This is a genomic window from Nonomuraea sp. NPDC049158 (genome assembly GCF_040648335.1).
GTDB lineage: Bacteria > Actinomycetota > Actinomycetes > Streptosporangiales > Streptosporangiaceae > Nonomuraea.
In genome coordinates, this window is the sequence record NZ_JBEZDM010000046.1 from 1 (window position 1) to 55957 (window position 55957).

Consider the following 55957-nt stretch of genomic DNA (forward strand, 5'->3'; position numbering starts at 1 on the left):
GTCGGCGGTACCGCCGACGAAAGGCGGGCTAGGTCTTGCGGACGCTGGCCACGAGGTGGATGCCGACCGTGTCGTCGTCGTCCGGGTGCGCGTCGAGCTCGGTGCGCACCAGCCAGGCCAGCGACCTGGCGTCGGAGCCCAGCACGTGGTCGACGGTGGAGGGCGACAGCACGGTGCGCGGGCGTACCCACTCCACCTCCAGACCGGCGCCGGTCAGCAGTTCGCGCAGCTGCGCGCTGCTGAAGCAGCGGGTGATGCTGCCGTCGGGCCACGGCACCAGCATGACCTCGCCCGTCTGCCGCAGGTGCTGCCACTGCTCCTGCTCGGCGAGGATCGCCATGCCCAGCACCAGGGAGTCGACGCAGATCAGCGCCCGGCCGCCGGGCCGCAGCACCCGGAACACGTCGCTCATCGCCGACTCGGCCATGAGCTCGATCGACATGGCGCGTTCCTCGGCGAGGACCGCGTCCACGCTCTCGTCGGGGAGGAAGGCCAGGTCGTCGGCGCGTACGTGGCGGACGCGCCCGGCGTCGCGCAGCCGCGCCTCCGGGTCGGGTGCCAAGGGAGAGCCCACTGACGGAGAGTTCACGGACTGAGAGCTCAACGACTGAGAGCTCATGGACAATGAGGTGGAGCGGCGGAAGTCGAGCAGCTCGATCACCCGGTGCCCGGCTCTGGCGGCCTGCCCGGACCAGCGTCCGCGGCCGCCTGACAGGTCGAGGACGACGGAGGGTTGGGCGGGGAGCCACCGGGTCAGCTGCTCGGCGACAACGGCGCGGTAGAAGGTCCAGTACGGCCCGAGCGTCCCTGAGCCGTTCAGTTCCTCGGCCGGAATGGGCAGCACACGCGACTCCTGGGTTCCGGGAAAATGGCTACCAGCCGGTACGTATGGTTTTCCCCGCACCGGGTCGTTCGTCACCTTCTATCTTGCGGGAACAGACGAGGGCGCGGGCGTGTTGCGACGTGCATGCTCACATTGCTCGAACCCCTCCCCAGTGACGGACCGGTCCGTGACGAGCGGGTATTCTCCCCTGAGTACGGTGTACCGCAACAGCCGGCCACCGGTGATCTTAGGGGGGTGGGTCCGGTGCCCGCGACAGGCGCGGAGACTCTGGAACAGCGAAGTGAGCGGTTCGAGCGCGAAGCCATGCCTTACCTCGAGCAGCTCTACTCCGCGGCGCTCCGGATGACCCGGAACCCAGCGGACGCGGAGGACCTGCTTCAGGAGACCTTCGCCAAGGCGTTCGCCTCGTTCCACCAGTTCCAGGAAGGTACGAACCTCAAGGCGTGGCTCTACCGGATCCTGACCAACACCTTCATCAACAGCTATCGCAAGAAGCAGCGCGAGCCCAAGCAGTCGGGCACCGAGGAGATCGAGGACTGGCAGCTCGCCCGCGCTGAGTCGCACACCTCGAGCGGCCTGAAGTCGGCCGAGGTCGAGGCGCTCGAGCATCTGCCCGACGGTGATATCAAGCAGGCCCTGGCGGTCCTGCCCGAGGAGTTCCGGATCGCGGTCTATCTGGCCGACGTCGAGGGCTTCCCGTACAAGGAGATCGCCGACATCATGGGGACCCCGATCGGCACCGTGATGTCCAGGCTGCACCGCGGTCGCAGGCAGCTCCGCGGACTTCTCGAGGACTACGCCCGCGAGCGCGGCCTGGTCCCGGCGGAGGGATCGAAATGAGCTGTGGCAACCCGCATGACACCGACTGTCGGGAAGTACTCGACAAGGTCTACTCCTATCTCGACGGCGAGCTGACCGAGGGCGACGTGGTCGACATCCGCGTGCACCTCGAAGAGTGCAGCCCGTGCCTGAAGGAATATGACCTCGACAAGGCGATCAAGGCGCTCGTGGCCAAACACTGCGGCTGTGACCCGGTCCCCGGAGACCTGCGCTCCAAAGTGCTGGCCCGCATCGCGCAGGTGAGGTCGGAGCTGTCCGACTAGGATTCCCCCATGCGCGTGCTTGTCACCGGGGGTGCCGGGTTCATCGGGTCGAATCTCGTCGATCGTCTGCTGGCGGATGGGCATGACGTCGCGGTCGTCGACGACTTCTCCTCCGGCTGCCGGGGCAATCTGGCCGACGCGGCCACGCATGGCCGCTTCCGCCTGCACGAGGTCGACGTCCGCGATCCGGCCATGATCGAGCTGGCCGCCGAGCTGCGGCCCGAGGTCATCTGCCATCTCGCCGCGCAGATCAGCGTGCGTAAGAGCGTCGCCGACCCGGTCCACGACGCCAGTGTGAACGTCCAGGGCACCGCGGCGGTCCTGACCGCCGCGCAGGCGGCCAGCACCCGCAAGGTGGTCTTCGCCTCCTCCGTCGCGGTCTACGGCCGGCCCGCGACGATCCCGGTGCCCGGTGACGCCGCCACCGACCCGCGCTCGCCGTACGCCGCCTCCAAGCTGAGCGGCGAGACCTACCTCGCCACCTTCAAGGCGCTCTACGGCATCGAATACACCACGCTCGTGCTGTCCAACGTCTACGGCCCGCGCCAGTCGCCAGAAGGCGAGGCCGGAGTGGTGGCCATCTTCACCGACGGCCTGCTCAGTGGCACGCCCACGGTGCTCTACGGCGACGGCACGCAGACCCGCGACTACATCTACGTCGAGGACGTGGTCGACGGCTTCGTCCGGGCCTGTGGAGCCGACGGCAACGGGCGCAGGTTCAACCTCGGCACCGGCATCCAGACCACCGACCGCAGGCTGCACGCGCTGATCGCCGACGCGGCCGACGCGCAGGACAAGCCGGGGTTCGCGCCGCCGCGGGTGGGCGACCTGCCGGCCATGGCGGTCGATCCGGTGCCGGCCTATGAGGGGCTCGGCTGGCAGCCGCGCACCGACCTGGCGACCGGCCTGAAGAACACGGTCGCGTGGGCCGCCCGTCGCCCAAGGTAGTGGATTGATTACGCTTTGCTTGCGATTCTCGACTCTGGCCCTGCACAGACCGGGCCTTCTGTAGCGTGACCCCCAGGAGTCGGCGTACCGAGTCGACGTGGAGGCGAGCACATGCTGAAGGCTATGATCGCCCGGCTGATCGCGGCCGCGGTGCTGATCACCCCTGTGATGACACTGCTGATGAGCGCGGGCGGGGCCCTGCCTCACGGGGTGTCCTGGACCTGAGCACCCTTGGGGGCCGCAATGCGTGATCTGCCGTGGCCTGCGAAGGTCTATCTCATCGCCGTCATCGGCGCGGCGACCATCCTCCTCGGACATAGCGTGATCACCTCCGGGCGCCTGGTGGCACCCGGCGATCTGGGCATCCTGCTGGTGCTCGCGCTGCTGTTCCTGGTCTGCGAGTCGATGCCGACGTTGCTGAACGTGGAGCAGTTCGCGGTGTCCGTGAGCTTCTCCGCCGCCCTGGCCGCCGTGGTCCTGATCGGTCCGGAAGGGGCCGCTCTGGTGGGGTTCACGGCGGTCTTCAGCGTGCGTCCGGGGCTGCCGTTGATCAAGCGGCTGTTCAACGGGGCGCAGTTCGCGATCTGCGGCTACGCGGCCGGCTGGATCTACCAGGGTCTGGGCGGCGCCTCCGGGGTGCCGGGGGTCAACGCCTTCGACGACCTCATCGGCCCCTACGCCGCGGCCACGGGCGTGTTCGTGCCGCTCAACATCGTGCTCACGCTGACCATGATCCGGCTGGCGACCCGGGTGCGGGCCATGGAGGTGCCGCTGCGAGGCATGGTCCAGTTCCTGCTGTCCTACCTGGGTTACGGCACGTTCGGGCTGCTGGTGGCCGGGCTCTGGGCGACCGTGCAGTCGATCTCGGCGGTGTTGGTGCTGCTGCCGCTGTTCGTCGCCCGCTGGGCGTTCGGCCAATATCACGCGCAGCAACGCTCCTACGACGCCACGATCGCCGCGCTGTGCCAGGCGGTCGAGACGAAGGACTACTACACCAGGGGCCACTGCACCCGCGTCTCGCTGGCCTCCTCGATGATCGCCCAGGAGATCGGCATGGGCCTGGAGCGGCTGCGCGCCATCCGTTACGCGGGCATGCTGCACGACGTGGGCAAGCTCGGCGTGCCGACCAAGGTGCTGCAGAAGGAGGGGCCGCTGACCGAGGAGGAGTTCGCCGCGATCCAGCTCCACCCGATGCGCGGGCTGGAGATCGTCCGGGGGATCGACTTCCTCGACGAGGCCTACGCCGGGATCATGCACCACCACGAACGCCACGACGGCAAGGGCTACCCGATGGGGCTCGCGGCCGACGAGATACCGGAGTTCGCCCGGATCATCGCCGTGGCCGACGCGTTCGACTCGATGACGTCCGACCGCTCCTACCGCCACGCCCGCTCGGTCGAGGTGGCCGTCGACGAGCTGCGCAAGAACGCGGGCCGCCAGTTCGACCCGGTCATGGTGGCGGCCTTCGCCAGAGCGCTCGAACGCGAGCCATGGCAGCCGCCCCGCCGCGTCGAGTCGCCGCCGCCCGAGGCGACCGAGACCCCGATCAAGGATCATGACGACCCGACCAGGCCGATCGAAGTGGTGAGCGGGCCTTGACGCGTGCCTTCCAAAGCCTGGACTCCGGGCAGCTGCTGCTCATCTGCGGGGCGGGGCTGGTCGCGGTGGCCGGCGTCGCGCACACCTCCGCCGTGGGGCTCGACCGGCCCGAGATCGCGATCGGCTTCGGCGCGCTGATCGCGGTCGGCGAGCTGGCCAGGCTCACCATGCCGGGCAACCGGGAGGTCGCGCCCATCGGCGCCGCCGCCGCGCTCGGCTACACGCTGCTGCTCGACCTCAGCGACAACCCGCTGCGCCACACGGCGCTCCAGGTGGTGGCCGTGATCGCGGTGGGCATGATCGCGGGCGCGCTGCCGCACCTGGCGGTCGGCCGCCCGCCGCGCCTCGACGCCATGGCGCGCCGCCTGCTGACCGGCGCGCTGCTCGCCTTCGCCTTCCGGCCGCTGGCCGACCCGCTCTTCCAGCTCACCCGGCAGGACCCGCCGACGTGGTGGCCCGCGCTCGGCGTCATGGTCACGCTCATCACGCTCACCCTGCTGATCGACGTGCTGATCGCGGCCCTGCTCAGGGCCGAGCAGGTGCGCACCGCCTTCAAGGTGGCCGTACGCGACGAGCTCAACATGGCCTTCCCCCTCGGAGCCGCCGTGGCCGCCTCCGGCGTGCTGCTCGCGCTGGCCACCCACAGCATGGACCTGGTGGCGCTGCTGGTCTTCGCCGCTCCGCTGCTGGTCACTCAGGTGGCCTTCCGCAAGTACGCCGGGATCCGCGCCACCTACCTGCAGACCGTACGGGCCCTGTCCCGGGTCACGGAGGTCGGCGGCTACGTCGAGCCCGGTCACTCGCGCCGGGTGAGCCGCCTGGCCGTGGCGGTCGGCCGCGAGCTGGGCATGGCGGAGCCGGAGCTGCTGGAGCTCGAGTACGCCGCCCTCATGCACGACATCGGCCAGCTGTCCCTGAGCGACCCCATCCCGGGCGGCGCGACCGTGCTCGCCGATCCCACGCAGGCCCGCCGCATCGCCGAGCTGGGGGCCGAGGTGATCAGGCAGACGGGGGTGCTGGACCGGGTGGCCGAGCTGGTACGCCGCCAATGCGACCAGATCGCCGAGGACCCACCGCTGTCCAGCCGGATCATCAAGGCGGCCAACGCCTACGACGACCTGGTCGGCGGGTCGGCTGATCGGGATCGGGCGGGGGCGGCGCTGGAGCGGCTGCGGCTGGCGGTGGGGACCGCGTATGATCCGGCGGCGATCGAGGCGATGACCCGGGTTGTGGACCGGCTGGCGGTCCACAAGCTGTGACCCCTCTGTGGGCGGTGACCGCAGTAGGTTTATTTACATGGCGTTTGTGGGGTTTCTACAGAAGACGTCCCGGCGATCAGTGGTTTAGCGGGAACGGGACCTCGCGCCCAACGGCCGTAGATTGGGCGGGTGCTTACTGAGACGCTTGGGGCCGTTCTGGTCGCCAATCGAGGGGAGATCGCCCGGCGGGTCATCCGCACGGTCAAGCGGCTGGGGTTGCGGGCCATCGCCGTCTACTCCGAGGCCGACGCGGATCTGCCGTTCGTGCGCGAGGCGGACGAGGCCGTGCTGATCGGGCCGGCCAACCCTCAGCTGAGCTATCTCGATGCCGGGAAGGTGCTGGAGGCGGCGCGGGCCACCGGGGCACGGGCGGTTCATCCGGGCTACGGGTTTCTCGCGGAGAACGCGGCGTTCGCCAGGGCGGTGATCGACGCCGGGATGGTGTGGATCGGCCCGGCTCCCGAGTCCATCGACAAGATGGGCGACAAGATCAATGCCCGCAACCTGATGGAGGACGCGGGCGTGCCCGTGGCGGCCGGCACCCGGGAGCCCGTCACCGATCTGGAGCTGGCGCTGCGGGCGGCGGGCCGGATCGGCTACCCGGTCATGGTCAAGACCGCGGGCGGGGGCGGCGGCATCGGGATGAGCGTCGCCCACGACGACGAAGGACTGGCCAAGGCGTTCGAGCAGGCCGTGCGGGCGGCGGCGAGGTTCGCCGCGGGTGATGTTCTCGACGGGCCCGCCATCCTGCTGGAGCGCTATATCGAGCGGGCCCGCCACGTCGAGGTGCAGATCCTCGGCCTGCCCGGCGGCACCGTCGTGGCCCTGGGCGAGCGCGACTGTTCCGTGCAGCGTCGTCACCAGAAGGTGGTCGAGGAGTCGCCGTCGCCCGGCATCACGCCCGAGCTGCGCGAGCGTATGCTGGCCGCCGCCGTGCGGGCCGGCGAGGCCGTCGGCTACCTGGGCGCGGGCACCGTGGAGTGCCTGGTCGACGCCGACGAGCAGGACTTCGTCTTCCTGGAGATGAACACCAGGCTCCAGGTGGAGCACCCCGTCACCGAGCTGGTCACCGGGCTGGACCTGGTCGAGCTGCAGCTCCGGGTGGCCGCGGGCGAGAGTCCCGAGGTGAAGCCGGAGACCGGTGGCCACGCCATCGAGTTCCGCGTGTACGCCGAGGATCCCAAGAGGTTCTTCCCGGGGCCGGGCAAGATCTCCGCCTGGCGGGAGCCGGTCGGCGAGGGCATTCGGGTGGACTCCGGCTACGAGGAGGGCAACACGGTCACGCCGTTCTACGATCCCCTCATGGCCAAGCTCTGCGTCTTCGGTGCGACCCGGGCCGAGGCGCTGCGGGCCGGTCGCGAGGCCGTCTCGGGATTCGTCGTCGAAGGGCCCAAGAACAACCTGCCGTTCTGCGCGGAGCTGCTGGACAACGCCGAGTTCGTCAGCGGCGACTATGACACCGGTTTGATCGGGCGGATGCGCGCATAGCGCACATGACATTGTTAGCTCATTGGAAGAGGGGAGTCGCGGTGGCTGAGGTACGCGCGGAGATGGTGGCGAACGTCTGGAAGGTCGTCGTCCAGGAGGGCGACACCGTCTCCGAGGGCGACACGCTGGTCATCCTCGAGTCGATGAAGATGGAGATCCCCGTCCTGGCCGAGGACGAGGGCGTCGTCGCGCAGCTCAAGGTCAGCGAGGGCGACGTGATCCAGGAGGGCGACCTGATCGCCGTCATCGAATAGCCGCCGGTCCGCGGACCTCAGCGGGCGGCGCGGTCGAGGAACTTGGCGCGATCGACCACCACTCGCTCGATCGTGCCCCGGCCGACGACGCTCCGCTTGTCGCGGGCCTCGAAGCCGAAGACCAGCCGCCGGCCGTCGACCTCGGTGAGTTCGGTGGTGATCTGTACGTGTGTGCCCAGCGGGCTCGGGGCCAGGTGCTCCAGCTCGACGCGGGTGCCGACGGTCGTCTCACCGGGCGCGAGATGCGCGTGCACTGCCTCGACCGTCGCCCTCTCGGCCAGCGCGAGCAGCCGCGGAGTGGCGAGCACCGGGACGTCGCCGCTGCCGATTTTCTCAGCGGTGTCGGACCTCTCGACCATGATGAGCAGCTGGGAGCGGAGACCCGGAGCGAGCGTCATACCGCCAGCGTACTGCGATCATCACCGCGGCCCGCTGTCAAGGGCCCTGATCTCCCGGAAACGCGGACAAGTGCGGTCAGAAGGCCGCAGGATAGGGTTTGTAGGGCTTACGGCATTTAAGTGGCATGTGGGACTCGTGAGTCGTACACTCTCGAAGTTCCGTGACCTCTGTGTTACCTCACCGCGACACAACTTCGCTTTGTTGGAGATCCTTGGGGTGGGAGAGGTTATAGAGGTAAAGGGGTAACGGGGGAGTCATGGTAGCCCAAGGAACGACGCTGGCGGGGCGCTATCGCCTGGACACCCGCATCGGCGCCGGCGGCATGGGCGAGGTGTGGCGGGGCGAGGACATCGTGCTGGCGCGCACCGTCGCGGTCAAGGTGCTGCTGCCCGGCCGCATGGACGATCCCGGGTTCGTCGCGCGTTTCCAGGCCGAGGCCAGGGCGATGGCGACGATCAACCATCCGGGTGTCGTCGACGTCTACGACTACGGTGTGAGCGGGGACACCGTCTATCTGGTGATGAAGTTCGTCGACGGGGAGCCGCTCGACAAGCTGCTGATGCGACTGGGCCGGATCCCGCCCCAGCCCGCGATGGAGCTGATCGCGCAGGCCGCCTCGGCGCTGCAGGCGGTGCACCAACAGGGGATCGTGCACCGTGATGTGAAGCCGGGCAACCTGCTGGTCCAGCGCGACGGCACGCTCGTGCTGACCGACTTCGGCATCGCCCGTTCCGACGTGGCCAGCCGGCTCACGGACGCGGGCATGGTGCTCGGCACCGCCGCCTACTGCGCGCCCGAGCAGGCCGAGGGCGCGCCGGTGACGCCCGCGGTGGACATCTACGCGCTGGGCGTGGTGGCCTACGAATGCCTGGTGGGGCAGCGGCCGTTCGACGGCGAGAGCGCGGTCACGATCGCGCTCAAGCACATCCGCGAGGCGCCTCCGCCGCTGCCCGCCGAGATCCCCCCGCCCGCCCGCGCGCTCGTGGAGCGCGCACTGTCGAAGGATCCGCTCGCCCGTTACCCGACGGCCAGAGCGATGAGTGAGACGGCCCGCAAGATCGCGGCCGGCGAGACACCCCCTCCAGAGCCCGCGCCGCCGGTGACGGGTGCCACCATGGCCGCGCCGATGGAGGCGTACCAGACCGGGTCCCGTCAGTCAGGTCCCCACCCGACCGGATCCCACCAGGCGGGCCCTTACCAGACGGGGTCCTATCAGGGAGCACCCCATCAGACGGGGTCCTATCAGGCCGGTGGGCCGCCCCAGACGGGGTCGTACCAGGCTGGGCCGCACCAGACCGGGTCCCATCAGGCTGGGACGTCTGAGGCGCAGACATTGGCCGGGCCGCGGCAGGGCGCCCGTCGCGCCGGTGCCAAGGCGCCCCGCAGGGGTGCCCTCGTCGCCGGGATCGCGGCCGCGGTCGTCCTCGGGGCGGGCGCCGGTGCCGTCGCGCTGACGAACATGTCGAGCCAGCTCGCACCCGAGCCGACCGTCACCACGTCGAGGGCGAACTCCGAGCCCACTCCCGATCCGACCCCTCCGTCGCCGAAGCCCAAGCGCACCAAGACGACCAAGCCGCCCACGCAGGAGCCGACGCCCACTCGGACGGCCGCGGAGCCGACGGAGACGGAGAAGGCGTCACCAACCCCGGATCCGACGGAAAGGAAGACCCCGACCAAGACCCCCAGCAGCTCGCCGACGCCGAGCGCGACGGTCACGAAGAAGCAGGTCCCCTCCGTGGTCGAGTTGCCGTACGCGGAGGCCGTCAAGCGGATCCACGCTGCGGGCTTCGACACCAGGGAGATCGACCAGACCACTACCGAGCAGGGCACCGCCTGCGGCCGGGTCGGTCAGACCTTCCCCAACGGCGGCACGTGGCTAGAGGTGAACAAACCGGTCAAGATCGTCGTCATCGACGGCGGCCCCTGCCCGTCACCCACCCCGACGCCGACGCCGACGCCCGGGGCCAGGTAACTCAGATCCCCCGTCGTGGTGCGACGGGGGTAGGCGGTCAGGTCGGCTTCCCGTAGTGGTGCGAAAGTGGGCGGTCAGGTCAGATTCCCGTTGTGGTGCGCGGGTAGGCGATCTGGGGGTCGGTGGCGATGTTCACCATGTACGGCACGCCGGAGTCGAACGCGCGACGTAGCGCGGGACCGATCTCCGACGGCCGGGTGACCAGCTCGCCGCCGCCGCCCAGCGCCGTCACCACCTGGTCGTAACGGCACTGCGGCTGCAGCTCGGCGGCCACGTCGTAGCCGTAGAGCATCTGCATCGGGTGCTTCTCCAGGCCCCAGATGCCGTTGTTGCCGCAGATCATGACCACCGGCAGGTTGTGCCGTACGAGGGAGTCGACGTCCATGAGCGAGAACCCGGCCGCGCCGTCGCCCAGCAGCAGCACCACCTGCGAGGACGGCCGGGCCAGCCGGGCGGCGATGGAGTAGCCGAGGCCGGTGCCGAGGCAGCCGTAGGGGCCCGGGTCGAGCCAGTTGCCGGGCTGCTTGGGCTCGACGTACTTGCCCGCGTAGGAGACGAAGTCGCCGCCGTCGCCGATCACCACGGCGTCGTCGTCGAGCACCTTGCCCAGCTCGCCGTAGATGCGCATGGGGTGGATCGGGTCGGAGTCGGCCGTGAGCAGGGCGGCGTCGTCGGCGATCGCCGCGGCGGCGGCCTCCGACAGCTGCGACACCCAGCCGGAGTAGGCCGTGGGCTTCAGGCCGGCGTCGCCGCAGGCGGTGCCGAGGCTCCAGAGCACGACGGACAGGTCGCCGGCGGCGGACGCGGCGGGCTGGGTGTGCGTGGCCAGCTGCGACGGCGTGTCGACGATGTGCACGACCCTGGCCGGCGGCGCGCCCTGCTTGCCGCCGAACCAGCCGTAGCCGAGCCGGAAGTCGAGCGGGGTGCCGACCACGATGACCAGGTCGGCCTTGGCGAAGGCGAGGCCGCGGGCGCGGGTGACGAGGAGCTCGTGGCCGGCGGGCAGGATGCCGCGGCCCTGGCCGTTGGGGATGACCGGCAGCCGCCAGTTCTCGGCGAAGTCGCGTGCGGCCTCCTCGGCCCGGTCCATCCACACGTCGGACCCGTAGACCAGCACCGGGCGCTCGGCCTCGCTGAGCAGCCTGGCGATGGTGGCCAGGGACTCGGGGTCGGGCTCGAGGGGCGACGGGCTCTGCGTCTCGACCAGGTGCGCCGGCGACGGCGCGAACAGGTCGTCCATGTAGAAGTCGAGGAAGACCGGCCCGCGGTGCGGCGCGACGGCCGTGCGGAAGGCCGCCTCGACGTCCTGGCCGATGGAGTCGGCTCCGGTCGCGGTGAAGGACAGCTTGGTGATCGGCCCGAGCAGCGGCGGGTGGTCCATCTCCTGCAGGGCCCCGCTGCCCCAGCGTGAGCGCGGGGCCCGCCCGCCCATGACGACCACGGGGGAGCCGTTGAAGTGCGCGGTCGCGACGCCGCTGATCCCGTTGGTGATCCCGGGCCCCGCCGTGAGGACGGCCAGCCCGGGTTTCCTGGTCAGCCGGGCCGTGGCCTCCGCGGCGAACACGGCGCTCTGTTCGTGGCGTACGTCGAGGATCCGCATGCCCTCGTGCACGGCGCCGTCGTAGAGCGGGAAGACGTGCCCTCCCGACAGCGTGAACATGGTCTCGACACCATAGGCCTTGGACACGGCGACGGCGGCGTCACCGGCATGCTTCGCAGACTCCATGCCGGGAACCTACCAACGAGCCATCAGAGTAAACAGATGTCAACGGTTGCGTCGTCACGCGGCCATGGCGGCCGGTTCCCGGTCCTCACCTGCAGCAGACATTCGCCGTGCCGGCCGGCGCCTGTACGGTGATCTTCCTTGGCGAGGCGGGCTCCTTCATGATGTCGAGGTCGACGTTCTTGGCACGCGCGTCCACGTCGTAGGACAGGCCGGGGACCGCCACGATGACATCGCCTCTGGTTCTGACGACCGCGCGGACCTTCGTCGGAGCGTTTTCGAAGGACAGGTCGACCTGGCCCGAGCCGATCTCCACGTCGGCATCGCTGCCCGTGAGCCTGCGACCCGTGACATCGCCGGAACCGCTCCTGGCCCAGACGGTGCCCGATGTCTCGGTCACCCGCAGCGGACCCGACTCGGAGATCATCCGGACATTGCCGAAGAGACCGTTGACCGCCAGCATGCCGTTGGCCGACTCCGCCGCTACATCGGTCTCCACCGGCACGAACAGCGCGTAGTCGACCTCGCAGACCGGCGCGTGCCGCTCGTCCGTGCCTGGGCAAGAGGCATCGAGCCGCAGCGTCCGGCCGTCCCAGTCCTCCTTGACGGTCGGTTTCGTCTTCGACCAGCTCAGTGACCGTTCGAGGAACAGCTCGCCCGCCTCGCCGGGATGGATGCTGACGTTCACGCTTCCGCGCCCCGCGATCACCTTCAGCTGTGACAGCTTGAACGAGATGCTCCTGCTGGTCGTCTCCCTCGGTGGACTGGCGTGGGCGAACCCATCCCAGAACGCGGTACCGCTGATCAGCAAGGCGCACACGGTCGCCACGGCGCCCGCGCTGAGCCACAGGGCCCTCATGGCAGACTCCTGATCTTGAGGAACTGCAGGACGGCGAGGACCCGGCGGTGGTCGCCCTCGGCCGGGGACAGGTCGAGCTTGGTGAAGATGTTGCCGATGTGCTTGCCGACCGCTCCCTCGCTCAGCACCAGCGCCTGGCCGATGCCCGCGTTGGAGCGGCCTTCGGCCATCAGCTTGAGCACCTCGCCCTCCCTGGGTGTGAGCCGGTCGAGCGGGTCGCTGTGCCCGCGCAGCAGCAGCTGGGCGACGACCTCCGGGTCCAGCGCGGTGCCGCCCGCCGCCACCCGGCGCAGCGCGTCGATGAAGTCGGTCACGTCGGCCACCCTGTCCTTGAGCAGGTAGCCGACGCCCCCGGTGGCCGAGGCGAGCAGCCGGGCCGCGTAGCGCTCCTCCACGTACTGCGACAGGACCAGCACCGGCATGTCGGGATGCTCGCGGCGCAGCACGAGGGCGGCGCGCAGGCCCTCGTCCGTGTGCGTGGGAGGCATCCGTACGTCCGTGACCACCAGGTCGGGCAGGTGCTCCTCAGCGGCGCGCAGCAGGCCCTCCGCCTCGTCCACGGCCGCCACCACCCGCATGCCGGCCGCGTCGAGCAGCCGGACGAGCCCTTCGCGCAGAAGTACGGAGTCTTCCGCCAGCACTACTCGCACGACAGGTCCACCTCAACGGGGTCTTTCGCCAGAACTACTACTCGCACGGCAGGTCCACCTCGATCGTGGTCGGCCCGCCGAGCGGGCTGGACAGGCGGAGCGTCCCGTCGACCGAGTCGATCCGCTGGAGGAGGCCGCGCAGCCCGGTGCCGCCGTCGAGCCGGGCGCCACCGCAGCCGTCGTCGAAGACGCGCAGGCACAGCCGGTCGCGTTCGCGGACCACGCTCACCTCGGCCTTGGTGGCCGCCGCGTGCTTGGCGATGTTGGTGAGGGCCTCGGACACGATGAAGAACGCCACCGCCTCGATGGTAGGAGAAGCGCGCAGGTCGATGTCGACGCGCAGCCGCACCGGGATGGGGGCGCGCGCGGCGATGCCGGAGAGCGCCGCGTCGAGGCCCTGGTCGTTGAGCACGGCGGGGTGCAGGCCACGGACGAAGTCGCGCAGCTCTTTGAGCGCCTGCTTGGACTCCTCGTGCGCCTGCGCGATCGCCTCACGGGCGGGCTCGGGCAGGTCGGTCAGCGTGGCGCGGGCCAGCCCGAGGTTCATGGCCAGCGAGACCAGCCGCTGCTGGGCGCCGTCATGCAGGTCCCGCTCGATGCGCCGCCGCTCGGCGTCGGCCGCGTCGATCACCCCGGCGCGGCTCTCGGTCAGCGTCTCGATCCGCTGCCCCAGCTCGTGGCGGCTGGGGCCGAGCAGCGTACGCGCCACCGACAGGTCCAGACGCGCCATTCCCCGCGCCAGTGTCGGAGCCACCAGCAGCAGGACGAACCCGACCGCCATGTACAGGGAGACCACGCCCGGTTCCCTCAGGTTGAACTCGAACACGAGCGGACGCTTCTGCAGCATCGGCTCCAGGAACGCCGTCAGCCCCACCCCGGCCGCCCCCCACGCGGCCGTCACCAGGACGGTCCCGGCCAGCCCCACCAGCGGCGAGAGCAGGTGGTAGCCGATCTGCCGCCAGGTGACGCGGCTGCGCCAGGTGATCGGCGAGCGCACCGGCTGGATGTGCGCCCCGAGGAACGCCTCGAACCGGGAGCGCTGCACCCGGGTGAAGAGCGGCAGGCCGCGGCGCATCAGGGACGGCACCGCGGCGCACACGAGGGTCAGCCCGGCGAGGATCACGCCGACTGGCAGCCCGATCACGACATGCGCCGTGTCGAGCCAGGCGCGTGCCGACCACGGGCGGGGGACTTTCATGGCACCAACGGTATTGACCTCCGGGGACCGCGGGACATGGGCTTGGTGTGTGCCTGTGGGGTGGGGCTAGCCCCACCCCCTCACAGTGGCGGGACGGACCAGCCCTTCTCCCGGAACAGCGGGGCGTGCTCGGCGTTGACGAACAGCCGGTCCTCGGGGTCGGGGATGCGGAAGTAGCTCTGCGGGTGCAGCAACTCCCTGGCGTTGTCCGACAGGTCGAGCACGTAGCGGTCGGGCGCCCGGCGCTGGGCCAGGAAGCGCAGCTCGAACGGCAGCAGGGCGAGCGGGTTCGCGTGGTCCCAGAGGCCCAGCCCCGCCTCGCGGGCCCGCCGTACGGCCTGCCTGGCCCTGCCCAGCGCCCCCGCTTCGGCGACCGTCCTGGCGCTGCCCGGAGCCGGCACCGCGTCGGCGATCCGGCCTTCCTGGCGGACGAAGGGGTCGACGTTGGGCCAGATGAAGTAGGGGATCACGTGCCCGGCCGCGAGCAGCCGCTCGTTGTACGGATCGGGGCGGGGTTTGTCGCGCTGGTCGCGGTTGACGTAGCAGAGGAGCCTGCCGTACCGGTCGAGGATCTCGTACGCGAAGGCCAGCCTGATCTTGAACGTCTCGTCGGTGAGGCCCTGCTCGGTGATGTCGAGTTGCATCATGGTCTTGAGCGCCTGGGTGGCCGGGGCGGCGTGGGCGGCGTGGTTGGGCGCGGCCGCCGGGCCCAGCCTGCCCAGCAGGTTGTTGCGCAGGGCCGTGCGGAGCGTGAGCTCCTGGTAGCCCTTCTCGAACGGGTCGGTGAGGAAGGTCGTCCAGGCGGGCTTGTCGATGGAGACGAAGCCCTTGGGGAAGTCGGGGAAGTTCGGGTTGCGGGGTAACTCGAAGCTGACCTCGGGGGCGTCGACGCCGAGCAGGCGCACGCCGAAGTTGCCGTCGGCCGCGATGTTGATCGTGTCGCCGTCATGCACGATCTTGTCCACCGGCTGGGCCGCGCCTTTGGAGCGGCCGAGGAGAGCGTGCCCGACCGTGACGCCGGGAACGGGTTGTTCGATCGCCTTTGCCATGCCTGCATCATCACCCGGTAATGGCTGCAAGTCCCGAAATAGTTGAACGAATCGGCATTGCGGGCCGTCTCTTGTGGTGACGCATGAGCTGGAGGTCCAGATGTTACAGATCGGGGTAGCCGTGGCAGTCGCCGCGGCGATGTCGATGGGGGCGGGCGCCCTGCCGGACGGGATGCTCTTCCTGGAGACCCACCCACCGGCCAAGAAGTGGGAGACCTACAAGACCACGGAGTCGAAGAGCCTCCCGCTCCGGCTGAACCCGTGCGAGCGCCGTACGGCCTCGACCACCGACCGCCTGGCGACCAGGTCTGTCCACTACCGCTCGGAAGACACGTTCAAGTACGAGCAGCTGGTCGTCTACAAGAGCGTCTCCGCCGCCCGTAAGGCGATGCGGGGGCTGCGCGCGGACCTGTCCCGGTGCGAGAACTTCGGCAAGGGTCCCGACCGCCACCACTACTACACCAAGCCCCTCAAGGTGGGCGACGACGCTCTGCGGGCCGGCAGCAGCTTCTTCGAGAGCGGTGAGCTGACGGTCGTCGTACGAAACGGCGCGACCGTCTACGTCGTGGGCGGATCGGCCTGGGCGACGAAGAGCCTGCCGCTCAAGCGCTTCAAGGGCCTCATCTCCCAGGCGGAGCGGATGACGGTGAAGGTCTGCGATCTGCCGGTGGCCGCCTGCTGACGAGGCTGTCTCAGGGGCGGCGCAGGCGCGTGACGAACTTGTACCGGTCGCCGCGATAGAGCGACTGCGCCCACTCGACCGGGTTGCCGTCGGCGTCGAAGGCGTGCCGGGTCAGGAGCAGCATCGGCAGCCCGACGTCCACGCCGAGCGCCTTGGCGTCATAGGGCGTGGCGAGCACGGTCTCGATGATCTCCTCGGCGTCGGTGAGCCGGACGTTGTAGGCGTTGTGCAGCGTCTCGTACAGGGACGCGTGCACCTCCAGCTCCCGCCGCAGCCTGGGGAAGCGGCGGGCCGAGAGGTGAGTGGTGTCTATCGAGACCGGCTCCCCGTTGGCCAGGCGCAGACGGTGGATGCGCAGGACGCGCCCGCCCGGGTTGATGGCCAGCCGCCGCGCGAGCGGCTCGTCGGCGGTGATGTAGCCGATCTCCAGGATCTTGGTGTCGGGCTCCAGGCCGGCCGTGCGCAGGTCGCCGATGTAGGACGTCAGCTGCAGCACCTGCGCCACCTTCGGCTGGGCCACGAAGGTGCCCTTGCCCTGGATGCGCAGCAGCCGCCCCTCGACGACCAGCTCGGTCAGCGCCTGACGGACGGTGGTGCGCGAGGTCTCGAAGCGTACGGCCAGCGCCCGCTCGGGAGGCAGCGCCGTCCCGGGAGACAGGCTCTTGGTGAGCTCGAGCAGGCTCCGTTTCACGTCGTAGTACTTCGGTACGCGAGGGCCGTCGTCCGTCACGCTCTCACCTTCACTTCTGCCACGGCGGTGAGGGCGTGTCTGATCACCGCGAGATCATCGGAACTCAGATTGGCCCGAGCGGTCAACCACCGGCACGACACGGGCAGGGGCGCGCTCGTCGTCAGACCGGGCTCGCCCGCCGTGATACATGCCGGATCGGGCAGCTCAGGTTGATTGTGAAGGATATACACAGTGGCAGGCGTGGCCGCAACCGAGGCCGTAGCCGAGGCTGAGTCAAAGACGATCAACGTGTCGATCACCTCCGTTGCGCTCCGCACGGTCCCGCTCCGAGGGTTGACCGAACGGAACAGTGTGACGGTTTTCACAGTGTGAGATTCCCGAAAATCGACGGTTGACCGCACGCCGACACGCCCGTGTTCATCGGTGTTCGCGGTCTGACGAGCACGACCGCGGGAGGGGCGGGCCGGGCCGCCGGTTTGGTTGTTGCGGCGGAAAGCACGCATGATGCACTCGTGCCGACTCTCAGCGACCTCGTCGTCCGCCACACCGCTCTCGATGCGGCGGACCTCGACTGGCTGCACTCGCTGGTCTCCGACTGGCAGTTGCTGGCCGACCTGTCGTTCGCCGACCTCATCCTGTGGGCGCCGCTCCAGGGCGAGGGCGGCGGCTGGATCGCGATCGCGCAGATGCGCCCGACCACCGGGCCCACCGTCTACCACGACGACATCGTCGGCACCGTCGCGGCCAAGGGCGAGCGCTACCTGATCGACACGGCGTGGAACGAGCGGCGCATCTGCCGCGAAGGCGACCCCGACTGGTCCACGGGCGTGCCCGTCCGCGAGGAGACCATCCCCGTACGGCGGGCGGTCCCGGTCGGCGAGGCCCGCTTCCTCGCGGTGATCCAGCGCTCCACGAACCTGTCCTCGGCGCGCACCCCGTCGCGCCTGGAGCTCACTTACCTGCAGAGCGCCTCCGACCTGGCGCAGATGGTGGCCGAGGGACGCTTCCCGTTCTCCGGCGAGGAGCCGATCCTGGTCCGCTCCCCGCGCGTCGGCGACGGCCTGCTGCGGCTGGACCGGGCGGGCCGCGTGACGTACGCCTCGCCGAACGCGCTGTCGGCCTACCGGCGGCTCGGTCTGCACGCGGATCTGGTCGGGGCCGAGCTGGGCCGGGTGACCGCCACGCTCTGCTACTCCGACGAGCCGATCAACGAGGACCTGATGATCGTGGCCAGCGGGCGCGCGGCCAAGGAGACCGAGGTCGAGTCCGGCGGGACGATCGTGCAGCTGCGGGCGATTCCGCTGATCGTCGGCGGGGGCCGCATCGGCGCGCTGGTGCTCATCCGTGACGTGACGGAGCTGCGCCGCCGCGAACGCGAGCTGATGACCAAGGACGCGACCATCCGCGAGATCCACCACCGGGTCAAGAACAATCTGCAGACGGTGGCCGCCCTGCTCCGGCTCCAGGCACGGCGCCTGCGCGTGCCCGAAGGGCGGGAGGCGCTGGAGGAGGCGGTGCGGCGGGTCGGCTCGATCGCGATCGTGCACGAGACGCTCTCTCACGCGCCGGAGGAGTTCGTCGACTTCGACGACATCGCCGACCGCGTGATCGCGATGGCGGGCGAGGTGTCGGCGGCGGAGGCGGCGGTCACCCCGCGACGGATAGGCAGCTTCGGCACCCTTCCGTCGCTCATCGCCACACCTCTGGCGATGGCTCTCACCGAACTTCTCCAGAACGCCTTGCAACACGGCCGCCCCAAACACCTGCAAGTGGTCGTGGAACCGACTCCCGACAGGCTGCATGTGACCGTCTGGGACGACGGTCAGGGCCTGCCGGACGACTTCGAGCTGGACAATTCCACGAGCCTGGGCCTGCAGATCGTCCGCACGCTCGTGGTCGGCGAACTCTCGGGCAAGCTCTCGATCGCCCCTCGCCTGGAGGGCGGCACAGAGGTGACGCTCTCCATCCCGCTGCCGGCCGCCTGACGGCGTGCCCTTGTCACGGGCGCGCGTTTCGGCGGCCCGCCACGTGCGGGTTCAGCGGGCGTCTCCCTGGAGGCGCGCCGCCACGTATGGCGGGTGGGGCCGGCCCATGCCTGCCGTACGAGCTGTAGGGCGGGCGGTTGGGCTAGGCGGTGGCGCGAGCGCGGGCACGGGCGCTGCGGCGCTTCAAAGCCCTGCGCTCGTCCTCGCTCAGGCCGCCCCAGACGCCGGCGTCCTGGCCGGACTCAAGGGCCCACTTCAAGCACAGGTCGACCGCCGAACACGAGCGGCACACCTGCTTGGCCTCTTCGATCTGCATGAGCGCCGGGCCGGTGTTGCCGATCGGGAAGAACAGCTCGGGGTCGACGTCACGGCAGGCAGCTCGGTGGCGCCAGTCCATGCGTTCACTCCTTAGTAGATGGAACCTCTGGTTGGCTCCGTGCGGCTACTACTTTGTGAAGAGTTTCACTAACTCGCGCGAGCACCGACCCGGATCCTGCGTTGGACCGGGGTTGCCCGCTGAGCGTCGGAGCGGACCCGGTAAGGCTTGTTAAAGGTCCTACGTTCCGACGTCAAAGTTGAGCCTGTCAGCCACTGAGAGTGCACGCAAGAGGGTTGGTAGGAAGTTTTGGTGTGGATGGATGTCGGATGCGTCACACAATGACCGAATGTAACCAGCTAGACCAGAACTTGTAATGCGTTCGGGATAGAGCGGAATGTCACTGATTCCCGTTCTCCCAGGTAGTCGCCGTCCAGCTCGAAGGCCACAGGGCGGTATGCCGCGAGCGTGAACTCGGACTCGTCGTGGAGCTGGACGAGGTGCCGGCCCGATGGAAGGGTGTCACGCTCCGTGAGGATCTGCCGGATGGCGGGAAGTATCGAAGTAACGCCTATCTCTTGGAGTCCCAGCAGGTCGAGCCCGGTCTCGAAGCCGGCCCAGGGCGTGGGCAGGACCGGCCGGGTGCCGATGTAGGTCCAGGGCGAGGTGTTGGAGATGATCGCCATGTACACGCCCTTGGCGGCGGGAATGCCGGGGCCGCTCAGCGTCATCGCCGGATGGCGCTTGTCGGTGGCGAGGTAGTGGCGCAGCGCCGTGTTGACGTATCGCGTGGGTGTCGCCTTCCGGCCCGTGCCGCGCAGCCCCTCGACGGCCCGGATGACCTCGGCGTTGTACCCCATCCCAGCGCCGAAGGTGAAATATCGGCTCTCATCCTCCCAAAGGGCTTGCCCCAACCCCACGGTCCTGCGGCGGCCGTCACGCAGCGCCTCGAGCACGGCGCCCGTGGCCTCGACCGGGTCGTTCGGCAGGCCCAGGTCGCGGGCGAACACGTTCGCGCTGCCCCCGGGGATGACGATCAGCGCGGGCCGCCCGGCGCTGGGATCGTCCTTGTACGCGGGGTCGTCGCCGTTGACGGCGTTGAGCAGGCCGTTCACGGCCTCGTTGATCGTCCCGTCGCCGCCCAGCACGGCCACCACGTCGTAGCCCTTGGCGTGCGCGGTGGTGGCCAGCGCGGCCGCGTGGCCCCGGTACCGGGTCTGTTCCACCGTCAGCTCGACTGCGGCGCCGAGCGCGCGGATCAGTACGTCGCGCCGGCGGGCATTCGTGGTCGTGGCCTTGGGGTTGACCAGGAGCATCGCTCGCATGTCGTTCAGACTAGCCGGTGCCCGATATCTGGCTTATCGGCCATTAGCCGGAATCTGGGGGCGGCAAGGGGCACCGATAGGGTTTGGGGCGTGAACCGACCATGGACACTTCTCGCCGCCGCGCTCATCGTCGCCCTGGAGGGCCTGGTGGCGCTCGGTCTCGGCCTGTACGTCGCGGTGGAGACGCTGGCCGGCGCGGCGGAGGACATCACCAGCGCGCTGGCCGAGTCGGTGTTCGGGGTGCTGATCGGCGCGGGGTTGATCTGGGTGGCCTGGGGCGGCCTGTACAAGATGGAGCGATGGGGGAGATCGCCCAGCGTGCTGGCCCAGATCTTCGTACTCCCCGTCGCGATCACGCTCATCCAGTCGGACAAGCCGCTCTATGGGATCCCGCTGATCGTGGTGGCCGTCGCCGGCCTCGGCACGTTGCTCGCGCCCCCCACCACCCACGCCCTATATGGCGAGGACTCGCAGAAGGGTTAGCTGTCGAGGGTCGGTCGTCGGCCCTCGATCGCGTTGGTCGTCCAGGGTCAGTCGTCCGCGGTCAGGCCCTCGCGCAGCTGAGCCAGCGTGCGGGCCAGCAGCCGTGAGACGTGCATCTGTGAGATGCCCAGCTCGGTGGCGATCTGCGACTGGGTCATGTTGCCGAAGAACCGCAGCAGCAGGATGCGCTTCTCGCGGGGCGGCAGCCGTTCGAGCAACGGCTTGAGCGACTCGCGGTATTCGACGCCTTCGAGCGACTCGTCCACGATGCCCAGCGAGTCGGACACGGCGGGCGCGTCGTCGTCACCGGAGTCGGGCGCGTCGAGGGACACGGTGGAATAGGCGTTGGCCGACTCCAGACCCTCGAGCACCTCCTCCTCGGTCATCTTGAGGAAGGCGGCCAGCTCCGCGACGGTCGGCGCCCGGCCCTCGCGCTGCGACAGCTCGCTGATCGCCTTGGTCAGCGACAGCTTGAGCTCCTGCAGGCGGCGCGGCACGCGCACCGCCCAGCCCTTGTCACGGAAGTGGCGCTTGATCTCGCCGACGATCGTGGGCGTGGCGTAGGTGGAGAACTCCACGCCGCGGTTGAGGTCGAAGCGGTCGATGGACTTGATCAGCCCGATGGTGGCGACCTGGGTGAGGTCGTCCAGCCACTCGCCCCGGTTACGGAAGCGGCGGGCCAGATATTCGACCAGAGGAAGGTGAAGCTCGACCAGCTCGTCCCTGATGCGCTGCCGACGCGGCTCGTCAGGCCCCAGCTCGGCCAGCTCGGCGAAGAGGATGCGGGCCCGCACCCTGTCGGGCACGGCGTGGTCGCTGGTGGCCATGGCTCCAGTCCTTTCCGTCACGCCGGCCTCGCCGTGCCTCGGCGCTTACGCAGGACGATCGCCATGCGATCGGGAGAGTCGATCACCGCTTCCACATCGTCTGCCAGGGCGGTCAAGACCATCCAGGCGAAGTCGTCCCGCTTTGGCGCGGAGCTGCCGACCGTCGCGACCTCGACCCTGACCTGCATTTCCTGCCCGGTCAGCTCGAACTCGGCGGTCAGATCGGTCCCGGGCACGGCCTCGCTCAACAACATCGCGCACGCCTCGTCGACCGCGATCCGCAGATCCTCGATCTCGTCCAGCGTGAAGTCGAGCCGTGCAGCAAGCCCGGCAGTGGCCGTACGCAGTACGGACAGGTAGGCACTCGCGGCCGGGAGCCTGATGCTCACCACGTCGCGGATGCCGGCCACGCCCTCAGCCCGCGTCTCGGTTTCCTCGGTCACGTTCCTCCTCGCGTATACGGCGCTGACTGCAACTTACCGCCCCCGGGAGGTGGTTGGCGGAATCAGACTCGCCATCGACCGAAAAGGCTCTGCGCGGAAGGTCGCCGCACAGAGCCTTTGTGCCGGTTTAGGCGGCCTTCGTCTCCCAGAAGATCTTGGAGATTTCGTCAATCTTGCCGAGAAGGTCCTCAGCCTTGGTGACCTCGACCGTGCCCTTGCCGCCTGCGGCGCCGGCCAGCTTTGTGGCCTCCCAGAAGAGCTGGTGAAGCTGAGGGTACTGCTCGAGGTGCGGGGGCTTGAAGTAGTCGGTCCAGAGCACCCACAGGTGGTGCTTGACGAGCTCGGCCCGCTCCTCCTTGATGGAGAGCGCCCGGGCGCGGAAGATCGGGTCCTCGTTGGCCGCGTACTTCTCCATGATCGCCTTGACCGACTCCGCCTCGATCCGGGCCTGCGCGGGGTCGTATACCCCACAGGGCAGGTCGCAATGGGCGGAAGCGACATGCTTGGGTCGTAGCAGTCGTGCGAGCATCAGAAAGTCCTTCCTTGATGCTGAATCAGCTTGGTCCAACTACCGACCTTACTCGGGTCCAAACGCCTGCGGCGGAGGGGGTCACAGCCCATGAGAGTGCGTGTCGAGGGCGATTCGATGCGGCCCGCGCTGGTGCCCGGCGACTGGCTCCTCGTACGGCGTGGCGCCGCGGTGCATCCCGGCGATCTGGTCGTGGCACGGCTCCCTGGCGAGCCCGATCGGCTCATCGTCAAGCGGGCCCAATGGCACGGCGACGACGGCTGGTGGCTGGAGAGCGACAACCAGCGGGCCGGCGGGCGCCGCGACAGCTGGGACTTCGGCCCGGTGAACGAGATCGTGGGCCGGGTGATGCTGCGCTACTGGCCGCTCCTGCGGCGGGCACGGTAGGCGGCGACGTTGGCCCTGCTGGCGCACCGGGCGGAGCAGTAGCGGCGCGAGCGGTTGGAGGAGGTGTCGAGGAAGGCCCGCATGCACCGCGGCTCCTGGCAGCGGCCGAGCCGGTCGGCGCCCAGCTCGGCGACGAGCGCGGCCAGGCCCATCACGGCGCCGGCGGCGGCTGTGCCGTGCGCGTCCACAGCGAGGTGGAGATGCCAACGCTGCCCGTCGTGGTCCGACAGTTGGGGGCGCACCGGATGGCGCACGAGCAGCGCGTTCAGCCGCGCCACGACGGCCTGCTCGCCGCCGGTCCCGTCGAACAGGGCCGCCAGCTCGTCACGCAGCTCTAGGAGCTCCGGCGGGGGGTGCGGATCGTTCACCAGCCGGACCGCCCACTCGGCGTAAGAGGTGAGGTCCATGCCGGAGTATTACACGAGCCGCGGGGCGCCCCAGCCTCGGACGCCCCGCTTCGCAGGTCAACCTTCCGGGTGCAGGACGCGCCTGAGGAAGGAGCGGGTCCGCTCCTGCTTCGGGTCGCCGATCACCTCGGTGGGCGTTCCCTCCTCGACGATCACCCCGCCGTCCATGAACACCACGCGGTCGGCCACCTCGCGGGCGAACCCCATCTCGTGGGTGACCACCAGCATCGTCATGCCCTCCTCCGCCAGCTTGCGCATGACGGCGAGCACGTCGCCGACCAGCTCGGGGTCCAGCGCCGAGGTGGGCTCGTCGAAGAGCATCAGGTCCGGGTTCATGGCCAGCGCCCTGGCGATGGCCACCCGCTGCTGCTGCCCGCCGGAGAGCTTGCCGGGATATTCGTCGCACTTGTCGCCGACACCGACCTTGGCCAGGTTCTCCCTGGCGACGATCTCGGCCTCCTTCTTGCTGCGGTTCAGCACCCGCTGCTGGGCGATCATCACGTTCTGCAGCGCGGTCAGGTGCGGGAACAGGTTGAACTGCTGGAACACCATGCCGACGTGCCGCCGGGCGGCGTCGATGTCGGCGTCGGGATGGGTCAGCTCCACGCCGTTGACGAACACCCGGCCCTTGGTGGGCGTCTCCAGCACGTTCACGCAGCGCAGCAGCGTCGACTTGCCCGATCCCGAGGGGCCGATGACGCAGACCACCTGACCGAGTTCGACGGTGAAGTCGATGCCCTTGAGCACCTCGTTGTCGCCGAAGTACTTGTGCAGCTCCCTGATCTCTACGGCGTGCGTCACCGTTTCCTCCCCTGGCGCGCTTCGAGGCGGCGTACCACGAACCCGAGCGGGATCGTGATCAGCAGGTACGTGGCGCCGGCCACGATCAGCGGCGTGCTGTTGGCCTGGTCGATCGTGGTGTCGGAGCCGAACTTGGTCAGCTCGGTGGTCGCCGCCGTCACGCCCAGCGTGAAGACCAGCGAGGAGTCCTTGAACAGCAGGATCAGCTCGTTGGTCAGCGGCGGGATCACGATCCTGATGGCCTGCGGCAGGATGATGGAGAGCATCGCCCGGCCCGGCTTCATGCCGAGCGACCTGGCCGCCTCCATCTGCCCCTTGGGCACCGCCTGGATGCCCGCGCGGAACGACTCGGCCATGTAGGCGGCGGCAACCAGGCCCAGCGCGAGCGCCACGGTGCCGTAGACGTCGCCGGGGAGCTTGAACCCGGGGAAGGCGATCGGCAGGCCGAACCCGAGCAGCAGAAAGATGATCAGCGCGGGCAGGCCGCGGAAGATCTCGATGTAGACGAGGGCGACCACCCGGTAGGGGACCACCGAGGACAACCGCATCAGCGCCAGCACCAGACCGAGCGCGAAGCCGATCACATAGCCGGCGACGGTGAAGATCAGGGTGTTCTTCAACGCCACCGTGAACAGCGTGGGGAACATCCCCGCGGCGACCTTGCCGTTCAGGAAGTTTTCGAAGATCTTCGGCCAGTCCGCGAGCAGGATCACCGCGATGAGGACGAGGACGAAGACGGCGTACTGGATGGCGAGGCTGACGCGACGGCGCTGGCGGGGGCTGAGCCCGCTTTTCGCGGGCTCAGCCGTGGTCGGCGTGGTCGTCATGATCAGGAGGTCGGCGTCGGGGTCGTGACGGGCGCGGCGCCCATCCACTCCTGGTACTCCTTGGTCCAGGTGCCGTCCTTGATCGCCTCGGCCAGGGACTCGTTGATGACCTTGAGCAGCGCGGCGTTGCCCTTCTTGACGGCGAAGCCGTACTGGGCGTGGGTCGGCACCTGGCCGGACAGCTCATAGGCGGAGGAGACGTTCGGCTTCTTCATCCAGTCGACGACGACCGGCAGGTCCTGGATCACCATGTCGACCTGGCCGGACTGCAGCGCGAGCAGCAGCTTGCCGGAGTCCTTGAACTCCTTGGCCTCGATGCCCTTGCTCTTGGCGAGCGTGAGGCTGGTCGTGCCGGCCTGCACGCCGACGCTCAGGCCCTTGGTCTTGGCGGTCTCGAGGTCGGGCACACCGGCGCCCTTCTTGGTCACCAGGCCGAGCACTTCGTCGAAGTAGGGGTTGGAGAAGTCGAGGTGCTGCTTGCGGTCCGGGGTGATCGTCATACCGGCGGCGGCGACGTCGCACTTGGCGGCGCTGAGCGCGGCACCGCCCTTGATCGAGTCGAAGTCGATGTCCACGATGTCCTGCGTCACGCCCAGCTTCTTGGCGACCAGGTCGATCATGTCCACGTCGAACCCGACGACCTTGCCGCTGGCGTCCTTGGACTGGAACGGCGGGTACGGCAGGTTGGTGCAGGTGGTCAGCTTTCCGGGGGCGACCAGCTGTACTCCGCCCGCCGCCGTGGCGGGTGCGGAGGACGAGGCGCTGGTGCCCGTCTGCGAGGTGCTGCCGCAGGCGGTCAGCGCCAGGGCGGCGGTCAGGGCGAGCGCACCGGTGGTGTAGCCACGGCGCGTCCTGGGCCAGAGGGCCATGTGCGGGCCTCCTCGAGTGATATGTAAGGAAAGTTGGTTTTTGTGAAGTTTAAATGGCCTTTTGCTGCGGACCGTCATCTGAGAATTAACAATGCGTCAACAGAACGGAGTCGGTCCCGAGACAGACCCGATCTCAGCATGTGGCACTATGGAGCGACGGGTGACCCCCGTAACCCCTCTTACGAGACGATCGAGGAGGGGCACCTGGCGGCTACCGAAGCCAGGCCTCTCGCGCCGTCTGCCGAAGGTCTCTTCCGTCCGATGACTACTGGGGTCGCTGTGACTACCACACCCGCTTCCGTCGAATCCCTCGATCTCGATCCCGCCTTCGCGTTGCATCGCGGTGGCAAGCTCGAGGTTCGATCCACCATCCCCGTCCGCAACGCCGACGACCTTTCCCTTGCCTACACCCCCGGGGTCGCCCGCGTCTGCACCGCGATCGCCGACACGCCGTCGCTTGTCAACGACTACACCTGGGTCTCCAATGTGGTCGCCGTCGTTTCCGACGGCACGGCCGTGCTCGGTCTCGGCGACATCGGCCCGGCGGCCGCCATGCCCGTGATGGAGGGCAAGGCCCTGCTGTTCAAGGAGTTCGGGGGCGTCGACGCGGTTCCGATCTGCCTCGACTGCACCGACGTCGACGCCTTGGTTGAGACCGTCGTACGCCTGGCGCCCTCGTTCGGCGGCATCAACCTGGAGGACATCAGCGCGCCCCGCTGCTTCGAGGTCGAGGACCGGCTGCGGGACCTGCTCGACATCCCGGTCTTCCACGACGACCAGCACGGCACCGCCATCGTGGCCCTCGCCGCGCTGACCAACGCGGCCCGGCTGACCGGCCGCTCTCTGGGCGACCTGCGCGCCGTGGTGGCCGGAGCCGGCGCCTCCGGGGTCGCGGTCACCCGGATCCTCCTGGAGGCCGGCATCGGCGACATCGCGGTCGCCGACTCCAAGGGCATGATCTACCACGGCAGGGAAGGGCTCAACCCGGTCAAGGAGGCCCTGGCCCGCGACACCAACAAGGCGGGGCACAAGGGCTCGACCGAGGAGGCCCTGGCGGGCGCCGACGTCTTCCTCGGCCTGTCCGGCTCGACGGTGTCGGAGGCGGCCATCGCCTCGATGGCCGCGGACTCGATCGTGTTCGCCCTGTCCAACCCCACCCCCGAGGTGCATCCCGAGGTGGCCGCGAAGTACGCCAAGGTGGTCGCGACCGGGCGCTCCGACTTCCCCAACCAGATCAACAACGTGCTGGCCTTCCCCGGCGTCTTCCGCGGCGCGCTCGACGTCCGGGCCACCACGATCACCGAGAACATGAAGGTCGCGGCCGCCGTCGCGCTCGCCGACGTGGTGGGCGCGGACGTCAGGGCCGACTACGTCATCCCCAGCCCGTTCGACGCGCGCGTGGCGCCCGCGGTGACCGCCGCCGTGGCCGCCCAGGCCCGCGCCGACGGGGTCGCCCGCCTGTAGCTTCCCGCCGCTTCCCGCAGGTTCCTGCACTTGTGCAGGAACCTGCACTTCCTCAGGGAACCGCCAAATTTCCTTTACTCTCCGTGCTATAAAGAGGGCTCTCTGTAAGGATGCGGGCGCCGACTCCTGTTGCCGCGAGGAGAGCGATGGAACGCGAGCCCAATCGACTGCTACAGCAGCTGATCGCGGAGGCCGGCTTCTCCCACAAGGGGTTGGCCAGGCGCCTCAACGACCTGGGAGCCGCGCGTGGCACCCCTGGCCTGAAGTACGACCACAGCTCCGTGCTGCGCTGGATCGGCGGTCAGCGGCCTCGGGACCCTGTGCCGTGCCTCCTTACCGAGATTTTCGCACTCCGGCTCGGCAGGCCCTTCTCCCCCGTGGAGGTGGGCATGCCGGCCATCGTTACACCCCTGGATCTCGGACAGGAGTTCACGCACACGTGGAAGGAGGGGGTCGCGACCGTGACGGCGCTGTGGCGGGCCGATATGGAGAGGCGGCGCTTCCTGATCGATTCGACGTTCGCGATCGGCGCGGGCTCGGTAGGGGCCGTCCGCTGGCTGACGGCCCCACCGGAGGAACGCCCGGGCGGCTCTGGCGCACGCCGCGTCGGCAGGGCCGACATCACCGCGATCCACGAGGTCACCCGTTCGTTCGGTGAGCTCGACAACAGGTTCGGCAGCGGACGTGTCCGCGCGTCGGTCATCAAATACCTCGACACCGCGGTCTCGCCGCTGCTCAAAGAGGGCGCCTACGGCGAGGCCACGGGCAGGCAGCTGGCCGGGGCCGCCGCGGAGCTGACCCGTCTGGCCGGTTGGATGGCCTACGACCTGGAGCAGCACGGCCTGGCCCAGCGCTACCTGATCCAGGCGCTGCGCCTGGCCCTGGGCGCCGACGATCACGCGCTGGGCGGCGAGATCCTGGCCGGCATGGCGCACCAGGCGATCTACATGGGCCAGCACGCCCACGCGCTCGACCTGGCCAGGGCCGCCCAGCTCTCGGCGCGCCGCGCGGGCGTCCACACCCTGCTGTGCTCCGGCCTGGTCCTGGAGGCGCACGCTCAGGCGGGCCTCGGCGACGCGCGCTCCTGCGGCAACGCGCTGCACGCGGCCGAGGTGGCCTTCGACTCACGGGCTCCCGCCGACGAGCCGGCCTGGCTGAGCTACTTCGACGAGGCGTACCTGTCGGCCAAGTTCGCCCACTGCTTCCGCGACCTGGGGGAGGGGGAGCGGGTCGTCCGGCAGGCGCACCGCTCGCTCGACATGGACGGCCGCTACGTGCGCGGGCGGATGTTCAACCTGTCGCTCCTGGCGGCCGGGCTGCTGCAGTGCGGGGAGCTGGAGGAGGCGTGCAAGGTGGCGGAGACCGCGTTCAAGCTGGCCGGTGAGCTGCAGTCGGTGCGGTCTCGTTCGTACGCGGCCGATCTGCGTCGGCGGCTGGAGCCGTACAAGAGCGAACCCGCGGTGCGGGCGCTGCGCGAGCTGTCGGCCGTGTAAGCCTTCCTTTACGAGATGAGCCCGCCGCCGGGTCTCCGGCGACGGGCTCGTTCTGTTCTATCTGTTACTGCATCATCTCGCCGTTGGGGCCGACGATCGACTTGGTCGCGGCGTACTGGGCCTTGTTGTAGACGTCAGCGGTCTCGCCGTCGAAGTAGGCGGAGCTGATGAAGTCGATCCGGCCGTTGCCGTCCTGGTCGTGGAACATGCTCGTCACGCCGTTGACGTAGCCGGTGCGCTTGTTGTTGTCGTACTTCATCAGCCAGGGGCCGCCGTCGGCGCCGGGGGTCATGGAGCACTTCAGCACCTGGTGCGTCTCGACCTTGAACGTGTTGACCTGGTAGGTCTTCGTACCGGTCTTGCCGGCGCACCACTTGGGCGTCACGCCGGTGAAGGCCTTGTCGCCGTCGGGGTGGGGGGCGCTGGGGTAGCCGAAGGCGGTGACGGTCTGGCCCATGGGCTGGTTCCAGGCGACACCCTGGCCGCCGACGGCGTCACCGAGGCGGCCCATGTCCTTGGCGATGCCGATGACGTACTCGGCCATGTAGTACTTGCGCGAGGTGCCGGGCTTGACCCACTTTTGCGTGTAGTAGTGGGTGATGGAGTAGTTGCCGAGCTTGTCGACACCCTTCTCTCCCAGGCCCTTGTAGGCGGCGTGCTCCAGCTGGGTCACGGGGAGCGTCTCGGGCGCGCCGAACTTGAAGCCGTTGCCCTTGCCGGTCCTGGCGGCGTCGTACTCCTTCTTACCGACCTCGACCTTCTCCAGGACCGCGCCGGGGTAGTCGGGGCCGACCTTGTCGGCCGGAGTGTCGGCGCCCTCGGACCAGCAGTGGCCGAGGGTCAGGACGCACTTGGCGTACTCGGCGGGGCTGATCTCAACCGGCTTGACCCACTTGTCGCCGCGCCACTCCTGGAACTCCTTGAACGACACCTTCTTGTCGTTCGGGAGCGCGAAGCCGTTGTGCACGGCCACGAACGCGAAGTCGCCATCGTAGTCGTCATAGGTGTCCAGGTCGTAGCTGGTGAACGCGTAGGCGCCCGCGTACACGCCGAACGGCGCCTTGCCCTGGTAGTAGCCGGGGACGAACACCCACTTGGCGAAGACGTCCTTGCCGCGCTCGTACACACAGTGGCCCGCGGTGGCGACCAGGTTGCGGTTCCTGGCCTGGACCGACGTGGCCGAGCACCAGCGGTAGTTGCCACCGCTGTCGAGGAAGAAGACCTTGCCGATGGTCTTGGGCAGGTTCACGGCCTTGGTCTTGGTGGCGGCGGGCGTGGTGCCGGTGGGGGAGGCCGAGCCGGGCTTGCCGTCGGGCGTCTTCGCCTGGGTGGAGACCAGCTTCTGTACGTCCTTGGCGTCGACGTTGTACTGCGTGGCCTTCTTGAGGGCGGCACCGTTGGCGTCGAGCCAGAAGTAGGCGTTGCTGTAGGCCTCGGCGGCCTTGGGGGCGAGCGGGTCCTGGACCCAGTCGGGGGCGGCGTTGGCGGGGAGGGCGAGGGCGGCGGCGCTCAGGCTGGCGGCGGTCAGGGGGACGAGCAGGCGCTTCACTGGAGATCTCCACAAGGTTAACAAGCAGGTGTTGAGACCCTATCGACCCTCTGGTCACTCTGGTAACAGATTGTTGGGGAATGTTACGGAAAAAGACTCTGAGGGTTTTTGGCGCAGAAAGGCCGAAGGGCCCGGCAGGATGCCGAGCCCTTCGGTAAAGCTGGTGAACGATGACCTAGGTCGTCGTTCGATCCCTAGCGAACTACGGGATGAGCTTGCCGGACCACGAAGCCGCAGCGGACTTGTAGATCGCGGCGGTCTCACCGTCGAAGATCGGCGAGGTGATCGTGTCGTAGCGCTTGTTGCCATCGACGTCAACGATGAGGCTGGTGACGCCGGTGACGAAGCCAAGACGCTTCGCGTTGCTGTAGTTCGCCAGCCACGGTCCACCGTCGTAACCGGCGGTGACGGCGCACTTCAGCGACTGGTGCTCCTCGACCTTACGGGCCGGGACCTTGAGGACCTTGTTGGCGGTCTTGCCGTAGCACCACTTCGGCGTAACACCGGTGTAGGGCTTGCTACCGTCAGGGTTGGCGCCGTAGGGGTACCCGAAGGTCCGAACGACCTTGCCCGGAGCCTGGTTCCACGCGACACCCTGGCCACCGACGTTGTCGCCGAGGCGACCGACGTCCTTGACCTCGTGGGCGACGGTGTAGAAGTCAGTACGGATGTACTGGGTCTCGGTACCGGGCTTGAACCACTTCTGCACGTAGTAGTGCGTGATGGTCGAGTTGGTACGCTCGTCCAGCTTGACCGTGCCGGGGTACTTGTCGGGGTTCTTCTTCGCAGCCTCGAAGTACGCCAGCGCCTCGCGGTAGGTGACGTTCTCGACGACCGGCTCACCGAACTTGTTAAGGTTCCCGGGGCCAGTCTTGGCGGCCTTGTAGAAGCCCTCAGACACCTCGAACTTGGCGACTTCCGCACCGGGGTAGTCCGGACCAGAAACCTGGTCGCGGGTGCCCCACTTGCGGGAGTAGTAGTCGGCGGTCTTCGGGTCGAGACGACCAGCCTTGTACTCTTCCTTCGTGACCGAGACTTCCTTGGCGAACTTCTCGCCGGCGTAAGCCTTGTAGGTCGCGAGGTCAACCTTGGTGGGCTTGTTCAGCGTGCCGCCGATGCCGTTGTACACGGTCACGAACGCGTAGTCGCGGTCGAAGTCCTCGTACACGTCAAAGTCGTAGTGCGTGAACGCCTGCTTGCCCACGTACAGGCCGTAAGGCACCTTGCCCTGGTAGTAACCCGGGACGAAGACCCAGCGCGAAACGACCTCGTCGTTGCCGGCGATGTCGTAGACGCAGTGACCGGCCGTGGCGACCAGGTTGCGGTACTGCGACTGGACCGAGGTGCCCGAGCACCAGTACAGCTTGCCGTCGCGGCCCTCGAAGAACACCTTGCCGATGGTCTTCGGCATGTTGACGTTCTGGGACTTGACGGCGACCTTCTTCTCCTCGCCGATCGGCAGGGAGGAGCCGGGCTTCGTGTCGGCGCTATAACCGCCGCCACGGGAGATCTTCTCAACCTCGAGGGAGTCGGGGTTGAAGGCCACGGCCGACTTGAGAGCCGCGTAGTCGGACTTGCTCCAGAAGTCCAGCGTCTCAGCAGCCTGGGCAGCGGTCTTCGCGAGCGGGTCGCTGGCGACGTCGCTGGTGGCCTGAGCGGTACCGGCGAGGCCGGCAGCCAGAAGACCGGTGGCCAGAATGGCACCACCGGCGGGGAGGAGGATGCGCTTCAAGGTAACTCCTTGGTCTGTCGTGGAGCGCTTCTTGCGCCCCATGCGTCAGTAAAGGGATAGCCAGAACTTACAGTGTGGATCTTGAAGTGCGGTAGCTGCTTTGGAGGGAAAAACGGCGCTAAGTCGGGCGTGATCGTTCTGTGATGTTTAAGTCGCGATAGAGGATGACTTGCCGGAAGTGCCGGATGACACCGTTTCCGCAGATCAACATAAGGAAGTTGTCAGTGTGACTGCGGTGGCTCGAGTGCCGCCTTCCGGACGGCCATCCGGCTTATGTGACGCAGATCACATCGACTTGATGGCACCGTCCGGGCGTCCCGTGCGTCAAAACGCCCTTCAGATTTGTCCGGGAACGCCGAAGGGCCCGGCGATGCCGGGCCCTTCGCGAGTTACCACTGTGCGCACCGTCCTGGAACGGTCGCGTTGTGTTACTTAGAGGATCTTGCCGGACCACACGTTCGCCGCGGACTTGTACACCGCGGCGGTCTCACCGTCGAAGTACGGCGAGGAGATGTAGTCGACTCGCTTGTTGCCGTCCTGGTCGTTGAAGGTGCTGGTGACACCGTTCACGTAGCCGAGACGCTTGGTGTTGCTGTAGTTGAGCAGCCAAGGACCACCGTCGGCGCCCTCGGTCATCGCGCACTTGAGCGCGACGTGCTCTTCGATCTTCTTGGCGGCCGAGCCGACGACCTTCTTGCTGGTCTTGCCGTAGCACCACTTGGGCGTGATGCCCGTGTAGTTCTTGTGGCCGTCAGGGTGCGCCGCGGCCGGGTAGCCGAACACGCGGACGTACTTGCCCGTGGGCTGGTTCCAGGACACGCCCTGGCCGCCCACGACGTCACCCAGGCGGCCGACATCCTTGGCAGCGCCTTCGATGATGAAGAACTCGGTCTTGTAGAACTTGGTCGCCGTGCCGGGCTTGTACCACTGCTGCACGTAGTAGTGCGTGATGGTCCAGTTGCCACGAGCGTCCTGGGCGACGGTGCCCGGGTACTTGTCGGCGTTGCTCTCGGCAGCCTTCTTGTACGCGGCGGCCTGGGCGTCGGTCACGATCTCGGTGACAGGCTCACCGAACTTGAAACCGTTGCCCTTGCCCACGCGGGCGGCCTTGTACTTGGCCTGGGCGACCTCGACCTTGGTGACCTCAGCGTTGGGGAAGTCGGGACCGGTCGCCTCGGCGTCGGTGCCACGCTTGGCCCAGCACGCCTCGATCGACGTCGGGTCGAGCTTGCACTTGCGGAACTCGTCCCGCGAGATCTCGACGTCCTTGGCGTCCTTGATGCCCTGGTACTTCTCGAAGTCGGCCTTGGAGACCTTCTTCGCGGTACCGCCACCGAGCTGGATGCCGTTGTACACGGTCACGAACGCGTAGTCGCGGTCGTAGTCCTCGTACACGTCGAAGTCGTAGTGGGTGAAGGCCTGCTTACCCACGTAGATCCCGAACGGCGTCTTGCCCTGGTAGTAGCCGGGCACGAAGACCCACTTGGACATGACGTCCGAGTTGGTGGCGGTGTCGTAGACGCAGTGACCGGCCGTGGCGACCAGGTTGCGGTACTTCGACTGAACCGAAGTGGCCGAGCACCACTTCTTCTCGCCCTTGCTGTTGACGAAGAACACCTTGCCGATGGTCTTCGGCATGTTCACGTTCTGGACCTTGGTGGAGGTCTTCTTCTCCTGGCCGATCGGGACGGACGAGCCAGGCTTGCTGTCGGCGCTGTAGCCGCCCTTGCTCTGCAGCTTGGCGACGTCGCCGGAGTCCCAGACGTTGGACTCCTTCGCGGCCTTGAGGGCGGCGTTGTTGGTCGCCGACCAGAAGTCCGCGATGGCCTTGGCGTCAGCGGCGCTCTTCGCCATCGGGTCGGAGGCTACGTCGCTGGCGGCCGTGGCCGTACCGGCGAGGCCGGCAGCCAGAAGGCCGGTAGCCAGGATGGCGCCACCGGCGGGGATGAGGATGCGCTTCAAGGGAACTGCTCCTTGCTCTGTCGTGGGTCGCAACACGCGTCCCATGCGTCAGTAAAGGGATAGCAAGGAACATAGCGTGGTGATCTCCGCAGGTAAAAGCCGTTTCGCCCCATCCGGAAGACACCCTTACCGTCGTGACCTTTCCGTAACCAGTCAGAGACCTTAGCGGAGCGTGATCAAATTGCCACGTTTTCGCAGGGTATGAAGGGGGCTCGGCGGGGGAGTGGTGAGGGGAGCGCCACGCTTCGTCGCCGCTCCAATGTGACTTAGATCACAGGAACCAGATTGGCGCGAGCTCCGTCTAATATCGCCAAATCGGCCGAAATGATCTTGTTAGAGCACGCAAAAGGGGCTCGGCCGAACCCGGCCGAGCCCCTTTTTGGGTGCTGAGTGTTACTTGTACAGCTCGCCGTTCGGGCCGACGATCTTGCCGGACCACGTGTTCTTGGCCGAGTTGTACACCGACGCCGTCTCACCGTCGAAGTACGGCGAGGTGATGTAGTCGATGCGGTCGTTGCCGTCCTGGTCGGCGAAGGTGCTGGTCACGCCGTTGACGTAGCCCAGACGCTTGCCGTTGCTGTAGTTGGCCAGCCAGGGGCCACCGTCGAAGCCGGGCGTCACGGCGCACTTGAGGCCGATGTGCTCCTCGATCTTCAGCCACGGGGCGCCCACGGCCTTGGCGGTGGTCTTGTTGTAGCACCACTTCGGCGTCACGCCGCTGTAGGGCTTGTTGCCGTCGGGGTGCGGGCCGGCCGGGTAGCCGAACGCGCGGACCTGCTTGCCGGTGGGCTGGTTCCAGGACACGCCCTGGCCGCCGACGACGTCGCCGAGACGGCCGGCGTCCTTGGACAGCAGGATGTAGTAGCGCCCGCCCCAGTTCCGCTTGGGGCCGACGAAGCCGTCGTACTCCTTCTTGGTCACCTGCTTGACGCCGTTGAAGGAGATGCCGTTGTAGACGGTCACGAACGCGTAGTCGCGGTCGTAGTCCTCGTACACGTCGAAGTCAGTGTGGGTGAAGGCCTGCTTACCCACGTAGATCCCGAACGGGGCCTTGCCCTCGTAGTAGCCGGGCACGAAGACCCAGTTGTCGAGCAGCGCCTTGTTGCTGTCGGTGTCGTAGACGCAGTGGCCGGCCGTGGCGACCAGGTTGCGGTAGTTCGACTGGATGGACGTGGCCGAGCAGTAGCGGAACTTGCCCTTGCCGTCGACGAAGAAGACCTTGCCGAGCGTCTTGGGCATGTTCACGTTCTGGGCCTTGCCGGGGGCCTTCTTCTCCTCCCCGATGGGAGTGGCGCTGCCCGGGTTGCCGTCGGGGCTGTAGCCGCCCTTCGAGACGACCTTCCTGACTTCCTTGGCGTCCCAGGTGTACGCGGTGGCGGAGCGGAGGGCGGCGAAGTTCGACGCGGCCCAGAAGGAGGCGACCGAGGAGGCCTGTTGGGCGTTGCGGGCCATGGGGTCGGTGGCGATGTCGCCTTGTGCCTGAGCGGTGCCTGCCAGGCCGGCGGCCAGGAGGCCGGTCGCCAGGACGGCGCTACCGGCCGGGAGAAGGATGCGCTTCAAGGTAAAACTCCAGACGCGGGGCGCCTCGTGCACCCCAGAATGCAGCAAACGGACAGGCGGGAACCTATCGGTCTGACTCTGGTCGTGTGAATTACCCGTTACCGCTGTAAAGCGCAACGATCATGGCCGTGACCATCTCGAGATGTGAAACCGGCTGATCACTCGGGGTGGCGATACGCTAGGTGTAACTTACGTCACATTTTGCGGTGTCGCGAGCCCGGCGGCGCGTCGGTAGACCTCGCCGGTGGTCGTGTTGAAGGTCGATGAGGACACCGCGTCGTAGCCGCCCTTGGCATCTCTGTTCCAGGTCAGGCTGTTGATCCCGGTGAGGAGTCCGAGCCTCTGCGCGGGCTGGTAGTTGAGCAGCCAGGGGCCGCCACTGGCACCGGCGCTGAAGTCGCACGGCTGGAGCTGCACGCCGTACTGGAGGTCGAGGCTGGGGGCGACCGTGCGTCTCGTGCTTCCCGAGCAGACCTTGAGCGTCTTGCCGTCGAACGGGTGGCTGCCGTCGGGCTGCGGGCCCGCGGGGTAGCCGAAGGCGGTGATCGTGAGGGCCAGGCCCTTGCCGAGCGTCAGGCCCTGCCCGCCGACGTTGTCCTGCAGCCGGCCGACATCCTGCATGGTGAGCTGGCCGCTCTTCTCGACCCACTTGAAGCCACGGTGCACGGTCACGAACGCGTAGTCGAAGTCGTAGTCGCCCTTGCCGGGCCAGTCCTCGTGCATGCTGATCGAGGCGCCCACGTAGATGCCGTCGGGCGTCGCCCCACCGGGACCCGGATTGGGGACGAAGATCCAGTAATCGGCGGGCTTAGCCTGGCGCGAGTCGTACGCGCAGTGTCCGGCGGTCGCCACCACGCTGCGGTTCTTGGCCGCGATCGAGCTGGCCGAGCACCAATATTCCTTGTCGCCGAAGCGGAAGAAGACCTTGCCCATGGTCTTGGCGGCCGCGCTGTCCTTCGGGAGGGCGGGTGCGACGTTCGGCAGGATCCGCGGGCCCTTCGCCGGGACGATCTGGCCGCCCCCGGCGCCGGTCCTGGAGGTGGGCGAGGACTGCGAGGCCGGCGTGGCGGGACTGTACTGGTCGGCATTCTTGAGCTGGTCGGGCTTCCAGTATTCAGCGACCTTCTTCATGTCCGCCGCGGACTTGGCCAGCGTGACCGAGTAGACCCGGCTGTTCGGCGCGGCCGAGGCGGTCCCCGCGAGGGCAGGCAGCATCAGCAGCGCGCTGAGCGCAGCCGCTACCAGGTGCCATGCCCGGGGGATCATGGAAATGCCTTGCCTTTGGGGGTTAGTACTTCTGGGGGTGTAACGATGGATTTTTCCAGATCACTCACTGTATTGCAGCTCGGATGGAGATTCGTTATCTGATCAAGCGTGACTTGTGTCGCATAAGGAGTGCGTCAAGGGGTTCCATCCGGATAGCGGTTCCGATCCATGTGGGGATCGTTTCCGCATGTCAGAGGCATAGTACATGAGCCGACTTCGTTGTCCATCCGCCTTTCCTGTGTGTTTCTTGATCACGTGTGAGAAGGGCCCCGGCGGGGAGTGGCCGGGGCCCAGGGTGGGGTGCTGCCTCGTCGTTACGGCATGTTGCCGGTCCACCGGTTCGCGGCGGCCTTGTACACGTTGTAGGTGTCGGTGTTGAAGTACGGCGACGAGATGTGGTCGTAGCGGTCGTTGCCGTCCGTGTCCCACGCGACGCTGTTGACGCCGATCAGGTAGCCGGTGCGGGTGGAGTTCTTGTAGCTGAACAGGAGCGGTCCGCCGCTGGCGCCGGCGGTGAAGGCGCACTTGAGGCCGATGTGCTCCTGGAGGTTGTACTTCGGCGCGGCGGGCATCGGGGCCGTCTTGCCGTAGCACCACTTCATCGTGCGGCCGGTGAACGGCTTGTCGCCGTCGGGGTGCTCGCCCGCCGGGTAGCCGAAGGAGAACACGTTCGCCTTGGTGCTGCGGTTCCAGGTGAAGCCCTGGCCGCCGACGTTGTCACCGAGGCGGCCGACGTTCTTCCGCGTCCACTGCCACTTGTCGTTGACCTTCTCCCACTTGACCTTGATGCCGTTGTAGACGTTGACGAACGCGTAGTCGTAGTCGTAGTCCTCCTTCACCACGAAGTCGTCATGCGCGTTGAACGTCTTGGCGGCGTAGATGCCGTAGGGGGCCTTGCCCTCCCAGACGTTGTTGCCGTCCCAGTACGACGGGATGAAGATCCAGTTGTCGTAGAAGGTGTCCTTCTTGGTGTCGTAGACGCAGTGGGCCGATGTCGCCACCAGATTGCGGTATTTGCCCTGCACGGAACTGGCCGAGCAGTACCGCCAGCTCGCCGGGTTCGCCGGGTTCGATCCCGGCAGCGTGAAGAACACGCGTCCGACCGTGTTGGGCAGGTTGACCTGCTTGCTCTTGACGGTCTTGGTCTTCTCCTCGCCGATCGGGGGGACGGACCCGGGCGGGCCGTCGGGGGTGGAGTTGACGCCCTTGACGCCGTTGGAACGCGCGTCGAGGTTCGTGTCGTAGTCGGCCGCCCGCTTGATGCGGTCAGGCGTCCAGAACTGGACCGCCTGCTCCGCGGGGGTGGCCGCGTTCTTCGACACGACGTCGGAGGGTGGGGTCGCGTTGGCGGCGGTGCCGCCGACCGTTCCCGCGGCCAGGCCGGTGGCCAGCAGACCGGCGAGCGGGATCGCGATGTGCCTTGCTCGGGAATACATGAAGCTCCTCTCAGTTCTCGGCGGCCCAGAGCGGGGTACTGCGCCCCGGTGGGCCAGGAAAACGTTGGGAACGTTAATGAATGGCGCGACCCGACAGCCAGGAAACGACGTGAAAAAGTCTGGCCCGGTTCCATTCCGTTATGTAAATAACCAGATCGCATGTATTCCGAGAAAGCATTTACGCAGGTCGGGGCGGGTTTTAATTTCCTCTGGCACCACTGGTAACACTGATTATCAAATGCCACCGCTTATCAACCGAATGTTATTCTGGTTAGATGGGTGACATGGATCCACGCACCCCCTGTCTCATAGGTACGGCCCAGCGCACCGTCCGCGACCAGCCGGGCCCGGAGCCACTCGACCTGTGGGAGGACGTCGCGCGCGAGGCGGCTCGCGAGGCGCGGCTGCCGGTCGAGCGACTCGACTCGATCCAGCTCGTCTACACCGATTCGTGGCAGTACGACTCCCCGGTCGGCCGGCTCGCCGACCGCCTCGGCGCCGCGCCCCGGCACCGGGCCTACTCCATGGTCAGCGGTACGGCCCCGCAACTCCTCATCGGGGAGGCCGCCGGCAGGATCGCGGCGGGGGAGCTCGACTCGGCGCTGATCGCCGGCGCCGAGGCGCTGGCCACCCGCCGGGCCTACCGGCAGGCGGGCGAGCACGTGCCGTGGAGCCACCCGGCCGATCCCAAGCCGCCCTACGGCTGGGAACGCCCGCCGCATCCGGCGGAGCTGGCCCACGAGCTGTTCCTGCCGGTCCACACCTACCCGATCATGGAGACGGCCCGCCGCGCGTCCCTCGGTATGTCGATAAATGAGGAAATGGTGGATCGGGGGCGGATGATGGCGCCGATGACGGAGGTCGCCGCCGCGAACCCGCACGCCTGGCGGCGTACCGCCCGAACCCCGGAGGAACTGGTCGCCGGCAATCGCTTCATCGGCTGGCCGTACACGCGCAACACCGTGGCCGTGGGGGAGGTCGACCAGGCGGCGGCCGTCGTCCTGGTCGCCGCCGGACTCGCCGACCGGCTCGGCGTACCGCGCGATCAGCGCGTCTACCTGCGCGGCTGGGCTTACGGCGAGGACACGTGGGAGGCGGCGGCGCGACCCGCGCTCGGCGCCTCGCAGGCCATCGGGCGCACCGCCGAGGCCGCGTTCGCGCGGGCCGGGCTGGGCCTCGACGACATCCACGCGCTCGACCTCTACAGCTGCTTCGCGATCGCGCTGCGGCAGGCGTGCGACGCGATCAAGCTGGACCCGCTCGACCGGCGCGGCCTGACGGTCACCGGCGGCCTGCCGTACGCGGGCGGTCCCTCCAGCGACTACGTCCTGCACTCGACGGCCACGATGGCCGGGCTGCTGCGCGCCCAGCAGGGCCACGGGCTGGTGACGGGGGTCGGCATGCACCTGACCAAGCACACGTACGCCATCTGGTCCACGGATCCGGGCGGCACCCTGGGCGATGCCGCGCCCGTCTTCACCGCCGACCCGGTGGAGATCGTCGCCCTGTACGACGGCCCCGCCACGGTGGCCGGCTACACGGTGACGCATGGGCGAGACGGGGCGCCGGAGAAGGGCATCCTCGTCGTGGACCTGCCGGACGGGAGACGTGCTCACGCCCACGTGCTGGAGGCGGAACTCCTGGCGGACGCCATGTCCAGGGAGCTGGTCGGCCGGCGGGTGCGGCTGGCGTCCGACGGGAAGGTCAATGTAGCGCTCTGGTGAGGTTAAAGACTGTGCAAGAATTGTGACCGCGCGATTACTATCTGCTGTTGACATTTTTATGTCAGCGGCGGACGCTGGTGTCATGCGGAGGACAACGGTGCGGATCGACGAAGCACTCCTCAACGAGGCCAAGGCGTACGCGGCACGAAACGGACGCAGTCTCACCTCAGTGATGGAGGACGCTTTGCGACAACTACTCAACCGCTCCACGGAAACGGCCGACCGGCCTCGTGTGGAGCTGATCACGTCCGACGCTCGGCCGGGTTACCAGCCGGACGTCCTGCTACGACTCGACGCGGGCGAGAAGCTCGAGCACATCATGTACGACCTCGACTTCGAGCTGAAGGTGCAGGATGTTCCTCGCTGACACCAACGTCCTCGTCAACGCCTTTCGAGCCGAGGTCCCTGACCAGAAGCGCTATCTGGCCTTCGTCGACGACATGATCAATGGCGATTCGAGCTATGCCGTGAGCGACTTCGTCGTCAACGGCTTCATCAGGCTGGTGACCAACCGGAGGGTCTACGTCGATCCTGACCCGCTCGACCGGGCTGTGAAGTTCGCACAGGACTATCGCAACCAGCCACATGCCGTCCTGGTCAGTGGCGAGGACAGGCACTGGCAGATCTTCACCCGGCTGTGCCGCCAAAGAGGGGCGAAGGGCAACCTGGTGCCCGACGCCTATCTCGCCGCACTGGCCATCGAGCACGGTTGTGAATTCGTGACCTGTGATGCTGATTTCGCCAAGTTTCAGGGCTTGCGCTGGCGGCATCCGCTCAACTGAACTGAGGAGTGAAACAGCACTCCTCGGCAGGGGATATCCGTGGCCGGTCAGTTCGACGTCATCGAGGCGGGCGCCCGTGGCCGGCGCCGGTGGATCGGGCTCGGTGTGGTGGCGGTGCTGCTGGCGATCCCCATCGTCAGCCTGCTGGCCAGCCGCGACCCCGAGCCGGATCGCGCGCCGCCGACGTCGACCTCCGCGCCCATGCCCATCCGGTCGTTGACCAGGATCGAGGGCGCGCCCAACGTGGTGAGCGCACCGGTCAAGGCCAAGGGCGGCAACGAGGTCATCGCGGTGGTGTTCCCCGACGGGACGCGGGCGGAGGTTCGCTACCCCGCCGAGCTGCGGCTCAACGAGCTGGGCGCGCGGCCGTTCCAGGGGGCCTGGATCGCCGGGCAATACCGCAGCTTCTCTGCCCCCTACGGCGGTGAGATGGAGATCTCCAGGGGTGCTCAGCCGATCAGGAACCTCACGCCCAACGTCACGCTCTGGCCGGGCCCGGCGGGTGTCGGTTCGGTCGGGCAGGTGCTGATGTTCGCGTTCGGCAAGTGGCGGCTGGCGATGTACGACCGGCGGGAGGGGCTGACCTTCGAAGATCGGCTGGCGACGGCCAAGGGCCTGCGCGGGAAGGTCGGCAAGGACGGCTACCTCGTCCTGAGCGGCGGTGGCTCGATCCGTCTGGCGAAGCCGGGCGAGACCATCCAGGGCGGACCGGTCGGGCCGCAGCTGTGGTTCGGCGGCGGGACCGGTGACATGGTCGAGTTCATCCCGACCCCCAACTGCCGGAAGAACGCCAGGACACCGTCGGCGATCAACGGCCTCAAGCGGCCCACCCGTACCGTATGCAGGGGCGATGTGCAGATCGTCGCCTCGGGCTCGCGCGGTTTCGTCCAGCGGGCCATCGACGGGATCCGGATCACGCTGAAGTAAGGTGCGGCCATGTTCGCCGTAACCGCCTCACAGACCGATCCCGACAATCCTCTCGCCGGGCTGACGCTCGGCGAGCATCCGGACCCGCAGGTCCCGGACGGCTGGACGACCGTCACCGTACGGGCGACCGCCCTCAACCACCATGACCTGTGGACGCTCAAAGGCGTGGGCATCAGGCAGGACCGGCTGCCGATCGTGCTCGGCTGCGACGCGGCCGGAGTGGACGCCGACGGCAACGAGGTCATCGTGCACTCGGTGATCGGCTCCGGGGCCGACGAGACGCTCGACCCCAAGCGTTCGCTGCTGTCGGAGGTGCACGACGGCACGTTCGCCGACCTGGTCGCCGTGCCGCGCCGCAACCTGGTGCCCAAGCCGGCCGCGCTCAGCTTCGAGGAGGCCGCATGCCTGCCCACGGCCTGGCTGACCGCCTACCGCATGCTGTTCGACAAAGCCGCTCTCGAGCCCGGCTCCACCGTGCTCGTGCAGGGCGCCGGTGGCGGGGTCGCCACCGCGCTGATCGCGCTCGGCCGGGCGGGCGGTTACCGGGTCTGGGCGACCAGTCGCTCGGCCGCCAAGCGGGAGCAGGCCGCCAAGCTCGGCGCCGACCGGGTGTTCGAGCCCGGCGCGCGGCTGCCCGAACGGGTCGACGCCGTCATGGAGACCGTCGGTCAGGCCACCTGGGACCATTCGCTCAAGTCGCTCAAGCCTGGCGGCCGCATCGTGGTCTGCGGCGCCACCAGCGGCGCGGTCCCGCCCGCCGACCTGAACCGGGTGTTCTTCCTCCAGCTCTCGGTGATCGGCTCCACGATGGGCACGCGTGACCAGCTCCAGCGGCTGGCCGTGTTCCTGGAGCAGACCGGGCTGCGGCCGGTCATCGACCGGACGATGCCGCTGACCGACGCCCGCGACGGCTTCGCCGCCCTCGCTGAAGGCGACATCTTCGGAAAAATCGTCTTTACGCGCTGAATAAGTGAAGGGTTACCTACGCGCACCCGGGATGATACAAAGAAGGTGAGGTTGTATCACCCGGGAGGCGCCGTCATGGACGTCGAACCGTTCGGCCCAGGCTCGTTGCACTGGGAGACCGCCGGTGAATACCGCAACCTGCTCGTGGCGGGCAGCGCGCTGGTCCTCCAGACCATGCACCCCGCGGTGGGCGCGGCCGTCGCCCGGCACTCCACCTACAAGCAGGACCCGTGGGGCCGGCTCCACCGCACGCTCACCTCGGTCCAGACATGGGTGTACGGCGGAGTGGGCGGCCTGGCCGAGGGTGAGCGGCTGCGCGAGCTGCACAAGCCGATCAGCGGGGTGGACGAGCAGGGCAGGTCCTACCACGCGCTCAACGGCGCGGCCTGGGCCTGGGTGCACCTGTCGCTGTTCGAGCGCTTCGTCACCCTCAACCGCTACTTCGGCACCCCCTACACCGAAGACGCTGAACGACGGCTCTATGAGGAATCGCGACAATTGGGGGCGATCCTGCGGGTGCCGGGGCGGGAGATGCCCGCGACCGTCGAGGAGTTCTGGTGCTACTTCGATGAGATGGCGGCCGAGCGGCTGGAGCCGCATCCGACGGCGATCGACGTGCTCGCCGTCATGCGGGGGACCCCGATGCCGCCCGGGCTGCCCCGGCCGCTGCGCCGGCTCTGGGCGCCGGTGGGGGTGGGATCGGGGGAGTTCAACTACTTCGTGACGGTGGGGACGCTGCCGCCCATCGTACGGAAGAAGCTTGATCTACCCTGGTCGGCGCGGGACGAGTGGCGGCTGCGGCAGCTCGGGCGGGCGGTGGCGATGCTCGCCCCGCGCCTGCCGGAGCGGCTGCGGTACATGCCGATCGCCTATCACGCCCGGAAGGCCGCCCGGAGCCTGCGCGGCTTGGGGCGGGCTCTTCACCTCGCTTAGCGGTCCGATCGTGTCAGGGTTTCAGGGAGTCGCGGATCTGCCGGGAGGCCTCGTCGAGCGTGGCGCGTACCTCGTCGATCGCCTTGCGGGTGAGCGGGGCGGCCGATGCCTCGCGGCGTACCTGCGCGACGAAGTCGGCCAGGCGTTCGCCCAGCTCGGCGTCGAGTTCGGCGCGGCTGGGCGGCGCGCCGCCCAGCGTGCTCCAGACCTCGGACCAGATCCTGCGCCATTCGCCGGTGAGCCGCTCGCCCTGGTCCTGCCAGTTGGTGGCGTGCTCCATCCACTGGCGTTTCTGCTGCTCCTTGAGCCGCTGGATGTTGGCCTTCTGCTGGTCGCGCACCCGCCTGGGGTCGTCGGCGACGCCGGTGCGGACGTCCTTGGCCATCTTGGTGAGTTCGTCGCGCAGCGACTTGACCGTTTCGCGGACGTCCTCCTTCACCTCGCGCGCGATGTCGCGCACCGAGGCGGAGATCTCCTGCTCCAGGTCGTCGAGCTCGTCCAGGCGGGCGTTGAGCTCGTCGCGACCCCGGTCGGTGATCGAGAACACCTTCTTGCCCTCGATCACCTCGTGCGTCACCAGGCCTTCCTCCTCCAGGCGGGCCAGGCGCGGGTAGATCGTGCCGGGGGAGGGCGAGTAGACGCCGAGGAAGCGGTCCTGTAGCAGGCGAATGACCTCGTAGCCGTGCCGAGGGCTCTCCTCCAGCAGCTTCAGCAGGTACAGCCGGAGCCGGCCGTGACCGAAGACAGGGCTCATCGCTTCTCTCCCTTGAGCAGCGTGACCTCACCGGAGACGGTGGTCGCCGTCACCGAGGCCATGCCGCCACCCAGCCGTCCGGACATCGACTTGTTGCCCGGGCGGCTCGCGTCTGACAGGTTTTCGAACGTGCTGACCAGCCTGCCGGAGGTGGAACGCATGCTGACGTCCGCCTCCACGTTCTCGGGCAGCCTTACCAGGATGTCACCGGACATGCTGTTGAAGGTCACATATCCGGTCGGCCGCAGTTCCAGGTCGGCGGTGATCCGCCCGGACACGGTGTTGGCGCGCAGGCGGCGCGGCGTGCCGTCGGCGACGGTGAGCTCGCCGGAGACGCTCTTGAACGCCAGGTCGCCGTCCATCGCCCGGCTCTCCACGCTGCCCGAGACGGTCGTGGCGCTCACGTCGCCGCTCACCCCGTCGAGCACGATGTCGCCGGAGACGCTCCTGACCTGGGTCGCCTTCTCGAACCCGGCGACGACCGCCGAGCCGGAGACGACGCCCACGTTGACCGTGCACTTCTTGGGCACGGCGAGCGTCAGGACGCTCTTGCGGCGGTCGCGCCGCAGCCAGCCGAGCATGCCCTCCCAGGTGAGGTCTTTGTAGGCGACGGTGAGCTCCCCGCTCTCCTCGTCGTAGGTCACGATCAGCGGAGCGGAGTCGATCTCGGCCACCTCCAGGGTCGGTGGCCCGTCGGTGGCCAGCACGGCCACCCGTCCCGCGACGATCCGTACGTCAAGCGCGGTCACCGAGCCGAACGTCAGCTGCTCCGGCCCCTCGATCGTCCACTGCCGCATGATGCCTGTCCCTTTCGACGACACGTCCACACAAGACACGATATGTCGCGTCTGTCGAAAACTCAAGATGTATCGCGTGTGGGTGGCGATTCGCGCCGTTCGTGCTTCTCGTCGGTCACGGGGGGCCGGTCCGTCGCGTCGCGCCGCGCCGCGTCAGTCGTCTTCGTCGTCGAGCCGGGCCAGCCAGGTGGCCAGGCGCTCGACCGGCGTCTCGAACTCGGGATTGAGGTCCACGAACTCACGCAGCCGCTCGCCCAGCCACAGCAGGCTGACCTCTTCCTCGCCACGCCGCTCGACCAGCTCCTCGATCCCCCGGTCGGTGAAGTACATCGCTCTCCATTCATCAGTCGCGCGGCCGCGCCGTCAGGTCGCCGGCTGGGGTCCAGGCATCGGCGCGTCCACGTCTGACTTTAGTCAGCGGGCCACGCTGCTCGAGCTCGCGCGGATCGGTCCGCACGGTCCGCAAGACGATCTTGTGACTGCGCGCGTGGCCTGCGACGCGCACCTCTTTCAGCAGCAAGCCCTTCAGCACTAAGCCCCCGCCGATGACGGCGGGGGCTTAGGCGATGAAGCGACTGGCTGACTAGCCGAACAGCTCGCTCAAGATTCCCTCGAGCTCGTTGTCGTGGGAGGAGTGCGAGCCGGTCGCGGGCGAACTGTTGGGAGTCCGCGAGACGCGACGTAGCGCGCGGCCGTTCAGCAGGTCCGGGTCCTCGGCCAGCTTGAGCGTGAGGTACGGCCACGGCCCCATGTTGACCGGCTCGTCCTGCGCCCACACCAGCTCGGCCTGCGAGCCGTAGCGGGAGAGCTCGGCGGCGAGCTCCTCAGCCGGGAACGGGTAGAGCCGCTCCAGACGGACCAGTGCGACGTCGTCGCGGCCCGACTTCTCGCGCCGGTCGAGCAGGTCGTAGTAGATCTTGCCCGAGGAGAGCACGACCTTGGTGACCTTGCCCGGCTCGACGATGGTGTCGCCGAGCACCGGCTGGAAGGTGCCCGTGGTGAAGTCGGACGCCTTCGAGACGGCCCGCTTGTGACGCAGCAGCGACTTCGGCGTGAAGACGACCATCGGCTTGCGCCTGCCCGACTCGACCTGCCACCTGAGCAGGTGGAAGTAGTTGGCCGGAGTGGTGGGCTGCGCGACCGTCATGTTGTCGAGCGCGCAGACCTGCAGGAACCGTTCGATGCGGGCCGAGGAGTGGTCGGGACCCTGGCCCTCGAAGCCGTGCGGCAGCAGCAGCACGACCGCCGACCTTTGGCCCCACTTCTGCTCACCGGACGAGATGAACTCGTCGATGATCGTCTGGGCGCCGTTGACGAAGTCGCCGAACTGGGCCTCCCAGGCCACCAGGGCATCGGGTCGCACGACGCTGTAGCCGTACTCGAAGCCCAGCGCCGCGAACTCGCTGAGCAGCGAGTCGTAGATGTAGAACTTCGTGGTGCCCTGGTTGAAGACCTTGAGCGGGGTGTGATCCTCGCCGGTCACCCGGTCGACCAGCACCGCGTGGCGCTGGGTGAACGTGCCCCGGCGGGTGTCCTGGCCGACCACGCGGACCGGGTGGCCGTCGATGAGCAGCGAGCCGAAGGCCAGCGTCTCACCCATGCTCCAGTCGATCGCGTCCTGCTCGACCGCCTGGCCGCGGCGTTGCAGCACCGGCGCCAGGCGCGGGTGCGGCGTGAAGCCCTCGGGCAGGTTGAGCTGGGTGTCGACGATCCGCTTGAGCGTCTCGTCGGTGATCTCGGTCGGCGTGTCGTTGTGCGACCACTTGATCACCTCAGCGGGCGGCACCCGCATCGCACCCGCCTCCGGCGGCTTCTTCGCCGCCTCGCGGGTCTCGGTGAACGCCTGCTCCAGCTTGGCCTGGTAGTCGCGCAGCGCCTGCTCGGCCTCCTCCACCGTGATGTCGCCCCGGCCGATCAGCGCCTCGGTGTAGAGCTTCCGAGTGGAGCGCTTGGCGTCGATCAGGTCGTACATCAGCGGCTGGGTGAAGGCGGGGTTGTCGCCCTCGTTGTGGCCGCGGCGGCGGTAGCAGATCAGGTCGATGACGACGTCCTTGCGGAACGCCTGGCGGTATTCGTAGGCCAGCTCGCCCACGCGGACCACGGCCTCGGGGTCGTCGCCGTTGACGTGGAAGATCGGCGCCTGGATCATCCGGGCCACGTCGGTCGCGTAGACGCTCGACCTGGACGAAGCGGGTGATGTCGTGAAGCCGACCTGGTTGTTGACCACCACGTGCACGGTGCCGCCGGTGCGGTAGCCGCGCAGCTGCGACAGGTTGAGCGTCTCGGCCACGACGCCCTGGCCGGCGAAGGCCGCGTCGCCGTGGATGAGGATCGGCAGGACCGTGAAGCCCTCCTCGCCGCGCTCCAGCAGGTCCTGCTTGGCGCGGACGACGCCTTCGAGCACCGGGTCGACCGCCTCCAGGTGAGACGGGTTGGCCACCACGGAGGCGCCGATCGTCTTGCCGCTGGGAGCGGTGAAGGTGCCCGACGCGCCCAGGTGGTACTTCACGTCACCCGAGCCGTGCGCGGTGCGCGGGTCGATGTTGCCCTCGAACTCACCGAAGATCTGCCCGTAGGACTTGCCGACGATGTTGGCCAGCACGTTGAGCCGGCCGCGGTGGGCCATGCCCATGACGACCTCGTCGAGGTCGTCGTCGGCGGCGTCGCTGATCACCGAGTCGAGCAGCGGGATCAGGGACTCGCCGCCCTCCAGCGAGAAGCGCTTCTGCCCGACGAACTTGGTCTGCAGGAACGTCTCGAAGGCCTCGGCCGTGTTGAGCCGGCTCAGGATGTTGAGCTGCTCGTCACGGGCCGGGGAGGCGTGCGGCTTCTCGATCCGCGCCTGGATCCAGGACCGCTCCTCGGGGTTCTGGATGTGCATGTACTCGATGCCGACCGTGCGGCAGTAGGAGTCGCGCAGCACACCCAGGATCTCGCGCAGCTTCATCAGTGGCCGGCCGCCGAAGCCGCCGGTCGCGAACTCGCGCTCCAGGTCCCACAGCGTCAGGCCATGGGACTGGATGTCGAGGTCGGGGTGCTTGCGCTGCTTGTACTCCAGCGGGTCGGTCTCGGCCATGAGGTGGCCGCGGACGCGGTAGGCGTGGATCAGCTCGATCACCCGAGCGGACTTGGCCACGTCGTCATCGTGCGAGGCCGAGATGTCCTGGACCCAGCGGACCGGCTCGTAGGGGATCCGCAGCGCCTCGAAGATCTCGTCGTAGAAGCCGTCCTCGCCGAGCAGCTGCCGGTGGATCGTGCGCAGGAAGTCGCCCGACTGGGCGCCCTGGATGATCCGGTGGTCATAGGTGCTGGTCAGCGTCATGACCTTGGAGACGGCCAGGCGCGAGAGCGTGTCGGGTGAGGCGCCCTGGTATTCGGCCGGGTATTCCATCGCGCCGACGCCGATGATGGTGCCCTGGCCGGGCATCAGGCGCGGGACCGAGTGGACGGTGCCGATCGTGCCGGGGTTGGTCAGCGAGATCGTGGTGGCCGCGAAGTCGTCGACTCCGAGCTTGCCCGAGCGGGCCTTGCGGACGACCTCCTCGTAGGCCATCCAGAACTGCCGGAAGTCCATGTCCTCGGCGCCCTTGATGGAAGGCACCATGAGCTGCCGCTCGCCGTTGCTCTTCTGGACGTCGATGGCCAGGCCGAGCCCTACGTGCTGCGGCTTGACCAGGGTCGGCTTGCCGTCGACCTCGGTGTAGGAGTAGTTCATCTCCGGCATGGCCCGCAGCGCCTTGATGACGGCATAGCCGATCAGGTGCGTGAAGGAGACCTTGCCGCCGCGTCCCCGCTTGAGGTGATTGTTGATCACAATGCGGTTGTCGATGAGCAACTTGGCCGGGATGGCCCGGACGCTGGTCGCGCTCGGAATGACGAGCGAGGCGTCCATGTTGGCGGCGGTGCGTGCGGCGGCACCGCGCAGTTTGACTTCCTCGGCGCCCGCGGGCACCGGGGCCGCAGGCTGCTTCGGCTTGACATCGGGGACCGGGGCAGCCGGTGCGGCCTTGGGTGGAGCCGCCGTGGGAGCCGGGGCGGTCACTGTGCCGTTCGCCGCCTCCTTGGCGGGCATTCTGCCCGGTCCATAATCAGGGTTGTAGTCAGCGAAGAAGTTCCACCAAGCCCGGTCCACAGACTCGGGATCTTGGAGGTACTTCTGGTACAGCTCGTCGACAAGCCACTCGTTCTGTCCAAAGCTTGCCAGCGGGTTTGTCCGCGACGACTCAGACGACACGGCGGAAATCGCCCTCTTCCGCAGATCGGCGTTGATGTTAGAGAACCTGTCCAAGGTTACTCGTCTTGCCCGGCGGCGCGCGCAAGAGACGCCCCGCGGCCTCGCCCGATCCTCTCAAGAGAGTCCGAAGAGGTCACGCCCCCCTAGTCAATCCAGGGGGTGCCGCAATTATCACTGTTTGGTATCAACAGCTGTGCGGCAGGTTTATTTCACCCCAGACAGCACTCTGGTGCTGATCCGCACCTCCGGGGACAGCTCGGTCAGCAGGTTCGCCAACTCCTCGCCCGCCTCCTTGAGCTCCTCCATGGACATCGGCTCCAGCCGCTCCAGGATGAAGATCGCGTTCGTGGTCTCCTCGGTGAGCCGGGTGCGCGCCACCTGGCGCCAGTTCCACCTGCGGCAGGTGACGCCGGTGTCGTCGCGCCAGATCACCTCGCCGGGCTCCGGGGCGCCGAGCGCCTCCGCCTCCTCGTCGCCGTCCGCCCTGAGCAGTCGCGGCGGGCCGGCGTAGTGGTCGAGGTCCTCGCCGCCGATCGGCAGCGCGTGCTTCACGCTGATCGAGTTGTAGGCGTCGACGGCCTGGTTGATCTCCGGCAGCGGCAGCCTGCGGGTCAGGGCGTCGACCGAGGGTCTGGTCTTCTGTGGCTTGGCGCCGAACGCGCGGTAGGCGTCCTTCCACGCGTCGATCTTCTCGGTCTGTACGGGCTGCTCCGAGGCCGCGGCCAGCCAGGCGCGGGAACGGTCGTCGGTGGGCCCGTTGCGCAGGCCGTGCGCCGTCATGACCAGCACCGCGAAGTCGGGACGCAGGGCGAAGACCGCCTCGTCCACCCAGATCTCATCAAGCATGCGGCCCAGTTTATTCGTCAGGGAAACTCGCAAAATTCTCTTTGCAAAATTGCCTTTGCGGTTTAGCCTTCGACTATGGAAGAGCAGTTCAAGATCAGCGATCCTCAGGTGCTCAAGGTGGTGGCGCACCCCCTGCGGGTGCGGCTGCTCGGCCTGCTGCGCGGCGACGGTCCCGCGACGGCCAGCGAGCTGGGGCGCAAGGTAGGGGAGAGCTCCGGCTCGACCAGCTACCACCTGCGCGAGCTGGCCAAGTACGGCTTCATCGAGGAGGACCCCGAGCGGCGCGACGGCCGGGAACGCCGCTGGCGGGCCCGCCATCAGTACACCTCCTGGGACAACCTGGAGATGGCGGCCACGCCCGAGGGGCAGGAGGCCGTCCGGATCATGCAGCTGCGCCAGCTGGAGGCGCTGGGGCGGGCGGTCGAGGCCTTCGAAGCGGGGGAGTGGCCCGCCGAGCTGGTCGAGGTCTCCGGGATGAGCGACCATCTGGTGCGGCTGCCCGCCGCGGGTGTCCGTGAGCTCAGCGAGCGCGTCGACGCGCTGGTGCGCGAGCTCAGCGAACGCTACGCGGACGATCCCGGCGCCGTGCCGATGAGCGTCTGGTCGGCGGTCTTCCCTCGCGGGCCGCTGGACGGGGAGGACGGCTGATGACAGCCCGATCCGCGTTACGCCGTTACCTGCTGGTCAGCTTCCTGACCTGGCTGCCGCCCGGCCTGATGAGCGCCGTCATGGTGCTGCTGATGACCGAACGGGGACTCAGCCTGGCCCAGGTCGGGCTCGCCGTCGTGGTGTTCTCGATCGTCACCATCAGCCTCGAACTGCCCACCGGCGGCCTGGCCGACGTGATCGGCCGCCGGACGGTCCTGGCGATCTCGGCCGCGTTCACCGTCGCCGCGCTCACGCTGATGGCGGTCTCGACCACGTTCTGGATGTTCCTGGCCACCGGTGTGCTCAAGGGCGTCGCCCGTGCCCTGTCCAGCGGCCCCGCCGCCGCCTGGTACGTCGACACGCTCCACGACCTCGAAGGACCGGACGCCGACCTCAAGCCGGGCCTGGCGCGCGGCGGTGCGATGGAGTCGGTGGCGCTGCTGCTGGGCGTGCTGGCAGGCGGGTTCGCGCCGCTCGCGGTGCCGCCGGCGGTGATGACGCCCCTGGCGCTGCCGCCGCTGCTGGGCGCGGCGGCCGGGCTCGTGCTGCTGGTGACGGTGCTCTTCGCGCTGCCCGAGGCCGCGCACCCGCAGCGCGTCGGGCGGTCGCTCGGGCGGGTGGTCCGGGATGTGCCCGCGACCGTGGCCGAGGGCGTGCGGCTGGCGGCGGGTGGACCGCTGCTGCGTCGCCTGATGCTGGCCGCCGCGGCGTCGGGCGTCGCGCTGGCCAGCGTCGAGCTGCTCACCCCCGGCAGGCTGGCGGCGCTGGCGGGCACGGCGGAGCTGGGCAGCACCGGCTATGCCGTCGTGGCGGCGCTCGGGTTCGCCGGCAGCGCGGTGGGCAGCACGATCGTGCCCCGGGTGGCCAGGGCGGCGGGCGGTTCGGTACGCGGCGCGGTGGCGGGCGTCGTCCTGACCGCGCTGGCCATCGCCGCCCTGGCGGCCACGGCGGGCCTCGACGGGGCGCCCGGTTTCGCGGGCACCGGGCTGGCCTATGTCGTCATGTTCGTCGGCCTTTCGGTGGCCGGGGTGCTGTGCTCGGAGATGACGCACCACGCCGTCACGGCCGCGCAGCGCACGACGGTGACCTCGACGAGCTCGCTGTCCCTGCAGGCGGGGGCGGCGCTGCCCAACCTGATGTTCGGCACCCTGGCCGCCCAGGCCGGCCTGTCCGCCACGTGGTCGCTCGCCGCGGGGGTGGTCCTGGCCTCCGCGCTGCTGTTCGTCCGCATGCCCGCGCCCCGGCCGGCTCGCCCCGCCCGGTAAAGGGCCTGTACGGGGTCAAGTTCGCCGCCATGGCCGTGTCGGCGGCCGTCGTCGCCACCGCGGTCCCCGCCTTTCTGATCCTCGGGCCCAGCCCCACGACCGTGCTGACGCCCACGGTCAGCACGTCACCCGCGACCCCTGATCCGACGCAGCCGGACACTCCCGCCATCGACGACACCCCCATGCCCCCGTCTCCGACCCCCGATTTCGCGGACCTGGGCGACGGAAGGGCCTTCGGGCGCGTCAAGGTGGGTTACCTGCCCGACGGGTTGCGGTGGGGCAACTGGTCCCTGAACTTCGGCGACAAGTGCACGACCTCATGGAACTACGACGGAGACAAGCACGGCTTCTACTGCGTCCAGATCTACGTGTACGAAGGCGCGGCCGTCCAGGAACCCGATGACCGCGTCCAGGAGTACCGCAAGGACGGGAAGGGTGAAGAGGTGGCCATCGGCGACCGGACCGGGTACCTGATCACCCAGTGGGTCGGCGAGGACGGCGGGAAGGGCACCCCGAGCCTCCTCCTGACCATGAGCGAGGGGCGGCGGGCCGAGGTGATGATCAGCCCGGTGTACGCCAAGAAGCTCGGCGGCGCCAAGACGAAGCGCGAGCTGTTGAAGATCGCCGAGGGGCTCACAGCCGACTGAAACCAGCCTTTTCCCGGGCCAGCCCGCTGATCGGTAGTAGAACATGGTTCGGGCACAATGCTGAGCATGGCGAAGTTTGTGGTGACTCCATCCAGCGAGACCCAGCGCGCGGCGTGGCTCGGCGGAACGATTCCCGAGGTCGAGCGGGTGCGGCCGGGACTGTGGTCGGTTCCGGTGCCGATCCCGGTCAACCCCCTGCGTTACGTGCTGGTCTACGTCCTGGAACTGCCCGACGGGGTCGCCATCGTCGATGCCGGCTGGAACACCGACGAGGCCTACGAGGCGCTCGTCGCGGGGTTGCGGGTCGCCGGGTACGCGATCACCGACGTCAAGGGCGTACTGGTGACCCACATCCATCCCGATCACTACGGCCTGGCCGGGCGGGTCCGGGAGATGTCGGGCGCGTGGATCGCCCTGCACCCCGCCGACGCGCGCCTCGTCCACGATCGCTACGACGACAGCGCCATCGACTCGCTGGTCGAGCGCGAACGGGCGCTGCTGGTCCGGTCCGGGGTGCCCGAGCTGACCCTGGACGAGCTGGCCGGCGCCTCGATGATGATCAGGCACATGGTGTCGATGGCCAAGCCCGACCGGCTGGTCGAGGACGGCGACCGGCTGGACCTGCCCGGCTGGGACCTGCGGGCCGTCTGGACCCCCGGCCACTCGCCCGGCCACCTCTGCTTCGTGTCGCCGTCCAGGAAACTGCTGTTCTCCGGCGATCACGTGCTGGCCAAGATCACGCCGATGGTGGCCGTGCATCCGCAGTCCGCGCCCAATCCGCTGGCCGACTACCTCGACGCGCTGGCCGCCGTACGGAAGCTGGATGTGGAGGAGGTGCTGCCCGCGCACGAGTACCGGTTCCTGGAGCTGGCCGAACGGGTCGACTACGTGATGGCGCATCACGAGGAGCGGCTGGCGGAGATCGAGCGGATGCTCGCGGGCGCCTCCGACGGGATCTGCTGCTGGGACATCGCGACCGGCCTGACCTGGTCGCGGCCCTGGGAGACGATCCCGCCGTTCATGCGGCGCGCGGCCACCAACGAGACGCTGGCGCACCTGGTGTGGCTGGAGTCGCGGGGACGGGCGCGGCGGGTGCTCGGCGAGCCGGAGCTGTGGTTCGCGGGGGCCTGACCAGGTGACATTTATTTCATGTAAACCCAGTAGGAAATGTTGACTTCTTGACCACGGCTGCGTAGCGTCGAGTGCATGAGCCCGGACCTCACCCGGCGCGCGCATGTCGACTTCTGCCGCGTCGTCAGCGCACAGTGTCACTGATCACGACTTAGCCCCCGTCCCCCTTTATTTGAGGACATCTCGTGATCAAGCGTCTCGCTTCCCTTGTCCCTCTTCTCCTCGCCGTCACGGCGTGCGGCACCGCCCAGGGCGCCGCCGAAACCCAGGAACTGCGCTACCAGGGCAGTGTCGGCACCGTCACCTTCCCCGAGCTGGCCGAGGAGCTCGGCTATCTCAAACCCGTCAAGCTCAAGTGGATCGGCAACACGACCAGCGGACCGCAGGACATCCAGACGGCCGCCACGGGACAGAGCGACTTCGGTGGCGCGTTCAACGGCGCCGTGGTCAAGCTCGTCGCCGCCAAGGCCCCGATCAAGGCCGTGATCAGCTACTACGGCAGTGACCAGAACTCCTACCAGGGCTACTTCACCCTCCAGGACAGCCCGATCCACAGCGCCCGCGACCTGATCGGCAAGAAGGTCGGCATGAACACCCTGGGCGCCCACGCCGAAGCCGTGCTGAAGGAATACCTCAAGCGCGGCGGCCTGACCCCGGCCGAGATCAAGCAGGTCGAACTGGTCGCCGTCCCACCCGTCAGCGCCGAGCAGTCGTTGCGCCAGAAACAGATCGACGTGGCCGCGCTCGGCGGCATCCTGCGCGACAAGGCGCTGGAGCGTGGCGGTCTCACGACCCTGTTCAAGGACGTCGACCTGTTCGGCGACTTCTCGGCCGGGACGTACGTACTGACCGACCGCTTCATCAAGCAGAACCCGAACACGACCAGGAAGTTCGTCGAGGCCACTGCCAAGGCCATCCAGTGGACCCAGACGCACACCCGTGAAGAGGTCGTGGCCGAGTTCAAGAAGATCATCGCCAAGCGGGCCAGGAACGAGGACTCCACCACCGTCGGCTTCTGGAAGAGCAGCGGCGTCGCGACCAAGGGCGGGGTGATCGAGCCGCAGGAGTTCCAGCGGTGGATCTCCTGGCTGGAGGGCGCGGGCGAGATCAAGCCCGGTCAGATCAAGCCCCAGGACGTCTACACCAACGCCTACAACCCGTTCGTCTCGGGAGGCTCCTGATGAAGATCGAGTTCGTGTCCGTGACCAAGGAGTTCGCCGTCCGCGGCAGCTCTTTCACCGCTCTGTCCGACATCTCGCTCGACGTGGCCGAAGGCGAGTTCCTCACGCTCGTCGGCCCCAGCGGATGCGGCAAGTCCACCCTTCTCGACCTGCTCAGCGGCCTGACCCTGCCCACGCGCGGCGAGATCCGCATCGACGGCGTCCCCGTCACGGGTCCGGGGCTCGATCGGGGCATCGTCTTCCAGCAGTACGCGCTGTTCCCCTGGCGGACCGCGGTGGCGAACGTGGAGTTCGGGCTGGAGGCCAAGGGGGTGCCGCGGCGCGAACGCCGTGAGCGCGCCCGCGGCTACCTCGACCTGGTCGGGCTGCACGGCTTCGACGAGCGCTACCCGCACGAGCTCTCGGGCGGCATGAGGCAGCGGGTCGCCATCGCCCGCAGCCTCGCCTACGACCCGGACGTCCTGCTCATGGACGAGCCGTTCGCCGCCCTCGACGCCCAGACCCGCGAGTCCCTCCAGGAGGAGCTGCTCCGCATCTGGAACAAGACCGGCAAGACCATCGTGTTCATCACCCACGGCATCGACGAGGCGGTCTACCTGGGGCAGCGGGTCGCCGTCATGACGCCAGGCCCCGGTCGCATCCGGGCCGTCGTACCGGTCTCGTTCGCCTCCCGCGAGGGGGACCTGCGGGCCGATCCGGTGTTCGGTGAATACCGCCACGCGATCTGGACGCTGCTGCGCGAG

General features: G+C 68.3%; 56 protein-coding genes (1 of these 56 cut by a window edge). 26 read left to right on the forward strand and 30 right to left on the reverse strand.

All coding sequences use genetic code 11. From position 1 onward, the window contains the following. Positions 1 to 28 precede the first annotated feature (28 nt). The gene (locus tag AB0B61_RS50395; RefSeq protein WP_358448313.1) at positions 29 to 844 is read right to left on the reverse strand and encodes a methyltransferase domain-containing protein; all 816 of its coding nucleotides are present in this window, start codon (positions 842 to 844) and stop codon (positions 29 to 31) included. 234 nt (positions 845 to 1078) lie between these two features. Between AB0B61_RS50395 and AB0B61_RS50400 the strand changes: the two genes are divergently transcribed. From AB0B61_RS50400 to AB0B61_RS50430, 7 genes are all read left to right on the forward strand, one after another. Further along, complete coding sequence (locus tag AB0B61_RS50400; protein WP_214640210.1) at positions 1079 to 1684, forward strand: sigma-70 family RNA polymerase sigma factor; 606 nt, start codon at positions 1079 to 1081, stop codon at positions 1682 to 1684. Continuing rightward, positions 1681 to 1947, forward strand: coding sequence for a mycothiol system anti-sigma-R factor (rsrA, locus tag AB0B61_RS50405; protein WP_225301833.1), 267 nt, complete (start codon positions 1681 to 1683; stop codon positions 1945 to 1947). Before AB0B61_RS50400 ends, rsrA begins: the two co-directional genes overlap by 4 nt. Before the next feature lie 9 nt (positions 1948 to 1956). After that, on the forward strand, positions 1957 to 2895 hold the full coding sequence (locus AB0B61_RS50410; RefSeq protein WP_358448315.1) for an NAD-dependent epimerase/dehydratase family protein: 939 nt from the start codon (positions 1957 to 1959) through the stop codon (positions 2893 to 2895). A 243-nt stretch (positions 2896 to 3138) separates the two neighbouring features. Continuing rightward, a complete protein-coding gene (locus tag AB0B61_RS50415; RefSeq protein ID WP_225301835.1) occupies positions 3139 to 4494 on the forward strand; it encodes an HD-GYP domain-containing protein in 1356 nt (451 codons plus the stop codon). Continuing rightward, complete coding sequence (locus AB0B61_RS50420; protein ID WP_358448317.1) at positions 4491 to 5753, forward strand: HD domain-containing phosphohydrolase; 1263 nt, start codon at positions 4491 to 4493, stop codon at positions 5751 to 5753. The genes AB0B61_RS50415 and AB0B61_RS50420 overlap by 4 nt, the downstream gene beginning before the upstream one ends. Positions 5754 to 5882: 129 nt before the next feature. Next, positions 5883 to 7241 carry a biotin carboxylase N-terminal domain-containing protein gene (locus tag AB0B61_RS50425; protein WP_358448319.1) on the forward strand — a complete coding sequence of 453 codons (1359 nt, stop codon included), beginning with the start codon at positions 5883 to 5885 and terminating at the stop codon, positions 7239 to 7241. Positions 7242 to 7282: 41 nt separating this feature from the next. After that, a complete protein-coding gene (locus AB0B61_RS50430) occupies positions 7283 to 7495 on the forward strand; it encodes a biotin/lipoyl-binding carrier protein (RefSeq protein WP_357643180.1) in 213 nt (70 codons plus the stop codon). A gap of 17 nt (positions 7496 to 7512) precedes the next feature. Here AB0B61_RS50430 and AB0B61_RS50435 read toward each other — a convergent pair whose 3' ends face one another. After that, positions 7513 to 7893, reverse strand: a complete 381-nt coding sequence (locus AB0B61_RS50435) for a thioesterase family protein (RefSeq protein ID WP_358448321.1) — start codon at positions 7891 to 7893, stop codon at positions 7513 to 7515. Between the two features lie 257 nt (positions 7894 to 8150). Between AB0B61_RS50435 and AB0B61_RS50440 the strand changes: the two genes are divergently transcribed. Further along, a complete protein-coding gene (locus AB0B61_RS50440; RefSeq protein ID WP_358448323.1) occupies positions 8151 to 9866 on the forward strand; it encodes a protein kinase in 1716 nt (571 codons plus the stop codon). A 79-nt stretch (positions 9867 to 9945) separates the two neighbouring features. Here AB0B61_RS50440 and AB0B61_RS50445 read toward each other — a convergent pair whose 3' ends face one another. From AB0B61_RS50445 to AB0B61_RS50465, 5 genes are all read right to left on the reverse strand, one after another. Then, positions 9946 to 11592, reverse strand: a complete 1647-nt coding sequence (locus AB0B61_RS50445) for an acetolactate synthase (protein ID WP_358448325.1) — start codon at positions 11590 to 11592, stop codon at positions 9946 to 9948. A gap of 85 nt (positions 11593 to 11677) precedes the next feature. Further along, positions 11678 to 12448: a hypothetical protein gene (locus AB0B61_RS50450; RefSeq protein ID WP_358448327.1), complete on the reverse strand. Its 771-nt coding sequence runs from the start codon at positions 12446 to 12448 to the stop codon at positions 11678 to 11680. After that, a complete protein-coding gene (locus AB0B61_RS50455; RefSeq protein ID WP_357949581.1) occupies positions 12445 to 13098 on the reverse strand; it encodes a response regulator transcription factor in 654 nt (217 codons plus the stop codon). The genes AB0B61_RS50450 and AB0B61_RS50455 overlap by 4 nt, the downstream gene beginning before the upstream one ends. A gap of 37 nt (positions 13099 to 13135) precedes the next feature. Then, the gene (locus AB0B61_RS50460; protein ID WP_358448329.1) at positions 13136 to 14296 is read right to left on the reverse strand and encodes a sensor histidine kinase; all 1161 of its coding nucleotides are present in this window, start codon (positions 14294 to 14296) and stop codon (positions 13136 to 13138) included. Positions 14297 to 14376: 80 nt separating this feature from the next. Continuing rightward, the gene (locus tag AB0B61_RS50465; protein WP_358448331.1) at positions 14377 to 15345 is read right to left on the reverse strand and encodes a hypothetical protein; all 969 of its coding nucleotides are present in this window, start codon (positions 15343 to 15345) and stop codon (positions 14377 to 14379) included. 100 nt (positions 15346 to 15445) lie between these two features. On the opposite strand from AB0B61_RS50465, the gene AB0B61_RS50470 reads away from it, so the two are divergent. Further along, entirely contained in the window at positions 15446 to 16027 is a 582-nt protein-coding gene (locus AB0B61_RS50470) for a hypothetical protein (RefSeq protein WP_358448333.1), read from the forward strand. A gap of 10 nt (positions 16028 to 16037) precedes the next feature. Here AB0B61_RS50470 and AB0B61_RS50475 read toward each other — a convergent pair whose 3' ends face one another. Continuing rightward, complete coding sequence (locus tag AB0B61_RS50475) at positions 16038 to 16757, reverse strand: GntR family transcriptional regulator (protein WP_225301848.1); 720 nt, start codon at positions 16755 to 16757, stop codon at positions 16038 to 16040. Next, complete coding sequence (locus AB0B61_RS50480; RefSeq protein WP_358448335.1) at positions 16754 to 17221, reverse strand: hypothetical protein; 468 nt, start codon at positions 17219 to 17221, stop codon at positions 16754 to 16756. Before AB0B61_RS50480 ends, AB0B61_RS50475 begins: the two co-directional genes overlap by 4 nt. Positions 17222 to 17230: 9 nt before the next feature. Between AB0B61_RS50480 and AB0B61_RS50485 the strand changes: the two genes are divergently transcribed. Continuing rightward, positions 17231 to 18703, forward strand: a complete 1473-nt coding sequence (locus AB0B61_RS50485) for a PAS domain-containing sensor histidine kinase (protein WP_225301849.1) — start codon at positions 17231 to 17233, stop codon at positions 18701 to 18703. A 142-nt stretch (positions 18704 to 18845) separates the two neighbouring features. Here the strand turns inward: AB0B61_RS50485 and AB0B61_RS50490 are convergent, their stop codons facing one another. Both AB0B61_RS50490 and AB0B61_RS50495 read right to left on the reverse strand, forming a co-directional pair. Next, positions 18846 to 19100: a WhiB family transcriptional regulator gene (locus AB0B61_RS50490; RefSeq protein ID WP_357643192.1), complete on the reverse strand. Its 255-nt coding sequence runs from the start codon at positions 19098 to 19100 to the stop codon at positions 18846 to 18848. Positions 19101 to 19378: 278 nt separating this feature from the next. After that, positions 19379 to 20344 (reverse strand): diacylglycerol kinase family protein, encoded by a 966-nt coding sequence (locus tag AB0B61_RS50495; RefSeq protein ID WP_358448337.1) that lies wholly within the window; start codon positions 20342 to 20344, stop codon positions 19379 to 19381. Positions 20345 to 20434: 90 nt separating this feature from the next. Here AB0B61_RS50495 and AB0B61_RS50500 point away from each other — a divergent pair, with 90 nt between their 5' ends. Continuing rightward, positions 20435 to 20827, forward strand: coding sequence for a hypothetical protein (locus tag AB0B61_RS50500; RefSeq protein ID WP_358448339.1), 393 nt, complete (start codon positions 20435 to 20437; stop codon positions 20825 to 20827). Between the two features lie 47 nt (positions 20828 to 20874). Here the strand turns inward: AB0B61_RS50500 and AB0B61_RS50505 are convergent, their stop codons facing one another. The 3 genes from AB0B61_RS50505 to sodN form a co-directional block, all read right to left on the reverse strand. Next, positions 20875 to 21654: an RNA polymerase sigma factor SigF gene (locus tag AB0B61_RS50505; protein WP_357643195.1), complete on the reverse strand. Its 780-nt coding sequence runs from the start codon at positions 21652 to 21654 to the stop codon at positions 20875 to 20877. A gap of 17 nt (positions 21655 to 21671) precedes the next feature. Then, complete coding sequence (locus tag AB0B61_RS50510) at positions 21672 to 22097, reverse strand: anti-sigma factor (RefSeq protein WP_214640148.1); 426 nt, start codon at positions 22095 to 22097, stop codon at positions 21672 to 21674. 127 nt (positions 22098 to 22224) lie between these two features. After that, the gene (gene sodN, locus AB0B61_RS50515) at positions 22225 to 22626 is read right to left on the reverse strand and encodes a superoxide dismutase, Ni (RefSeq protein ID WP_214640147.1); all 402 of its coding nucleotides are present in this window, start codon (positions 22624 to 22626) and stop codon (positions 22225 to 22227) included. Positions 22627 to 22656: 30 nt separating this feature from the next. On the opposite strand from sodN, the gene AB0B61_RS50520 reads away from it, so the two are divergent. Beyond that, the gene (locus AB0B61_RS50520; RefSeq protein ID WP_358448341.1) at positions 22657 to 23013 is read left to right on the forward strand and encodes a S24 family peptidase; all 357 of its coding nucleotides are present in this window, start codon (positions 22657 to 22659) and stop codon (positions 23011 to 23013) included. Here AB0B61_RS50520 and AB0B61_RS50525 read toward each other — a convergent pair. The 4 genes from AB0B61_RS50525 to AB0B61_RS50540 are packed head-to-tail and all read right to left on the reverse strand — an operon-like array spanning position 22983 to position 25917. Continuing rightward, positions 22983 to 23420, reverse strand: a complete 438-nt coding sequence (locus tag AB0B61_RS50525) for a CGNR zinc finger domain-containing protein (protein ID WP_358448343.1) — start codon at positions 23418 to 23420, stop codon at positions 22983 to 22985. The genes AB0B61_RS50520 and AB0B61_RS50525 overlap by 31 nt on opposite strands. A gap of 57 nt (positions 23421 to 23477) precedes the next feature. Then, positions 23478 to 24221: an amino acid ABC transporter ATP-binding protein gene (locus AB0B61_RS50530; protein ID WP_358448345.1), complete on the reverse strand. Its 744-nt coding sequence runs from the start codon at positions 24219 to 24221 to the stop codon at positions 23478 to 23480. Continuing rightward, entirely contained in the window at positions 24218 to 25096 is an 879-nt protein-coding gene (locus AB0B61_RS50535) for an amino acid ABC transporter permease (protein ID WP_358448347.1), read from the reverse strand. The genes AB0B61_RS50530 and AB0B61_RS50535 overlap by 4 nt, the downstream gene beginning before the upstream one ends. Further along, on the reverse strand, positions 25051 to 25917 hold the full coding sequence (locus tag AB0B61_RS50540) for an ABC transporter substrate-binding protein (RefSeq protein WP_358448349.1): 867 nt from the start codon (positions 25915 to 25917) through the stop codon (positions 25051 to 25053). The genes AB0B61_RS50535 and AB0B61_RS50540 overlap by 46 nt, the downstream gene beginning before the upstream one ends. Before the next feature lie 261 nt (positions 25918 to 26178). On the opposite strand from AB0B61_RS50540, the gene AB0B61_RS50545 reads away from it, so the two are divergent. Next, entirely contained in the window at positions 26179 to 27381 is a 1203-nt protein-coding gene (locus AB0B61_RS50545; RefSeq protein ID WP_358448351.1) for an NADP-dependent malic enzyme, read from the forward strand. A 146-nt stretch (positions 27382 to 27527) separates the two neighbouring features. Then, positions 27528 to 28874, forward strand: coding sequence for a hypothetical protein (locus AB0B61_RS50550; protein ID WP_358448353.1), 1347 nt, complete (start codon positions 27528 to 27530; stop codon positions 28872 to 28874). Positions 28875 to 28938: 64 nt separating this feature from the next. Here the strand turns inward: AB0B61_RS50550 and AB0B61_RS50555 are convergent, their stop codons facing one another. From AB0B61_RS50555 to AB0B61_RS50580, 6 genes are all read right to left on the reverse strand, one after another. Then, positions 28939 to 30423 carry a hypothetical protein gene (locus tag AB0B61_RS50555; RefSeq protein ID WP_358448355.1) on the reverse strand — a complete coding sequence of 495 codons (1485 nt, stop codon included), beginning with the start codon at positions 30421 to 30423 and terminating at the stop codon, positions 28939 to 28941. Between the two features lie 202 nt (positions 30424 to 30625). After that, positions 30626 to 32155, reverse strand: coding sequence for a hypothetical protein (locus tag AB0B61_RS50560; RefSeq protein ID WP_358448357.1), 1530 nt, complete (start codon positions 32153 to 32155; stop codon positions 30626 to 30628). A 432-nt stretch (positions 32156 to 32587) separates the two neighbouring features. After that, the gene (locus AB0B61_RS50565; RefSeq protein ID WP_358448359.1) at positions 32588 to 34117 is read right to left on the reverse strand and encodes a hypothetical protein; all 1530 of its coding nucleotides are present in this window, start codon (positions 34115 to 34117) and stop codon (positions 32588 to 32590) included. Between the two features lie 393 nt (positions 34118 to 34510). After that, entirely contained in the window at positions 34511 to 35677 is a 1167-nt protein-coding gene (locus AB0B61_RS50570; RefSeq protein ID WP_358448361.1) for a hypothetical protein, read from the reverse strand. 189 nt (positions 35678 to 35866) lie between these two features. Continuing rightward, positions 35867 to 36943, reverse strand: a complete 1077-nt coding sequence (locus tag AB0B61_RS50575) for a trypsin-like serine protease (RefSeq protein WP_358448363.1) — start codon at positions 36941 to 36943, stop codon at positions 35867 to 35869. 314 nt (positions 36944 to 37257) lie between these two features. Then, positions 37258 to 38379 carry a serine protease gene (locus AB0B61_RS50580; RefSeq protein WP_358448365.1) on the reverse strand — a complete coding sequence of 374 codons (1122 nt, stop codon included), beginning with the start codon at positions 38377 to 38379 and terminating at the stop codon, positions 37258 to 37260. 275 nt (positions 38380 to 38654) lie between these two features. Here AB0B61_RS50580 and AB0B61_RS50585 point away from each other — a divergent pair, with 275 nt between their 5' ends. The 6 genes from AB0B61_RS50585 (at position 38655) to AB0B61_RS50610 (ending at position 43711) form a co-directional block, all read left to right on the forward strand. Further along, the gene (locus tag AB0B61_RS50585) at positions 38655 to 40103 is read left to right on the forward strand and encodes an acetyl-CoA synthetase (protein ID WP_358448367.1); all 1449 of its coding nucleotides are present in this window, start codon (positions 38655 to 38657) and stop codon (positions 40101 to 40103) included. 82 nt (positions 40104 to 40185) lie between these two features. Further along, on the forward strand, positions 40186 to 40470 hold the full coding sequence (locus tag AB0B61_RS50590) for a DUF6364 family protein (protein WP_358448369.1): 285 nt from the start codon (positions 40186 to 40188) through the stop codon (positions 40468 to 40470). Beyond that, the gene (locus tag AB0B61_RS50595) at positions 40457 to 40885 is read left to right on the forward strand and encodes a type II toxin-antitoxin system VapC family toxin (RefSeq protein WP_358448371.1); all 429 of its coding nucleotides are present in this window, start codon (positions 40457 to 40459) and stop codon (positions 40883 to 40885) included. Before AB0B61_RS50590 ends, AB0B61_RS50595 begins: the two co-directional genes overlap by 14 nt. Positions 40886 to 40924: 39 nt before the next feature. Then, positions 40925 to 41812, forward strand: coding sequence for a hypothetical protein (locus tag AB0B61_RS50600; RefSeq protein WP_358448373.1), 888 nt, complete (start codon positions 40925 to 40927; stop codon positions 41810 to 41812). A 9-nt stretch (positions 41813 to 41821) separates the two neighbouring features. Further along, entirely contained in the window at positions 41822 to 42778 is a 957-nt protein-coding gene (locus AB0B61_RS50605; protein WP_358448375.1) for a zinc-binding dehydrogenase, read from the forward strand. A gap of 75 nt (positions 42779 to 42853) precedes the next feature. Further along, positions 42854 to 43711, forward strand: coding sequence for an oxygenase MpaB family protein (locus AB0B61_RS50610; RefSeq protein ID WP_358448376.1), 858 nt, complete (start codon positions 42854 to 42856; stop codon positions 43709 to 43711). Between the two features lie 13 nt (positions 43712 to 43724). Here AB0B61_RS50610 and AB0B61_RS50615 read toward each other — a convergent pair whose 3' ends face one another. From AB0B61_RS50615 to AB0B61_RS50640, 6 genes are all read right to left on the reverse strand, one after another. Continuing rightward, complete coding sequence (locus AB0B61_RS50615) at positions 43725 to 44465, reverse strand: helix-turn-helix transcriptional regulator (protein ID WP_358448378.1); 741 nt, start codon at positions 44463 to 44465, stop codon at positions 43725 to 43727. Continuing rightward, entirely contained in the window at positions 44462 to 45262 is an 801-nt protein-coding gene (locus AB0B61_RS50620; RefSeq protein ID WP_358448380.1) for a DUF4097 family beta strand repeat-containing protein, read from the reverse strand. Before AB0B61_RS50620 ends, AB0B61_RS50615 begins: the two co-directional genes overlap by 4 nt. 153 nt (positions 45263 to 45415) lie before the next feature. Continuing rightward, entirely contained in the window at positions 45416 to 45592 is a 177-nt protein-coding gene (locus AB0B61_RS50625; protein ID WP_225301873.1) for a DUF6104 family protein, read from the reverse strand. Positions 45593 to 45605: 13 nt separating this feature from the next. Next, complete coding sequence (locus tag AB0B61_RS50630; RefSeq protein ID WP_358448382.1) at positions 45606 to 45794, reverse strand: hypothetical protein; 189 nt, start codon at positions 45792 to 45794, stop codon at positions 45606 to 45608. Positions 45795 to 45845: 51 nt separating this feature from the next. After that, entirely contained in the window at positions 45846 to 49496 is a 3651-nt protein-coding gene (locus AB0B61_RS50635; protein WP_358448384.1) for a multifunctional oxoglutarate decarboxylase/oxoglutarate dehydrogenase thiamine pyrophosphate-binding subunit/dihydrolipoyllysine-residue succinyltransferase subunit, read from the reverse strand. A gap of 204 nt (positions 49497 to 49700) precedes the next feature. After that, entirely contained in the window at positions 49701 to 50342 is a 642-nt protein-coding gene (locus AB0B61_RS50640; RefSeq protein ID WP_358448386.1) for a phenylalanine--tRNA ligase beta subunit-related protein, read from the reverse strand. Between the two features lie 75 nt (positions 50343 to 50417). On the opposite strand from AB0B61_RS50640, the gene AB0B61_RS50645 reads away from it, so the two are divergent. The 6 genes from AB0B61_RS50645 to AB0B61_RS50670 all read left to right on the forward strand — a co-directional run. After that, positions 50418 to 50990: a helix-turn-helix domain-containing protein gene (locus tag AB0B61_RS50645; RefSeq protein WP_358448388.1), complete on the forward strand. Its 573-nt coding sequence runs from the start codon at positions 50418 to 50420 to the stop codon at positions 50988 to 50990. Next, positions 50990 to 52255: an MFS transporter gene (locus tag AB0B61_RS50650; RefSeq protein ID WP_358448390.1), complete on the forward strand. Its 1266-nt coding sequence runs from the start codon at positions 50990 to 50992 to the stop codon at positions 52253 to 52255. The genes AB0B61_RS50645 and AB0B61_RS50650 overlap by 1 nt, the downstream gene beginning before the upstream one ends. 29 nt (positions 52256 to 52284) lie before the next feature. Continuing rightward, positions 52285 to 52902, forward strand: coding sequence for a hypothetical protein (locus tag AB0B61_RS50655; protein ID WP_358448392.1), 618 nt, complete (start codon positions 52285 to 52287; stop codon positions 52900 to 52902). Between the two features lie 66 nt (positions 52903 to 52968). Beyond that, complete coding sequence (locus AB0B61_RS50660; RefSeq protein ID WP_358448394.1) at positions 52969 to 54033, forward strand: MBL fold metallo-hydrolase; 1065 nt, start codon at positions 52969 to 52971, stop codon at positions 54031 to 54033. Positions 54034 to 54218: 185 nt separating this feature from the next. Beyond that, positions 54219 to 55214 carry an ABC transporter substrate-binding protein gene (locus tag AB0B61_RS50665; protein ID WP_358448396.1) on the forward strand — a complete coding sequence of 332 codons (996 nt, stop codon included), beginning with the start codon at positions 54219 to 54221 and terminating at the stop codon, positions 55212 to 55214. Continuing rightward, positions 55214 to 55957: the 5' portion of an ABC transporter ATP-binding protein gene (locus AB0B61_RS50670; protein ID WP_358448398.1), read on the forward strand. The gene runs 54 nt beyond the window's last position; 744 of the gene's 798 nt are visible here — the first part of the coding sequence; the start codon lies at positions 55214 to 55216; the stop codon falls past the right edge of the window. The genes AB0B61_RS50665 and AB0B61_RS50670 overlap by 1 nt, the downstream gene beginning before the upstream one ends.

Excerpts from the sequence above, each read along its gene's own strand:
- AB0B61_RS50660 (WP_358448394.1), top strand. The coding sequence starts at position 52,969 with ATGGCGAAGTTTGTGGTGACTCCATCCAGCGAGACCCAGCGCGCGGCG.
- AB0B61_RS50490 (WP_357643192.1), bottom strand. The coding sequence starts at position 19,100 with ATGGACTGGCGCCACCGAGCTGCCTGCCGTGACGTCGACCCCGAGCTG.
- AB0B61_RS50465 (WP_358448331.1), bottom strand. The coding sequence starts at position 15,345 with ATGGCAAAGGCGATCGAACAACCCGTTCCCGGCGTCACGGTCGGGCAC.
- AB0B61_RS50545 (WP_358448351.1), top strand. The coding sequence starts at position 26,179 with ATGACTACTGGGGTCGCTGTGACTACCACACCCGCTTCCGTCGAATCC.
- AB0B61_RS50525 (WP_358448343.1), bottom strand. The coding sequence starts at position 23,420 with ATGGACCTCACCTCTTACGCCGAGTGGGCGGTCCGGCTGGTGAACGAT.
- AB0B61_RS50595 (WP_358448371.1), top strand. The coding sequence starts at position 40,457 with ATGTTCCTCGCTGACACCAACGTCCTCGTCAACGCCTTTCGAGCCGAG.
- AB0B61_RS50645 (WP_358448388.1), top strand. The coding sequence starts at position 50,418 with ATGGAAGAGCAGTTCAAGATCAGCGATCCTCAGGTGCTCAAGGTGGTG.
- AB0B61_RS50505 (WP_357643195.1), bottom strand. The coding sequence starts at position 21,654 with ATGGCCACCAGCGACCACGCCGTGCCCGACAGGGTGCGGGCCCGCATC.
- AB0B61_RS50540 (WP_358448349.1), bottom strand. The coding sequence starts at position 25,917 with ATGGCCCTCTGGCCCAGGACGCGCCGTGGCTACACCACCGGTGCGCTC.
- AB0B61_RS50550 (WP_358448353.1), top strand. The coding sequence starts at position 27,528 with ATGGAACGCGAGCCCAATCGACTGCTACAGCAGCTGATCGCGGAGGCC.
- AB0B61_RS50605 (WP_358448375.1), top strand. The coding sequence starts at position 41,822 with ATGTTCGCCGTAACCGCCTCACAGACCGATCCCGACAATCCTCTCGCC.
- AB0B61_RS50415 (WP_225301835.1), top strand. The coding sequence starts at position 3,139 with ATGCGTGATCTGCCGTGGCCTGCGAAGGTCTATCTCATCGCCGTCATC.
- AB0B61_RS50610 (WP_358448376.1), top strand. The coding sequence starts at position 42,854 with ATGGACGTCGAACCGTTCGGCCCAGGCTCGTTGCACTGGGAGACCGCC.
- sodN (WP_214640147.1), bottom strand. The coding sequence starts at position 22,626 with ATGCTCGCACGACTGCTACGACCCAAGCATGTCGCTTCCGCCCATTGC.
- AB0B61_RS50450 (WP_358448327.1), bottom strand. The coding sequence starts at position 12,448 with ATGAGGGCCCTGTGGCTCAGCGCGGGCGCCGTGGCGACCGTGTGCGCC.
- AB0B61_RS50615 (WP_358448378.1), bottom strand. The coding sequence starts at position 44,465 with ATGAGCCCTGTCTTCGGTCACGGCCGGCTCCGGCTGTACCTGCTGAAG.
- AB0B61_RS50440 (WP_358448323.1), top strand. The coding sequence starts at position 8,151 with ATGGTAGCCCAAGGAACGACGCTGGCGGGGCGCTATCGCCTGGACACC.
- AB0B61_RS50410 (WP_358448315.1), top strand. The coding sequence starts at position 1,957 with ATGCGCGTGCTTGTCACCGGGGGTGCCGGGTTCATCGGGTCGAATCTC.
- AB0B61_RS50585 (WP_358448367.1), top strand. The coding sequence starts at position 38,655 with ATGGGTGACATGGATCCACGCACCCCCTGTCTCATAGGTACGGCCCAG.
- AB0B61_RS50470 (WP_358448333.1), top strand. The coding sequence starts at position 15,446 with ATGTTACAGATCGGGGTAGCCGTGGCAGTCGCCGCGGCGATGTCGATG.
- AB0B61_RS50625 (WP_225301873.1), bottom strand. The coding sequence starts at position 45,592 with ATGTACTTCACCGACCGGGGGATCGAGGAGCTGGTCGAGCGGCGTGGC.
- AB0B61_RS50435 (WP_358448321.1), bottom strand. The coding sequence starts at position 7,893 with ATGACGCTCGCTCCGGGTCTCCGCTCCCAGCTGCTCATCATGGTCGAG.
- rsrA (WP_225301833.1), top strand. The coding sequence starts at position 1,681 with ATGAGCTGTGGCAACCCGCATGACACCGACTGTCGGGAAGTACTCGAC.
- AB0B61_RS50655 (WP_358448392.1), top strand. The coding sequence starts at position 52,285 with ATGGCCGTGTCGGCGGCCGTCGTCGCCACCGCGGTCCCCGCCTTTCTG.
- AB0B61_RS50620 (WP_358448380.1), bottom strand. The coding sequence starts at position 45,262 with ATGCGGCAGTGGACGATCGAGGGGCCGGAGCAGCTGACGTTCGGCTCG.
- AB0B61_RS50460 (WP_358448329.1), bottom strand. The coding sequence starts at position 14,296 with ATGAAAGTCCCCCGCCCGTGGTCGGCACGCGCCTGGCTCGACACGGCG.
- AB0B61_RS50480 (WP_358448335.1), bottom strand. The coding sequence starts at position 17,221 with ATGCGTGCTTTCCGCCGCAACAACCAAACCGGCGGCCCGGCCCGCCCC.
- AB0B61_RS50495 (WP_358448337.1), bottom strand. The coding sequence starts at position 20,344 with ATGCGAGCGATGCTCCTGGTCAACCCCAAGGCCACGACCACGAATGCC.
- AB0B61_RS50640 (WP_358448386.1), bottom strand. The coding sequence starts at position 50,342 with ATGCTTGATGAGATCTGGGTGGACGAGGCGGTCTTCGCCCTGCGTCCC.
- AB0B61_RS50580 (WP_358448365.1), bottom strand. The coding sequence starts at position 38,379 with ATGTATTCCCGAGCAAGGCACATCGCGATCCCGCTCGCCGGTCTGCTG.
- AB0B61_RS50590 (WP_358448369.1), top strand. The coding sequence starts at position 40,186 with ATGCGGAGGACAACGGTGCGGATCGACGAAGCACTCCTCAACGAGGCC.
- AB0B61_RS50650 (WP_358448390.1), top strand. The coding sequence starts at position 50,990 with ATGACAGCCCGATCCGCGTTACGCCGTTACCTGCTGGTCAGCTTCCTG.
- AB0B61_RS50575 (WP_358448363.1), bottom strand. The coding sequence starts at position 36,943 with ATGATCCCCCGGGCATGGCACCTGGTAGCGGCTGCGCTCAGCGCGCTG.
- AB0B61_RS50445 (WP_358448325.1), bottom strand. The coding sequence starts at position 11,592 with ATGGAGTCTGCGAAGCATGCCGGTGACGCCGCCGTCGCCGTGTCCAAG.